This is a genomic window from Barnesiella sp. ET7 (genome assembly GCF_024733785.1).
Taxonomy (GTDB): Bacteria; Bacteroidota; Bacteroidia; order Bacteroidales; family Barnesiellaceae; genus Barnesiella; species Barnesiella merdigallinarum.
The window spans coordinates 115,344-173,014 of record NZ_JANRHM010000001.1; the positions used below are offsets into that span (position 1 = coordinate 115,344).

The following is a 57,671-nucleotide window of genomic DNA, read 5'->3' on the forward strand; positions in this document are numbered from 1 at the left end:
GAGGTCCGAGAACATCACGATACAGTAGTCGGCACACTCGTCGGCATCGGCGTTGCCCAGGGGCGACATGCGGTTGGCAAAGTCCATCAGCGACTCCATGCCCTTGACACCGCTGCCGGCCGTCGTCATCGTAGGCGACTGCGAAATGGTGTTGATGCGCACATGCTTCTCCCGACCGTAGATGTAGCCGAAGCTGCGGGCTATCGATTCCAGCAGCGCCTTGGCATCGGCCATGTCGTTATAGCCGAAAAGCGTACGTTGGGCTGCCACATACGACAGAGCCAAAATCGAGCCGTACTCGTTGATGGCATCCATCTTCTTGGCCACCTGTATCATCTTGTGAAACGAGACGGCCGAAATATCCAGCGTCTTCGACAACATGTCGTAGTCCAGATCGTCGTAAGGACGTTTCTTTCTCACGTTAGGCGACATGCCTATCGAGTGCAATACAAAATCGATTTTACCTCCCAGCACCTCCATCGAGCGGGCGAAGACCTTCTCCAGATCCTCTACGTTGGTGGCATCGGCCGGAATAATTTCGGCGTTCAGTTTTTCCCCCAAAGCGGTTATCTCGCCCATGCGCACAGCCATGGGTGTGTTCGAGAGCGTAATCACAGCCCCCTCCTCTACCGCTTTCTCGGCGACTTTCCACGCAATAGACATCTCGTTCAATGCGCCGAAGATTACGCCTCTTTTTCCTTTCAATAAATTATAACTCATATATTTTTCGTTTAGGCACAATCCTGCACAGTTTGCACGAATGTGTGCCGTTTTGCGGCTGCAAAGATAAGACTCTTTTTGCAAACGCAAAACAAAACCACTCAATTTTGTTAAGCCCAGATAGCAATTCGGCCAGGCAATGCCGTCAATTTCCCATCGGCAAAGGGTTGCGACTTTCATATTGCCCTACCCCACAGCTCTTAAAAAAATACATTTTTTTTCTAAACCACTTTTCAAACAAAAAAACCAACCGTATCAGAAATTTATGCTTATATTTGTGTCGTGAAATCAACCAAATAATAACTTTTATATACACACAACCATGAGTAAACCATATGTTGTAGGTATCGATATAGGCGGTACCAATACAGTATTCGGGATTGTCGATGCCCGCGGCTCTATCTTGGCCACCGGGTCTATCAAAACTCAGAAATATACCGAGATTAACGACTATGTAAATGCTTTGTACGAAGAGTTGTCGCGCCTTTTGGCTCAAGAAAACGTAACCGACCAGATTGCCGGTATCGGTATAGGAGCCCCCAACGGCAACTACTTCACCGGGAATATCGAGTTTGCACCCAACCTGCCCTGGAAAGGTGTAATTCCTCTGGCTCAAATGATGCGCGAGCGATTCAATATCCCCGTAACCATTACCAACGACGCTAATGCCGCCGCTATCGGCGAGATGACCTACGGCGCTGCCCGCGGTGTGAAAGACTTCATCATGATTACCCTCGGAACCGGCGTAGGTAGCGGCATCGTTATCAACGGTCAGATGGTATACGGCCACGACGGATTTGCCGGAGAGCTGGGCCACGTAATCGTACGTCGTGGCAACGGCCGTCTCTGCGGTTGCGGTCGCACCGGCTGTCTCGAGGCTTACGCTTCGGCTACGGGTGTAGCCCGCACGGCTCGCGAATTCCTCGAAATCCGCAACGACGAGTCGTCGCTGAGACAACTGCCCATCCAGGACATCACCTCGAAAGATGTTTACGACGCTGCCGTATCGGGCGACAAACTCTCGCAAGAGATTTTCGAGTACACGGGTAAGATTCTGGGCGAGGCTTTTGCCGATTTCGTAGCCTTCTCGAGTCCCCGTATGATTGTGCTCTTCGGTGGTCTGGCCAAATCGGGCGAACTCATCATGCGTCCTATCCGCGAAGCCATGGAGCGCAACTTGCTTCCCATCTACAAAGGCAAAGTCAAAATCGTTCTTTCCGAACTGAAAGAGAGCGATGCTGCCGTATTGGGTGCCAGCGCACTGGGCTGGGAAGCCAACTAAGAAAACACCTACTGAACCGATAAAGAAACGGGGAGATGCCGACAACGACATCTCCCCGTTTCTCTTTTTATACCGTCAAGGGCTTATGCCCCTTGTTGTTTCTGCAAAGCCTCGTGCATGGCAGCGGCAGCCCTGCGGCCATCGCCCATGGCCAGAATCACGGTAGCCCCGCCCCGCACAATATCGCCTCCGGCATATATATCGGGAATCGACGATTGCAACGTGTCGGCATTGACCACTATCGTACCCTTGGGCGTCACCTCGAGGCCATCGATAGCATTGGGCACCAACGGGTTGGGCGATACACCTACACTTACAATCACCTCGTCGACATCGATCGTCTCGATAGCACCGGGAACAGGTACCGGCGAACGGCGCCCCGACGCATCGGGTTCGCCCAGCTCCATCTTCTGGAGCTTCATCTGGCGCACGCGTCCCCGCTCGTCGCCTATATACTCGATGGGGTTGTGCAGCGTGAGGAACTCTACCCCCTCCTGCTTGGCATGGTGCACCTCTTCCTGACGGGCCGGCATCTCGGCTTCGGAGCGGCGATAGACAATCATCGCCCGGTCGGCACCCAGGCGGCGGGCCGTACGCACCGAGTCCATGGCCGTGTTGCCACCGCCTATCACAGCTACCCGATGCCCCTTGTATACCGGCGTATCGCTCTCGGGGTTGGCAGCATCCATCAGATTCACCCGCGTGAGGTATTCGTTGCTCGACATCACCCCGTTGAGATTCTCGCCGGGGATATTCATGAACCGGGGCAGTCCGGCACCACTGGCCACCAGGATGCCCTTGAATCCCATCTCGTGCAGGTCGTCATACGAGAGGGTTTTGCCCACGATGCAGTCGGTCACAAACTCCACGCCCATGCGACGCAGACTATCGATCTCGACATCGACGATGCGGTTGGGCAACCGAAACTCGGGGATACCGTATTTCAACACCCCGCCAATCTCGTGCAACGCCTCGAATACTGTCACCCGATAGCCCCGCTTGGCCATATCGCCGGCAAACGACAACCCGCAGGGACCCGAACCTACCACGGCAATCTTGATGCCGTTGTCGGGCTCCATCTCGGGCAGAGCCACCTCGCCCGAGGCCTGCTCATAATCGGCCGCAAAGCGCTCCAGATAACCGATGGCTATCGGCTCCTTCTTCAACTTCTGCAGATAGAAGCACTTCGATTCGCACTGACGCTCCTGAGGGCACACACGGCCGCACACGGCCGGCAGGGCACTCGTCTCTTTCAGCGTGCGGGCCGCCGACAGAAAGTCGCCCCGCTCTATATTCTTAATAAACTTCGGTATATTGATACCCACCGGGCACCCCGTCATGCAGAGGGGCTCCACACAGTCGAGACAACGGGTAGCCTCCAGCACGGCCTGTTCGGGCGTGAGGCCCCGATTCACCTCTTCGCGGTTGGTTACACGGTAGGCCGGGTCGAGCTCGGTCATTTTCACCCGCGGAATATCGGTACGCTCCTTGGCTTTCTTGCTTTTGCGGAGGTTCTCCCTCCACTGTTCGGCACGTTGTGCCGCTAACTCTTCTTTATTCATACGCTTAACATCCCTCCTCTCTTTTATTCCACATCTTTATACGACGACAACCGCATGAGCAGCTCGTCGAAATTGACCTGATGGGCATCGAACTCCGGCCCGTCGATGCAGACGAAACGGGTCTTTCCCCCCACCGTGATACGGCAGGCACCGCACATGCCGGTACCGTCGACCATGATGGTATTGAGCGAGGCCACCGTAGGAATATTGTATTTCTGGGTAAGCAACGAGACAAACTTCATCATCACGGCCGGCCCGATGGTCACACACAGGTCCACCTTCTCGCGCTTGATTACCTCCTCGACACCCTGGGTCACCAGACCCTTCTGACCATACGAACCATCATCGGTCATGATAATCACCTCGTCGGAGTATTTGCGCATCTGCTCCTCGAGAATAATCAGCTCTTTGGTACGGGCAGCCAGCACGGTAATCACCCGGTTGCCGGCTGCCTTCATGGCCTCGACGATAGGCAACAGCGGGGCACAGCCCACACCGCCGCCGCAGCACACCACGGTGCCGAAACGCTCGATATGCGTCGCCTTGCCCAACGGGCCTACCACATCGGTAATATAGTCGCCGGGATTGAGGGCACACAGCTTGGCCGACGACTTACCCACAGCTTGTACCACCAACGTGATGGTGCCGGCCTCGACATCGGCCGAGGCAATGGTGAGCGGAATGCGTTCGCCCTTCTCGCCTACCCGCACAATCACAAAGTGACCGGCCTTGCGGGCCCGGGCAATGAGGGGAGCCTCTACCACCAGTTTTACCACTTTTTCCGAAAAGTGTTCTTTCGCTACAATCTTATTCATGATATATCCTTGTAATCTCTTTCCTAAAGAATCCTACCTCAAAGTTGCTAATTTTTTGGCAAAACTGCTGTATCCCGAGCCAAAATTATTCTCCATTTTCAGATAAAACAACACAACCCGCACTCGCATAACAAACGAAGGGAGGGCTACCTTACGGCAGCTCTCCCTTCAATAGGTTTTATAAGCAATCGATTATTCGCCCACTTTGTAAGCCGTGATTTCACGAACACCGGGCAGACCGTAGTTGGCTTTCTTCAAACCTTGAACATAGATAGTCATACCGATACGATCGGGGTTTCCTTCCAGTTTAGCCTCGTTTCTCAAAGCCTTGGCAGCATCGGTATCGTTCAGTTTTACCAAGATACATTTCGTACCGTCGGTTTCGGCAGCATCGTCGGCAATAAATACCTGGCTGTAACCCGTGAAGGCAGCAGCACCGGCCCATTCGATGTCACCGGCAGCCTGAGCCTCGGCAAACGATTCGTAGAAAGTCTTCGAGGGGCTGTTCTTGATGCAACCTACAATGTGGCCTTTCACGGCAAAAGTCGAGTTGTCGGCCTGAGTGAGAGCCTCAGCTACACTGATGGCTTTCGACCAGTCTACATCGGGAGTAGGCTCGGGCTCTTCGCCACCACCTTCACCCATAAAGTGCTCAACCTGAGCGCGACCGAAGGCGAAGTCGTCGATGCAGTAAGTCGTCGAATTGCTGTTACCGCCTTGTGCTACATAACGGAAACCGATGTAAACGAGGTCACCTTTGCCTTCGAGGCTGATATCACCCGAAGCCACCCAGCCTTTGAAGTTACCGCCGGGGTTGGTCGAAGTAGCCAAAGTTACATTCAGTTTCTCTTTGCTCGAAGCGGTCGATTTGGGCTCGTTCAGTACATATACCTCGAGCGACGAAGTGCTTTGCCAGTAAGCGCCCTCGCTATAGAACGAGAATACTTTGTTGGCAGCATCTTTCACATTCAAGGCAGGCGAGATCATCCACAACTCGTAGGTCTTGCCGGCATTCTTGTCGCTTTTGTCGTGAGCCGTAGCCTGGATGTATTTCTCGGTTACACCTGCCGTGCTGTTATTAAAGGTCTTGCTTTGCCAGGTACGGTCGTCGTCAACCGGCGAAACAATCTCGTGCGTCCAACCCGGGCAGAGCTCGTTGATGGGAGTATAGTCTGCCTCGATGTTGTTGAACTGATAGATGGTATCGGTAATTACGACAGAGGGAGTCGTAGTAGGTCCACCACCATTACCGCCTCCACCCAAGCCGGGGAGTACATCGTCATCGCTGTTCGAACAAGCGGAAAATCCGGCAACCGTCATAGCTGCCATAAAAATCCATGCAAATTTTCTCATTTTTTTCATATTTAAATTATTTGAGGTTATTGTATCATAGTATCATATTGATTATTCGGGAAATTCAAAGCCCTCGAGGTCGGCAAAGGGGTTGTCGAGCGAGCGGATGGTCAACTGCCACGAACCGGCATAGGCTGCATTGTCTTGGAACCAACCTACGATGGCCGTGATGTCGCCGCGGTTATCCGAACCGAATACCGGGAGACGACGGTCGGCAAAGCGGGCATACTCGCTGGTCGAGATGCTTACGCTCGTGGTGTTGCCGCTATCGTCGGCAATCTCGCGCGAGCGGGGGAAACCGATGTTGTACTTCTTGCTGCTGTCGTAGGTAGCCGGTGCAAAGGTGGGGTTCTGACCATATTTGGCCAAAGCCGTCGTCACACCCTGTCCGTCGGTGGGGAAAGGATATACCACGTCGTTCAGTTTCTTGCCGTCCGAATCGTAGCCGGTAAAGTAGGCATTCTTGATTTTTACAATCTTGAAGTAGCCATACTTATCCAGTTCGGTAATCTGTTTCAGGGTCATCTCCTCGATTACGATTTTCGAGGGGTCGGGGTTGCCGATTTTCTGGATATGTTTCATAGCCAGCGTGTAGGGAATACGACCCGGCTCTTCGCGTATCTTGTTGTCGTTGCGGTATCCGCGCACACCCAGTTGGGGAGCACCGGCATAGCGGCCCAATACCAGGCCGTTGCAGCGGATGGCTACCACCTGACCGATGGGGAGCATACCCGACAGGCTGCCGGCATCGACCGACACCTTCAGACAGGTGTGGTCGTCCTCGAGGCTCTGAATCACAAAGTATTTATACACGTTGCCGGCACGGTCGTCGGTGATGATGCGGCCGCGCACCACGATGTCGTTGGGCGAATCGATCGTGTCGATTGTAAACAGCCCCTCTTTCGTATCGAAGTTCTCGATAAGGTCTTTGATGGTCACCGTCTGAGCCCAAGCCTCGGCGCTGCCCTCGGGCACGGTGGCAATCTCCTCGGGTATGGCATCGAACTCTTTTTCACACGCCGTAAACATCGTCAGGGCGAGCAGTACGGCTCCGATATATTTCAGTTGTTTCATATCTATATCTCTTGTATGGGTTGATTAAAATTTGAAACCTACGTTGAGGAACATGTTGAAGCCCCAGGCGTAATAGTATTTGTTGGGGAACTTGTCGACCGACTGAATATCCTTGGTCACGCTCTTGTTGTCGCGGCTTACACGGCCCTGTTGATAACCGCCGGTTATCATGCCGGTGTTGTTGAGGATATTGTTCAGGCTCAAGTTGATGTTGAGCTGTTGCTTGCGGTTGTTCAGGTAGATGAGTTTACCGATCGAGGCATCGAGCATGAACCCGCCTTTGAGTTTCTCTTGCGAACCGATCATCTCTTTCTGGTTGTAGAGCTTCACGATGTCCGAACCGTCGCCACCCGATACGTTTTGCAGCAGCACCGGTTTGCCCGTGTTCTGGTCGAATCCCCATACCATCGAAGTCTGTCCGTTCTTGTCGATACCGATGATGCGGTAACCGTTGTAATATTGCTCCAGACCTACCTCGTTGGGGTATTTGCCGCCATACATGTTCATGTGGGTGAAACGCGAGGGCGAGAAGTCGAGGTAGTTGTTGTCGAAGTACGAGAGAGTCACATCGGCAAACCACATCTTGGGGTGGAAGTAGTCGATGGTGATGCTGGCGGCCAGTTGCGGACCGTTGCTCACATGCAGACCCTCGGTGTATACCCGCTCGGTGTAGTCGGTCGAGGGAGCACGGCCGTCGACAATCACGGGCAACTGCTCGGTGAAGAGGTTCATGCCGTTCTCGGCGCTCATCGTACCCCAGCAGTTGTTGGTGTATTTGTAGCTGGCATAGGTACCGGCAGCCGACACGGTGAAGCTGTTGTTGAGTTTCACGCTCACACCGGCCTCGACACCCATGTGACGTTTGTTCACGCCCGAGAGGGTGTGGTTCACATAGGTACGGAACTCGTCGTGGTAGTAACCCGAGCTCTCCACTCCATCGCGGAACTCGGTGAAGAATGCCGTTACACGACCTTTTACCACCGACGTATTCAGTTGATAGGTGAGGTCGCCCGAGAATACCTTCTCCGACTTCAGACCCCGTATCTGCGTATCCTTCACACGGGGAGCCACATAGGCATAGCCGGCCAGCGGGGCACGCGACTCGGCCAGAGCGTTGAACGACAAGCGGTTGTGACCGTCGATCTTATACACGATACCGGCCTTGATACTGGGATCTACAAAATAGAGCTGTTTGCCGAAACCTTTCGACTGGGCACCGATAACCTCGGCACGACCGTTACGCATCAAACCTTCGCGTTGGAACGAGGTGTAGGACAACCGTGCGGCATAGTAGATGTCGAAGAGCGGTAACTTCCAGTCGTTCTGGGCAAATACCGAAGCCTTGATGACGTGCATGTTGTAGTTGTAACCGAATACGTCGCCCTTGCGCACAGCCTTGTTGGGGTTGTCCACATCGTTTTGTATGATGGTGAGGTTGTCGGTAAAGTCGCGCTCGGCAAACTGGTCGATGTCTATCCACTGGTTACCGCCCAGCAGGTCGTCGATGGTCTTGTAGTGCATGCCCTTGGCATACTTGGCCTCAACGCCGGCAGTAAGTTTCAGCTTGCTGTTCAGCTGGTTGGTATAGAGGAAATTCAAGGGAATCTCCATCAAGTCGTTGTGACGACGTTCCAAAATGTACTTGGCGCTACCGTTGGGGTTCACCACGTTGTTGGTGTAGTTGGCGCTGTACATGGCATCCCAGTTGATTTGCGTAATGTCGGGATCACCGGCACGCCACAGGTCGGCCAGTTGGTTGGCCAGGTCTTTGTTTACCTCGCCATAGTAGGCGTTATATACATCGTCGGGACCGTTTACACCCAACTGATAGTATTGCCAGCTGGGCAGGTTGCGGTAGTAGTCGGGACGGGGGTCGGGCGCATTGTAGAACGAAATGGCCGAGTTGCTGTACATACTGTAGTGGAAACCCAAGCCGGCAGCCAGGTTGCTGCGGTCGTCGATTTTCCAATCCCAGTTGAAGATAGCGGTGGGGTCGTAGCTGTGTACGATACGCGAGTTGCGTTTCTCGCCGTTCTGATAGCCCCAGTAGGGGTTGTAATAGATACCGCGGTAGTCATAGACCTCTTGCGATACGGCAGCCGATTGAGCCCGTTTGGTAGGAGCACCGAAGGTTGTAAAGGCAAACCGATGATTGTCGAGCACCTTTTCGGCAGCAAGGAAGTAACCGAACGAGTTGTAGAACGTACCCTCGGTGCGACCCTCGTCGGCCCAGCGGTAAACGACCGACCCGGTGAAGGCCCAGCCGTTATCCATGATACCGGTCGAGTGGATGGCCTGTCCGCGCAGTTTGTAAGCACGGTTGGTATAGGCGGCGTTCACGTTGGTACCGGCGGCATAGCTGGTGGCGCGGGTGTTGATGTTGGTCGTTCCACCCAGCGAACCGAAGGCATAGCCCGGCATCTCGAGACCGTTCACAGCATCCTTGTTACGCATGGCGTTGTTCAAGCCACCCAGACTCGAGTAGTTGAAACGACCACGCTCCAGGTCGTTGAAATTAACCCCGTTGATATAGGTCGACGACTCCCGTTGCTCGTAACCGCGCACATTGAAGCGCATGGGGCTGTAGGAGTAGCTGGCAGCCTGCAGATAGACATCGTCGGCTGCACCCGACAGATACGAAGCCGATTGGGAAGCAGCGCTGCCCTCTTCGTCGAACATCGACTCGTCGAGTTCAAAGATATTATCCTCGAGGGCCTGTTGGTTGAGCGACTCGTCGGCACGCTTTTCGTCGAGCGTCATGTTCAGGGTATTGTCTCCCTGCTCCACTACATAATCGACCGAATGAACCTTGTAGTCCGCAGCTGTAAAGACAACCGAAACGGCTCCTTCACGCACTCGCTTCAACTCATATTTACCATCCAGATCTGTAATTGCCGACGATTTCCGTATCGTCACTTTCACATTCGCAATAGGTTTGTTTGTTTCATAGTCAACGACAACGCCTCTCACCGTCGCGGCCTGCACCAGGGCAGGTACCAGAAGAAGCAATGCCATCAATAACCATTGTTTACGATTCATTACATCAAAAGGTTTAATTATATATTGTGTTATCTGTATTTCCACACTTCAGTCATCGCCCCGTCCCCGCTGAAAAAATGAGGAGGAAAGGAATTTGCAAATTAAAAGATTATTTTTCATTATACAAACATCTACGAAAGGAATATTTCATTACAATCGTGTTAAATTGTAATCCCTTAGCCCCCTCGTTTTGTGTACAAATGGAAAGTTCGAAGGCCAAATCGATTAAATTTCAAACCCTTAATCTATCACTCTGCCAGGAACCTGCAACTCTATGCACAAAACGGAATCTTATGCATTCTCTTCGGCTCACAGTTTGTTACGTTTCGCCCCGGCACCTTTAGTGGGCCTATAACAATTTATATTTCAAATATTTAAAAATCACGCACAACAGATTTCCGCCTCCCGGTATCCTGGTTTCTTCTCATTTGTAGCAGAGATTTATCCCCAAAAATTTCGCATATTTCCCAAATTGAACTATCTTGCAGCCCATTTAATCCAAAATTGAAAATTTCAAAAACAAAAAAATTTCACACACGCTATGAAAAAAATAGGACTGTTGCTACTTGCCGTATTGTTATTGGGCTCGACTGTTTCACAAGCTCAAACGCCAAAGAAACACTTTGCCATATACGCCGTAGCCTTCTACAACCTCGAAAACCTGTTCGACACCATCAACGACCCCGCCACAAACGACGAGGAGTTTACCCCTTCGGGCTCTTACCGCTGGGGCGGATTGAAATACCGCAACAAACTGAACAACCTCGCTTTTGCCATCAGCAACTTTGCCACCGACAACACCAGCCCCTTCAAGCTGAAAAACGGCCCGGCCGTAATCGGTGTTTCCGAAGTGGAGAATCAACAGGTGCTCGAAGACCTCATCCACACCGGCAAGCTGGCTCAACGCAACTATGGTATCGTGCACTACGATTCGCCCGATGCCCGGGGTATCGACGTGGGCCTCATCTACGACAAAGACCAGTTTACGGTCGAGTCGAGCAGCAGTGCCCGACTCCACTCCCAAGAGTTCCCCAACCTCCTCACCCGCGACCAACTGGTGGTATCGGGCCGCTTGGCCGGTGAGCGCGTGCACTTCATCGTAAACCACTGGCCCTCTCGCCTGGGCGGTGAAAAACAGTCGAGCCCCAAACGCGAGGCCGCTGCCGCTCTCACCAAACATCTGGCCGACTCGCTGCTGGCTGCCGACCCCGATTCGAAGGTCATCATCATGGGCGACCTCAACGACGACCCCACCAACAACAGCTGCAAGGTGGTACTGGGCGCCAAGAAGAAACAACAGGAGGTGAAACCCGGCGGATTCTTCAACACCATGTGGGAGATGTACGACCGCGGTATCGGCACACTGGCCTACAACGGTGCCTGGAACCTCTTCGACCAGATTATCATCTCGTCCAATCTGGTAGGGAAAGACCGCTCGACCCTGAAGTATATCCGCTCCGAGGTCTTCAACCGCGACTTCCTCAAACAGAAAGAGGGCAAATACAAAGGGTATCCTCTGCGCACCCACGCCGCCGGTGCCTACCTGAACGGTTACAGCGACCACTTCCCCACCCTCATCTACCTGGCCAAAGAGGTAGAATAATTTCTCCCGACTCTCCTATATAATATATAGTATGTAGTATGAATACACGAAGAGCCGCAGCGTCGCTGCGGCTCTTCGTGCTTTTACCGTCATACCGGGTCTGCTGTCACAACGCCACGCGACGAGCTACCCGTCGGTCGTGCGACGAAAGAGCCACGATATAGATGCCCGATGGATAGTCGCTCACCGGTATCGACACCTGCGTCTCGCCCGAGAGATAGTCGCACCAGAGCACACGTCCCGAAAGGTCGAGCAACTCGACCACCTCGAACTCACCCTCGGCACAGGTAATCTCGAGCCGGTCGCCCTGGCGGGCCATGCGCCAACTATCGTTATCGATTTCGTCCACTCCGCTGTAACAGGGGTCGTTGGCAGCATCGGCCGTGGCATACTCTACCGTACCGTCGGGAGCCTGGGCATAGACCAGCCGGTCGTGCGTGTCGAAACCACTCGTTTCGCCCGAGCAACCCGGTCGCAACCAGTCGCCCTCTTCCACACCCAGCCCCTCGATCCACAGCACCGAGCCATCGGCCCAAAAGCGTTGCCGCAAGGTATTGCCCACCTCGATGGTATCAATCCGGCTGATGGTAGAGTTTACCTGAGTTTGGGTCATCCAGTCGAAGTGAGCCACCGCCTCGCCCACCTTGACCCCGAAGTCGTAAATCAGAAACTCGTGGCTATACAGATTCTCGACCGGCATCAGCTCCTGGTTAAAAGTGATGTAAACCTTCTTGTCGGCCTCGCGCACAAAGGCCAGGTTCTCGTCGGCCGTAGGTTCACAGCCCTGGAAGGTATAAAACCGCTTGTACGACTCGCCGTTCACCACGGTGTCGCCCTGAATGAGATTGCGGTAATAGCTCTTGCCAAAGAGTTCTTGAGAATAGCCCCACTCGGCACCGTCGCGTACCAGGGGCACATAGGCATACTCGGCCGACTGCGCCAGCCCCATCGAGCCCCACACGAGGGCCCACCACATGATTTTTCGCATAACTACACTATATTTTAGATTGGGTCTAATGTACCGTTGGGGTAAATTTACACCATATTCACAAGAATACCTACCCCATGCCCCCTTTTTATCAATCTGGCTTTAAACTCTTTTCAAACAAAAACATTGCGTTTATCGCCGGTTTGGCATTACTTTGCAAAAATTTCCCAAAAGAGGTATTGTCCATGTCACCCAAAGCAAAGACTTATATGCTGCCCACGGCCATGATTGCCGGGAGTGTAGCCGGCTATCTGTTCCCCCGGGCCATTGCCTACTGGGCCACCCTGCTGGCACCCTGCCTCATCTTTGCCATGCTGCTGGTCACCTATTGCAAAATCTCCATCAAAGAGCTGAGCATCAAACCCCTGCACTGGGGGCTACTCTCCATACAGATTATCGGCGGGCTTATAGTCTTCGGAGCTCTCTACTTCTGGGACCCCATCATTGCCGAAGGTACCTTCATCTGCCTCTTCTGCCCTACGGCGACGGCGGCCCCCGTCATCACCGGCATGCTGGGCGGCAGCGTATCCACGCTGGTCTCCTACAGTCTGGTCAGCAACCTGGCCGTGGCATTGCTCTCGCCTCTCATCTTTGCCTTCATGGGTGTACATGCCGACATCTCGTTTGTCGACTCCTTCCTCATCATCTGCAGCAAGGTACTGCCGCTGCTCATCTTGCCTCTGGTCATCGCCCTCGTACTGCAACGATTCTTCCCCCGCATACACAACGAGTTGAAGAACCGGCAGGCCCTCTCGTTCTACATGTGGGCCGTATCGCTTTTCCTCGTAGTGGGCAAAGCGGTCACCTTTATCATCGAACAAGGTTGGGAATCGGTACCTTTCGAAATTGCCATCGCGCTGCTTTCGCTCGTGGCCTGTGTAGGGCAGTTCTATCTGGGTCGTAAAATCGGCGGGAAATATGGCGACAAAATATCGGGAGCCCAGGGTCTGGGTCAGAAGAATACGGTGCTGGCCATCTGGATGGCTCTGACTTACCTCTCGCCCATCACCTCGATAGGTCCAGCCTCGTACATCATCTGGCAAAACAGCATCAACAGCTACCAGCTCTACCTGAAAGAGAAACGCGCAGCGGCCCACCGATAACCGTCACTCCCGGTTACCACCCCGCCACGATTCCAATCGAATCACAAATGATTATTATCCCCCTCAAACAGGGGGTGGTCGCAAGCCACCGCTAATCGGCCGACTCGTCGTCGCCGGTCGTGGCCGGCAGGTTCTTCTTGGCCTTCACGCCCATGCCCTTGAGTTTCTCCACACGGCCTATCAGGTTGCCCGTACCGTTCTTCAACTTCTTCATCGCCTCGCCATAGGTGGTGTTGGCCGTTCCCAACGCCTTGCCAATCTTCTCCATGTCGTCGATGAAGCCCACAAACTTGTCGTACAGTTTGCCCGCCTCCTCGGCTATATCGATGGCGTGACGCGTCTGCTTGTCGCGCTGCCACAAGTCGGCCACCAGCTTCAAAGCCGCAATCAGGTTGGTCGGGCTCAACAGCAATACCCGCCGGTCATAGGCATACTGCCACAACGAATGGTCGGCCTGCATGGCAGCCAGGTAGGCTGCCTCGTTGGGCACGAACATCATCACATGATCGCCCTTGCCCACGTAGTCCTGATAACTCTTGTTCGACAGTTCGTCGATATGTTTCTTGACCGAAGCCAGATGCTGCTTCAGCGCGGCGGCAGCCTCTTCGGGCGTCTCGGCATTCACATAATTGACATAGGCCGTGAGCGACACCTTCGAGTCGATGACCATCTGGCGGTTGTCGCCGCCGGGGTAACGGATAATTACGTCGGGACGCATCTTGCGGCCCTCGGCACTCTGTATCGTGTGACCCTCGTCGTCGCGCAACGTCTCCTGAATGAAATACTCGCGGTCCTTCTCCAACCCCGACTTTTCGAGAATACTCTCCAATATCATCTCGCCCCAGTCGCCCTGAATCTTCGAGTCGCCCCGCAACGCCTGGGTCAGTTGCTTGGCCTCTACACCTATGGTCTCGCTACGCTGCACCAGCTCCTTGATCTGCTCCTTCAGAGAAAACCGCTCGCGAGCCTCGCTGCTGTAGGTCTCCTCGACCGTCTTCTTGAAACCCTCGAGCCGCTCCTTCAGCGGGTTGAGCACCTCGGCCAACCGCTCCCGGTTCAACTCCGAGAAGCTCTTCGATTTCTCTTGCAGAATCTCGTTGGCCAGCACCTTGAACTCGTTGTTCATCTCCTGGCGCACCCGCTGCACCTCCTGCTTCTGCACCTCCATATTCTCGACGAGCACCTGGTTGCGTGCCTGCAAGTCGCCCTTCTCGCGATTCAGTTGCTCCCGCTCCCGACTGGCCACGTCGAGCTGTGCCTGCAACTCGGCCAACCGAGCCGTGCAACTGTTCACCTGCGCCTCGAGCACACCGTTGCGCACCCTCAACTCCTCCGCTTCGCGGGCTCTCTCACTCAAAGTCTCCTGCCAACCCTTGCGTCGCGAGTTGTACAGAAACCAAAACACCACGGCAGCTACAACCAGCGTCGCCAATATACCAATCAATACAGCCATCATCGTTATATCCAATAATTATTATCTATCAATTATTCTCAATCTATCCGCAGCACCTCGAAAAACCGCCGGGCAATCTGCTCAAAGCCCCTGTCACCGGGGTGAGAAGCCACACCCTCATCGGTAGTAATCGTTTCGTATCCCTGCCAGGTCAGGGTCTTTGCTTCGACATTATCGCTATATCCCGTCACCTGCACGGTTGCCTGGTACGCTCGCCCGCCAATCGTGAAATCGATTTGCAAACGATTGTCCGGCAGCACGGCATAACGGGTATATTTCAAAGTCTGAGACGTCGGCTCCGTACGGGTCACGACAGTCCCTATCGAGCTGCTGTTGGCAGCAGAGCGAATATCGTTTATCGTAATAAGCGCCACATCGTGAGGCCGACAGGCATCCTTTATCGCCGTCGTAACCTGATTCGAAGCGTACCAGCCATACATCCACACGATACGGGCCCGAGGTGCTCCGCTTCTTATGGTCCTGACAAGCGCTCTGGCCCCTTGCACAAAAGCAGCTCGCTTGCTCTGTGTGTTTACATTCTCGCCAATCTGCACGACCACCAGATCCAAATCGTCGCTCAACCGGGGCTGCAACATGTTTTCCAACCAGGCCCTCTGCTGCTTCTCATTCTCGCAAGCCTCGAACCCCGTCCCCGACAACCGTATGTCGGTATACGCCGGATTCTTTTCCAGAAACCGCTTCTGCAGGATAGCGTGATAATCGCAATCCTCACAAGTCGCATTCATGCCAAAAGTACCATTACCCAACAGCAAAGAATTCCCGATAAACAGAGCCTTATCGGGAACTTCCAACTTACCTGTCGCCTTCTCTTCCCAAACGGTATCGCACGACATCGTTATAAAGAGTAAAAGAGTAAGACATAAACAACGCAAGAGACGGTTCATGGGACTACACGATACAACGATACACAATTATTTGACAAAGATATTAAATGACACGAACAGAGACAAACGAAAAAAATCATTCCCCCGCAAATATTCTCGCACTTCTCCCCCACAAACCGACAATAAATTTCTCCATTCTCACTTTTATAATTACATTTGTAACCATAACCGACAAAAATTCCAGCGTATGAAATTAGGAGATGTATGGTTCTCGGCCCTTACCGAAGCCGAAAACAACGACCACATGATTATCGTTTCGGGCCGTACCGAAATCGAGCCGTTCATTCAATCGGGCAAGTTCAAGGAGCGGGTCGAAATCACCTGGAAATACGAGCCCGACAGCAAAGGCATGCCCACCGAAAAGACCAGCGAACTCATGGAGGAGGCACAAACCGCTCTGAAACGGGCCATGGAGAAGGACAAACTGGCTATCTTCACCGGCATCTATACGGGCGACGGCGAGCGTACCTGGGTGTTCTACACCCGCAACATCCCCGCTTTCGGCCGCACCCTCAACGAAGCTCTCGCCCCCTTCGAGACCCTGCCTATCACCATCTATACCGAGAAAGATCCCGAGTGGAACGAATACCGCGAGATGTGTGAGTTGAAGGGACAGGACGACGACTGCGAAATCGACGAATACGACGACAGCCCCGAGGAGTAACCACCTCCAGCCCCGGCTGCCTCATCCCGGATAAGACAAAAGGGAGAACTCGACACCATCGTGCGGGCTCTCCCTTTTTGTTTATCGGTTTACGACTCTTGTACAGATTTTACTCTTCCTCGTCGTCCTCTTCCTTCATGTTGTGGAATACGTTCTGCACATCCTCATCCTCTTCGAAACGCTCGATAAGCTTCTCGATCGAGGCTCGTTGTTCGGGAGTCACCTCCTTCACGTCGTTGGGAATACGCTCAAATTCGGCGCTGATAATCTCATAGCCGGCCTCCTCGAGGTGGTGCTGGATGTTGTTGTTCTCCGAGAACTCGCCGTAGAGTACGATTTCCTCGTCGTCGGCCTCCAGCTCGTCTACGCCGTAGTCGATCATTTCGAGTTCGAGGTCTTCGAGCGACACACCCTCTTTGGGTTTGATGTGGAACACACACTTGTGGTCAAAGAGGAACGAAAGGCTACCCGTCGTGCCCAGCGAACCGCCGGCCTTGTTGAAGTAGCTGCGCACGTTGGCTACGGTACGGGTGGTGTTGTCGGTAGCGGTTTCTACAACGATGGCGATACCGAAAGGCCCGTATCCTTCGTAAACGACCTCTTTATAATCACCGGCATCTTTCGACGATGCTTTCTTGATAGCCCGTTCTACATTCTCTTTGGGCATGTTGGCGGCTTTGGCATTCTGCATCAGCACGCGCAGACGGGGGTTGGCATCGGGATCGGGACCGCCGGCTTTTACGGCAATAGAGATTTCCTTACCAATCTTCGTGAACGTACGGGCCATGTTGCCCCAACGCTTCAATTTTCTGGCTTTACGATATTCAAAAGCTCTTCCCATAGGATAATTTTATCTTTTACTTTTATTTTTTATTAGTATTGAATCATCTCAACTGTGCCTCCAACTTCTGTTGCAGATTGGAGACTATCTTGTGCATGATAGCGTCAATCTGCTTGTCGTTGAGGGTCTTGTTCTCGTCTTGCAACATGAAGGTAACGGCATACGACTTCTTGCCCTCGGGCAGATTCTTACCCTCGTACACGTCGAAGAGGTAAACCTCCTTGAGCAGTTTGCGTTCGCTCTCGCGAGCCACCTTCTCGATGTCGGCAAAGGCCACCGAGTTGTCTACCAGCAGAGCCAGGTCGCGCTTCACGGCCTGGAACTTGGGCAGGTCGCTGAAGAGTACGGCGTGTTTGGCGGCCATCTTCATCAGGGCATCCCAGTTCAGTTCGGCAAAGGCCACATCGGCATCGATGTCGAACCGCTTCAGTATCTTGTGCGATACGAGACCCATCTTGCCGAGCAGTTTGCCGCCGCGGTTGCTGTAGGTGAGGGCTGCCGAGTGGACCTCGTCGCTCGTCTGCACGGCCACGATGTCGCCGGCAATGCCCAAGCGGGCAAAGATATTCTCGACGTAAGCCTTCATCTCATACACGGTCGACTTCTCATCGGGGTGAGCCCAACTGCCTTCCACCCGGTTTCCAGTGAGCCACAAGGCAAAATGTTTCTCCTCGCTGTAACCCGAGAGAATCTTCTCGCCGTTGTGTGCCTCGGGGTTGAAGTAGTAGCAGTTGCCGTTCTCGTAGAACCGCAGATTGGCCCGACGACGGTTGATGTTGTGCGAAATGCTCTCCAAGCCGCCGAACAGCAGGGTTTGACGCATCACGTTCAGGTCGTTGCTCAGCGGGTTGAGCAGCGTCACGCAGTGAGCACGGGGCCAGCATTGCAGGTCGTCGTAGTAGGCACCACAGGTGAGCGAGTTGTTCATAATCTCGTTGAACCCGCAGCCGGTCAACTGCTCCGAAACCAGATTCAGCAACTGGTGGGCCTCATCGACCGGAGTCTTGTAGGAGAGGCTCGAGTGTACGCGGTCCGAAATCTCCACCTGGTTGTATCCGTAGATACGCAGCAGGTCTTCGATTACGTCGACATCGCGCTGTACATCCACCCGATAGGTGGGCACCCGCAGGGAGAGCTCGCGCTCATTCTCGCTCACAATCTCGATTTCGAGGCTGTGCAGGATGCTCTTCACCGTTTCGGCAGGGATGTGCTTGCCGATAAGGGTATCTATCTTTTCATAAGTCAATGTCACGGGGAAAGGCGCTACGGGCGACGGATAGATGTCGACGATGTCGCCGCAGATTTCGCCACCAGCCAACTCTTTCACCAGCATGGCAGCCCGTTTGAGGGCATAAAGGGTATCGTTGGGATCGACGCCCCGCTCGAAGCGGAACGACGAATCGGTATTCAGTCCTTGACGACGGGCCGTCTTGCGCACCCACGTGGGGTTGAAGCAGGCCGATTCGAGGAATACATCGGTCGTCTCGTCGGTCACGCCCGACTTCAAACCACCGAATACGCCGGCAATACACATAGGCTCCTCGGTGTTGCATATCATCAGGTCACGGTCTGTCAACGTGCGTTCCACCTCATCGAGCGTAACGAACTTGTCGCCCTCCTTGGCCGGTTTCACAATCACCTTGCCGCCGGCGATGCGGTTCAGGTCGAAGCAGTGGAGCGGTTGCCCCGTGCCGTGCAGCAGGTAGTTGGTAATATCGACCACGTTGTTGATGGGTCGCAACCCGATAGCCGACAGACGTTGCTTCAACCAGTCGGGGCTCTCCGCCACCTTCACGTTGCGCACCGTCACGCCGCTGTATCGGATACAGGCCTCGTGATTCTCCACCTCGACAGCGATGCCGCCATCCTTGCGATCGATGGCAAAGCCCTCTACCGACGGACGATGCAGGCCGCCATCGTGTCCGTGCTGGGTCAGATAGGCTGCCAAGTCACGAGCCACGCCGTAGTGCGATGCAGCATCGATGCGGTTGGGGGTAATGTCGACTTCGAGAATGTAGTCGCTCTTGATATTGTAATACTCTTTGGCGGGCGTACCGGGTTTCACCGGCTCGGGCAGCACGATGATGCCATCGTGCGAAGTGCCGATACCGATTTCGTCTTCGGCACAAATCATGCCGAACGACTCCACGCCGCGGATTTTCGATTTCTTGATGGTAAAGCTCTCGTCGCCGCTATACAACACGGTGCCCAGCGTGGCCACTACCACATATTGCCCGGCAGCGACATTGGCGGCGCCGCACACGATTTGAGCCGGCTCGGCTTCGCCCAGGTCGACGGTCGTAATATGCAGGTGGTCCGAATTGGGGTGATCTACACAGGTGAGCACTTTGCCGATAACCAGGCCGTTGAGGCCTCCTTTTATCGTCTGTACCTCCTCGATGCCGCCGGTTTCGAGGCCGATGGAGGTAAGAGCAGCCGAAAGTTCCTCGGGAGTGAGGTCGAAGTTTACATAATCTTTCAGCCAGTTATACGAAATATTCATAATGAACCAATTTTATCTTCTATCCTATCGCATTCCGAAAGAGCTCTTTGAGCGGGCTCCCCGAAAAATTTTGCCAAAGTTAATAAGAAACTGTTTAAAAGCCAACCGCTCTACCGATTTTTCAACCCGCGCCGACACTATTTCTTTTCGGCATCCGGCGCACCCGAGCCTGCCGTAATCGAGAGGAAACGGGGCGGTATGGGAGTCTCGAAATTCATCTCCTTGCGGGTAACCGGGTGGGCAAAGCGCAACTTGTAGGCATGCAGAGCCACCCGACCCAACGGGCTGCCGTGAGCGCCATACTTGCGGTCGCCGGCAATGCTGTGACCCAGGTCGTGCATGTGCACACGTATCTGATTCTTGCGTCCGGTAGCCAAGTTGAGCTCTACCAGCGAGAAATGCTTGTTGCTGCTCAACACCTTGTAGCGGGTAATGGCCAACTGCCCCTCCTCGGGATTGTCGGTCGAGTAGACCTGATAGGCCGAATTCTCGGCCAGATACGACCGCACCATCCCCTCGGGCTGTTCCATCTGACCCTCGACCACAGCCACATACTTGCGCTCGAGCACCATGTTGTGCCAGTTGTGCTGCATCTGCTCCTGTATGCCTTTGCTCTTGGCAAACATCATCAGCCCCGAGGTGTCGCGGTCGAGCCGATGTACGATGAAGAGTCTGTTCTCGGGGTTCTGCGACTTCACATAGTCGCTCAAGATGCTGTATGCCGTGCCGGTCTTGATGCGCTCGGTCGACATCGACAGCAAGCCGTAGCCCTTGTCGATGACCAGGATATACTCATCTTCATAGACCAGCCGCAGGCGGTTGTGCTTGAACACGCTAAACCCGGCCTTGAAGTTGATTTTCAACTCGTCGCCGGCATGCAGTAGCGTGTCGAACTGGGTCACCGGCATATCGTTCACCGCTACCTGGCGATGGACCAGATACGACTTGACCGTAGTGCGGCTCTTGTCGCCGAAGAGCGTATACAGGTAGTTGAGCAACGTGTCGTCGTGCTCGACGGTGTAGTGCTTGACATCCTTGTCGGAAAACCGACGGACTGGCCGTTTGTGAGAAGGTTGGCGCATACGTTTTCTATTTTTGCAATTTTGTCGTGCAAAGATAGTGCAAAGCCACCGCAAAGACAAACATAACCCGCTCTTTTATACGCAAACGGCCGGTCCGCACCGGCCGACCCGTCTGCTCTGCACGGCAAGACTAACCGTCGATCATACCCAGCTTGCTGGCTATCCCCACGGCAATCGACCACACGATAAATGCAATGAATCCCACCACCAGCGCCGACAGGAAACCGTCGCTTATCCATGCCGAGATGAATGTCACGACCACTCCCAGAAGCCCCCCGAACATGATGATATACCCCATGGCCCGCCAGACGAAGACAATAGCTGCCAGAATGAAGGCAACGACCGACCAGAGGAAACTGAATACCCGGCGCACCCCGTCGCCCACCCGCTCCCAGAAGGTGCGTTGGGGACGGTGTATGTAATCGGGGCGGCCTTGCGAAATGATTTCGCCGGTCGACATGTCTACCCGGGTGCCGTTGCGCAGGGTTATGATGCGATGCTTGCCCATGGATTCCTATTGTCTGCACTCCATACACTCAGCATCCTTTTTCAACTTCACGCCATACCAGCGCAGGATGGTGAGGTGACGCTTGGGGTTGTTGTTGAACGGGGCCCAGTTGGCAAACTGGTAGTCGCGCCGGTTGGCCCAGATGTAGTAGTCGTAGGTGAGCTCCTCGAGCAGCGACGAGATGCCGCACTCGATACCCCTCGACAGTTCGTTGAGGGCCAGCTTCACCATCATGTTGTTGATGGGAGCGATGTCGGTCGACAGCCCCACCTGCACCATGGCATTGGCATCTTCGTCGGACACGTAGGCCGGGATGATGCCCAGCTCGCGGGCCCGGCGCACATCGGTAATCTCGTCGTTCTGGTGATAGATGGGATTTCCCGTGAGGCAGGCGTAACAGGGTCCGCCCGGCCGCACCCGCAGAATATCGCCCCCTTCGGCCCGGGTAACGGCCCGGCCGAACAGCCCCACCTTGCCCAGCTTCACCAGCCGGGCGTTGATGTTGTAGCGGCTGGCATACTCGTCGGTAGCCACGATGGTGAGGTCGCTCTCGGCAATACACCGCTCGAGCTCGTCGAGGTGCCGGTTGATGTCGATGGCCAGGGTCTCGACCTGCGCATAGGGGTTCTTCAGCAGGATGGCATCTTTCACGGCGTTGACCTTGAGACGCCCCAACTCGTTCACGCCGCAAATGTGGCGCGAAATGTTGTGCAGTTCTATGCGGTCGAAGTCGATGAGGATGAAATGCCCCACCCCGGCCTTGGCCAGCTCGACGGCAATAGGAGCACCACCGCTCCCGAGCCCCACAATCAGCACCTTCTTCTCCTCCAGAGCCCCCACCTCGAGCAACCCTTTGCTGCGGGTATAGAGCTCGCTGCGGCGGGGCACATACTTCACGGCAGCCTCGACCTGTTGCTCGCCATCGACGATAAAGGCACGCGACTTCACCCGGTTGTCGGCCTCGACCCGGATGCACACAATCACCACCGGCACCCGCCGGGCTTCGGCCGGCAAATCGCGATAGACGGCAGCCGCCTCGTCGTCGGCCCGCTCATACCCCGCCTGGTCTACCACTCTGAAGAGGCAGGGCATCGAGTAACCCGTAGGGGCCACCTGCGGGTACTTGAGGTAGACGTGGTACACCTGCTCGCCCTTCCACTCGAAGGCAGCCCCGAAACACTGCGCCTGCCCGCTGTTCCAGAACTCCTGCAGATGATTCTGATAGAGATAAACAATCGGTTCCATACCCGGTCAGTTGGCATAGTAGGGTTTCGTGCCGATGGTCGTGCCCACCTTCTCCTTTCCGCTGCGTTCGGCCTCGGCCGGAGTCATCGCCTCCAGTTCGCCGTCGTCGCCGATTACCAGTTCCACTTCGCGGCGTCCGCTGTTGGTCTGCGCCAGAGCTTCGCCCAAATCTACACAATCGTCGGTTTTCTTTTTGTCAAACAGTCCCATAATTACTCTTTTTTATCGGTTTTACAATTCATTTTCAACAGGTTCAATAGGCCGCCCCCTTCAGAAATTCGTCGAGGGTACGCCCCGTTTTCAGGTGGCACTCGTACATCTCGAGCCAGATGCGCACCTTGATGATAATCTGGTAGAGGGTGATGCGGTTGGGGGCCCAGTCGGCATGGCCGTAGTGACATACCCGCACACAACCATTCTCGCCGGCCAGCGTGTGCATGCTGTGGCTGGGCGAGAGCATACTGCCGCCCGAGCGGGTCAGCAGGGGTTTAGGACTGGTGATGAACACTTTCGGGATATTGTACGGGTAGTTGTCCGAGAGGTCGATCTTCACCACGTAACACCGCAGGGAGTTAGTCTGGATGGCTACCGCCAGATAGGGATGCGATGTATTCATATCCATAAACCGGTATTGTTTGGGTTTGATGGTCGAGTTTTGCAACACGCCCAACTCGATTTGGTACCTTTCGTTTGTCATATCGATAAATCTTTTAAACGGTTAATCACTGACGGGGCTATCCCATCGGACAGCGGACTCCAGAGAAGGGCCCCGGGCCGCCCCAAAGCTCCCAGATTCCACGACGAAGTCTCCCCCGCCTGATAGCGCACCACGTAGGGAGCTCTTACCGGGAAATCCGGACCGAATACCAGCCGCCACGAGGCCCGGCCGGGCACTTCGAATCGCACCTCGATGGTCTCGTCGTCGACCTTCAGCAGTTTCGCATCGGCATAGCGCCCCTGTATGTAAGCCACAATCTGCTTCAGTTGCAGGCGGTTCGCCCGGTCGTTCAGCCAAAAGCCGCGCTCGAAAGTCACCTGCCCCGCGGCAGGAGCCTGCTGCGCGCCCCGGGCATTCATCTCGCCATATACGGCTACGGAGGTAAACGGGAAAATCAGACTGTCGCCGTGGGCTGCATCGTAACGGGCCCGTACCGGCCCCTCGCCCGGCACAACCAGCCACGGGCGCTGCTCCATCGTCACCCGATGGTGCAGATTCACAAACGAGAAAGCGTTGGCCGAGGCCCTCTGCCGCACACATACCCCGATGGCCAGCACGCAACGCGACAGACCGTCGGCATACATACCCTCGTGTATCGACTGCACGTCGCCTCCGCTCGGATGCGAAAGACCCAGCCCGTGATGCGAATGCCACACCCCGATGTGCGACAACCGATGCTCCCGCGACAGCAGGTCGACATGGCGTTGCAGATAATCGGCATCCTGGACGAAACTGGTAAACCGGCGCACCGATTTCGGCCCCGGCCCCAGCACATACACCACCACGGCATCGCCCTCGGCAGTCCAGTAGCCGAACAGGTTACCCCCTGTCTCCATCTGTGGCGAGTCGAGGATAACCCGCATCATGAAATCCAACTCTTCCCGGGAAATATAGATGTCCCCATAACCCCCTTTATCTGTCTCCATACGGCTGGTGTTTTTCGCTTTGTACAACAAGAGATTCTCTCTTATGCAATATAAATAAAAAATATCGACATTTACAAACTTATCGCCCGGAAAATACGTTTCGCGAATTAAAATCACCCATACAACTACTCCTGTAAATTATTCTCTTCAATTCCCGAAGAAGCAAAAAACAGTCATTATCTTGGTCTTTCCACAAATAACTATTACCTTTGCCCGCTGCATCTAAATCGAGTAAAAAAATGAAAATGAAAATACACCGAGAAGGTAAAAACATATTACTCTTACTGTTTGTAGTCCTGCTTATTTTGAACATACCTATCTACATGTGGGTAAAAATCGCCTGGATAGCGATTTTTGTGCATGTAGTCTCGATTGTGTTTTTCCTGCTGGTTGTCAACTTCTTCCGCTCTCCGAAGCGTCGGTTCAAAGGTGACCGTAAAAATGTAGTGGTGGCTCCGGCCGACGGTGTGGTAGTCGTACTCGAAGAGGTGCTCGAAGATGAGTATTTCCACGACAAACGCATGCAGGTATCCATCTTCATGAATATACTCAATGTGCACGCCAACTGGTTCCCCGTAGCCGGCGAAGTGCTCCACGTGAGTCATCAACAGGGCCGGTTCATGGCGGCCTATCTGCCCAAATCAAGCACCGAGAACGAACGCTCGACCATCGTCATCAAGGCCGAAAACGGACAAGAGGTGCTGGTTCGCCAGATTGCCGGAGCCGTAGCTCGCCGCATCGTCACTTATGCCGAGGTGGGCGACTCGTGCCAGATAGACGAGCACATGGGCTTCATCAAGTTCGGCTCGCGTGTCGACCTCTACCTGCCGCTCGACAGCGACATCAAGGTGAAACTGAACGACAAGACTACAGGCGATTTAACCGAAATAGCCCGCCTAAAATAAGCAATCATGAACGCAATTGTCAAAAATATACCCAACTCCATCACCTGCCTGAATCTGCTCTCGGGATGCTTCGCCTGCATTTTTGCATTTCAGGGCCAATACGATTGGGTTGCCTTGTGCATAGGGTTGTCGGCCCTCTTCGATTTTCTCGACGGCATGGCCGCCCGGTTGCTGCACGCCTACTCTCCGTTGGGTAAAGAGCTCGATTCGCTGGCCGACCTCATCAGTTTCGGGCTGGCTCCAGGTCTGATGGTGATGCACTTGATGGCCTACAACAGCACATTCCACGGCATGGCCGAATACCAGTCGTGGTGGGCATTGAGCGCGCTGCTCATCCCGGTATTTTCGGCACTGCGGTTGGCCAAGTTCAACATCGATACCCGCCAGACTACCTCGTTCATCGGGCTGCCCGTACCGGCCAACGCCCTCTTCTGGATAGGTGTCTGCCAGGCCGTGCTGCGCATGGAGAGCCCCGTATGCGGCTACGCCATCGTGGCGCTGGTCATCATCTTCTCGCTGTTGCTGGTATCGGAGATTCCCATGTTCTCGCTCAAGTTCAAAAACCTGAAGTGGAAAGAGAACTACCTGCGCTACCTCATCATCGCCGTTGCGGCAATCTGTCTCATTTCCTTGGGTTTGGCCGGTCTTGCCGCCACCATAGGCTTGTATATCGTCTTGTCGCTGTTGACAGCCCGCAAGCGATAAAAACAAAAACGGAACGATTTTTGTTCCTACTGGGATATAAACCTAATATGTATCGATTATGCACTTGGCATTTTTGCTTCTGATTATACTCTTTATTATCTTCTTTGTGCCCCTCTTGGCTCTCATCCAACTGGTCGTACGCTTTATATCCCGCATATTCTTCGGGAGAAAAGAGGGGGCTGGCAATACCTTCGGCCGGCAGGAACAGAGCAGCCGCTCACAGGGCGAACGCTCCACGACCTGGTATACCAGTACCAAGAAAGGGAAAAAGAAGATTGACAGTTCGGAGGGCGAGTATATCGACTTCGAAGATATAAAGGAATAAAAAAAAGAAGAGAGACCCGTCGCGCGGCCTCTCGTCAAGAGGTCTGCAGCCAGTCTCTCCCCTGTCTCGTGGCGGCTTGTAGCAGCCGCGCTATTTCACCGACAGAATCTCTTCAACGATAAAGTTGCTGTATCCCCTCCAGGGCAATGCTCCCAGATACTCGTTGTATTTCAGTTCGACATGACGTCCGCTCATGCGCATGAGCGAATCTGCCAAATTGGCATCATCGACCGAAAAGACAAACTGGTTGGACTGCAGCGACCCTTGCCCTGCCGTGCGGAATCCCTCCATGATGAGAGTCCCCTCGTAGGTCTTGAACACATAGCCCTTCTTCACTACATAGTTGAGAGTACCCGCCTTCACACCCGAGCCGAATACAAAATAGTAACGCACATACACAAAGGCGCCCAGGGCCACTACCAACACCACTCCCGCAATCCACAGGAAGCGGCGGAACGACCGGCGCAGGGCTTCGCCCCGGCTGCGGCCTGTTTGAGTCTCGTTTATTTCACCGTTCATTTCATTCTGTTTTTCGCAATCTCTCCCCACAGGCTATCTCGGTAGGTTCCACGCCTCGCCCCGTTTGCCCCGGGCCCCGATTGCACTTGACACCAAAGAATATATTTCAAAACAAAAAAGCGGTCGATGCGAGCAACCGCATCGACTGCTTTTAGCATTTATTATCGTTTCACTCCTTCACCGGGATATTCTCCAAGGCAGCCACCAACAGCTTCCAGAAGGTCTCGACCGTAGAGATTTCTACCTTCTCGTTGGGCGAATGCGGGTGCTTGATGGTGGGGCCGAACGAAATCATGTCGAGGCCCGGATAGTTGGCACCGATAATACCGCACTCGAGACCGGCGTGCATCATCTTCACTTGAGCCTCACGCCCGGTTACCTGCGGGTAGAGCCGTTTCATCAGGTTCAGAATCTGCGATTTGAAGTTGGGTTCCCAACCGGGATAGGCACCATCGAAATCGACCCGGGCACCAGCCAGCGAGAAGGTGCTCTCCAACTCCGAAGCCAAAGCCCGTTTCATGCTCTCGCTCGAGCTGCGCACGAGAATCTTCACCTCGATATACCCTTCGGAGGTACGCACAATCGAGAGGTTCGACGAGGTCTCCACCACGTCGGGGGCATCGGGTATCATGCGATACACACCGTTGTGGCAGGCCACGATGGCGTTGATGAGGTCGTCCTGTATCTCCTCGGGCAGGAGCGAATGCGGCAGTTCGGTCTGCTCGGCCGTAAAGTAGAGGTTCTCTTCGATGAAGCCATACTCCCGCTTGAGCGTAGCGGCAAAGTCATTCACGGCATCCATGAAATCCTCCTTGTCCTCGGCCAGAATCGTCACCACGGCCTCGGCTTCGCGCGGGATGGCATTGCGCAGCGTACCGCCGCTGTAACTAGCCAGGCGGGCCTCATACTCCGACACCGCCTCTTTCAGGAAGCGGAACATCTCCTTGTTGGCATTCATGCGGCCCAGGTGAATATCCACACCCGAGTGGCCGCCGTGCAGTCCGCCCAGAGTCAGCTTCACGGCTATCTCGTTGGGAGCCGGCGTATAGGGTTCCTCCTTGTAGCGGAACTCGATATTCACATCCACACCGCCGGCACAGCTCATGTAGAGCTCGCCATCCTGCTCCGAGTCGGTATTCAGCAAAATTTCGCCATGCAGCTCGCCCGGTTCCAGCCCGATAGCGCCATACATGCCGGTCTCCTCGTCGTAGGTAAAGAGCGCTTCGAGGGGGCCATGCTTGAGATCTTTCGACTCGAGAATAGCCAGAATCGACGAGATGCCGATACCGTTGTCGGCGCCCAGCGTCGTCTCGGTAGCCGTCACCCAGTCGCCGTCGACACGGGGGAGAATAGGATCGGTCTCGAAGTTGTGCTTCACCGACTTGTTGGCCTGAGGCACCATATCCATGTGACCTTGCAGAATGACCGGCTTGCGGTTCTCCATGCCGGGCGTAGCCGGCTTGCGAATGATGACATTTCCAGCCTTGTCGTGAATCGTCTCCAAACCCAGCGAACGACCTACACCCATGATATACTCGGTAATCTTGTCGAGGTGTCCCGACGGACGGGGAATCTGACAAATCGCCTGAAAATGTTTCCACACAGCCTGCGGCTGAAGAGATGTGATTTTGCTGTCCATAGTTATAATTTTATAGATCCGTAAATTGTCAAAGGCGATCCGACTCGGGAATCTCCGTCACAATATCGTCCACAACCCGTTCGCCCTTGGGTTTCTTCTTATCGCATGCCATCGAAATGAAGGCATATATTCCTATCAGCACAACCAGCACCATTTGCGACCCGTGTGCCACAAAGGCAAAGGCGCCGGCCTCGTTGCCCGTGATACCGTAGTACGACAGACCCGCGATAACCGCCAGGTGCCACGGTCCTATACCCCCCTGCACGGGAAGTCCCATGCCCAGACTGCCCAACACATAGAGCAGCAACACCGCAGCCACCGTCAGATGCGACGTGCTGGGGAAGGCAAATATGCACAAATATAACTGCATAAAATAGCAGAACCAAATAAAGAGGGTATAGAATATGAATTGAAATTTACCGTGCATGGTCACAATCGAAGCAAAACCGGCCCACACGTTGGCCATCAGCCCCTTGATGCGCTGCACCAGCCGGCTCTGGCTGTTGGTGCGGAAAAACCAGATCACCACCCCGATGCAGACGGCAATACCCACATAGAGCCACACCGATGTGAGCACGCTTGTCACCCCCGCCTCGATCGAAGGGTTCTCGTCGAGAAACCGGATAAACGGCTTCATCTGCATGAAAAAGACCAGCAGCGTGAGCAACGCCACCATCACCGTATCGGAGAGGCGGTCCGACACCATCGACCCCAGCACCTTGCTGAACGACGCCTTCTCGCGCTGGGCCACATAGCCGCAGCGCCACACCTCGCCCAGGCGGGGGAAGAGCAGGTTCATGGCATACATGCCGAAGATGGCATTGATGAGGACACGCATCGACGGCTCTATATGCAGCGCGCGCAGCTGCAAACGCCAGCGCAAGGCCCGGGCTATATGACTGAAAACGGCCACCCCCATCGAGAGGACAACCCAAGTATAGTTTACATCGGTTTTAAGAATCTGGAGTATGGTCTCTACATCGAGTTGCTGGTAGACATACCAGAACAACCATACGCCGCAGAGCAGAGGAAGCAGATATTTTACAATATCGCGGATTATCCTTTTCAATTTTCCCGTTTTAAAAATTTGTTATACCTTTGTATGCTGCAAAGATAAAGGTTTATCTCCAACTTTGTAGCGAACGGAGGCCTGAAAAATCTCCGCTGTAAATATTTTATTGACTCACAACTGAAACCGGAACCTTCATGAGCTACATGGTCAAACCCAAGAAATCGCTGGGACAGCATTTTCTCACCGACTTGAGCATAGCCGAGGCGATTGCCGACACCCTGGCCAGCTACAAAGGCATGCCCGTGCTCGAGGTGGGGCCCGGCATGGGAGTCCTCACCCGGTTTCTGCTGGATAAAGGCCACGACCTCACGGTGGTCGAGCTCGACCCCGAGTCGGTCGAATACCTGCAGGAGCACTTTCCCGAGCTGCGCGACCGTATTGTCGCCAAAGACTTTCTCAAGCTCGACCTGGCCCAACTCTACGAAGGCCCCTTCTGCGTCATCGGCAACTATCCCTACAACATCTCGAGCCAGATATTTTTCAAGATTCTCGACTATAAAGACCGCATACCCTGTTGCAGCGGCATGATTCAGAAAGAGGTGGCCGAACGCATGGCCGCCCCTCCCGGCAGCAAGACCTACGGGATACTGAGCGTGTTGCTGCAGGCCTGGTACGATATAGAATATCTCTTCACCGTTCCCGAGCACGTGTTCAATCCCCCGCCCAAAGTCAAGTCGGCGGTCATCAGGATGACCCGCAACCAGGTCGAGCAACTGGGGTGTAACGAACGGCTCTTCAAACAGATTGTCAAGACCGCCTTCAACCAACGGCGAAAGACCATGCGCAACTCACTGAGAAGCCTGGTCGGGAAAGAGTGCGAAGTCCTGTCCGACCCCATCTTCGACGAACGCCCCGAGCGGCTGTCGGTCGAGCGGTTCATCGCCCTCACCAACCTGTTAGAGAGTTATATCATCCCATAAACAACCTGCCGGAATACCGTCGGCCTTCCACCCTGTTCCGGATTCAAACCCAAGGAGGCTGAGACATGGAAAAGTTTACGCCCGAATATATACAGAACGTCCAGCAAATCATCAAGAACGACGAGAAAGACAAGGCTCGCGAACTGCTCAAGGAGCTGCACCCCGCCGACATCGCCGAGTTGTACCAGCAGCTCAACCTCGACGAGGCCGAGTACATATACATGCTGCTCGACGGCGAAAAGGCGGCCGACGTACTGCTCGAACTCGACGAGGACGACCGCAAGAAGATGCTCAAGCAACTGCCCAGTGAGGTGATTGCCAAGCAGTTCATCGACTACATGGACTCCGACGACGCCGTAGACCTCATCCGCGAGATGGACGAGGATGCCCAGGAAGAGATTCTCTCGCACATCGATGACGTGGAGCAGGCCGGCGACATCGTAGACCTGTTGAAGTACGACGAGGATACCGCCGGCGGTCTCATGGGTACCGAGATGGTGGTCGTGAACGAAAACTGGAGCATGCCCGAGTGCGTGAAACAGATGCGCATCCAGGCCGAGGAGCTGGGCGAACTCTACTACGTCTACGTGGTCGACGACGACGACCGGCTCAAAGGCGTCTTTCCCCTCAAGAAGATGATTACCAACCCGTCGGCCTCCAAGATCAAGCACGTCATGCGCAAAGACCCCGTATCGGTCAAGACCGACACCCCCATCGAAGAGGTGGCCGTCACCTTCGAAAAGTACGACCTGGTGGCCGTTCCCGTAATCGACAGCATCGGGCGGCTGGTGGGGCAGATTACCGTCGACGACGTGATGGACGAGGTGCGCGAACAGTCGGAGCGTGAATACCAGTTGGCATCGGGTCTTTCGCAAGACGTCGAGTCGAACGATACCGTCTTCACCCAGACGGCGGCCCGCCTGCCGTGGCTGCTCATCGGCATGTTCGGCGGTCTGGCCAACTCGGTGATTCTGGGCAACTTCGAGGCCAACATCGCCCGCAATCCAGCCACCGCCCTCTTCATCCCCCTCATCGGTGGTACGGGCGGAAACGTGGGCATCCAGTCATCGGCCATCGTCGTGCAGGGCCTGGCCAACGGCAAGCTCGACATGAAGACAGCCGGCAAACAACTGTTCAAGGAGCTGGGCGTAGCCCTCATCAACGCCTGCATGATTTCGCTGCTGGTTTTCGTCTACAACTGGTTTTTCCTCGACAACATGGCCACCACCGTATCGGTGTCGCTCTCGCTATTTGCCGTCGTGATATTCGCCTCGATATTCGGTACTCTCGTGCCCCTCACCCTCGAGCGGTTCAAGATAGACCCGGCCATTGCCACAGGCCCCTTTATCACCATTACCAACGACATCATAGGCATGCTCATCTACATGAGCATAAGCTATATGCTCTCGACCTAAAAGGGACTGAGACGAAAAATTTTGCATACTTTTGTGTATTTCAATCGTTATTATATATATTTTTGTCCACGCGATTGAGACCAAGATTTAACCGACATAAACTCAAAAATGAAAAGAAGCATATTAGATATCTCCGATTTACAGGAAATCGTCCCCCAGTTGAACAACGAGAGAGGGGGCAAAATACTCCAACGATTAGCCAAAATCTGTAAACTCGACGATATCAATGCCCTCTACGGACGCCACTGCGATTTGAGAGGAGCCGATTTTGTCAACGCCATCATCGACGATTTGGACATCACCTGCAAGGTCGACAACGAAGAGGTGCTCGACCACCTGCCCGAAGGCTCGTTCGTCACCATATCGAACCACCCGTTCGGTGCTCTCGACGGAGTCATCATCATCAAACTGATTGCGGCTCGCCGCCCCGACTATAAGGTGATGGTCAATTGGATACTCAACTACATCAAGGCCATGTCCGACAACTTCATTGCCGTAGACCCCTACTCCAACCCCGAGCGACGTTACGTCTCGCTCAACGGCATACGCGAAGCTCTCTTGCAAGCCAAAAACGGCCATCCTCTCGGATTCTTCCCCGCCGGTGCCGTGTCGCGCCTCAAGTGGAGCCTCAAGATTGAAGACCGGGAGTGGCAACCCAACATCATACGCCTCATCCAGCAAATCAAAAAACCGGTGATTCCCGTCTTTTTTCACGGACACAACTCCCTGTTCTACAACCTGCTGGGATTGATAAGCTGGCAATTGAGAGCCTTGCGGCTACCGGCCGAGGTATTCAAGAAGGAACACCAGACCATACACATCTCTATCGGCAACATCATTCAGCCCGAGACCTTGGCCCAATACCGTACCACCGAAGAGCTGGGAGCATTCCTGCGGCACGAGACCGACAAGCTGAGAAAACTGAAAAGCCAGCGCTAAAACACACCACCTACACCCGTTTTTTCGGTATCGATGGGAAAACAGGATGCGGTTCGGGATAAAAAATATCTGAAAACAAACTGCGATATTTTATTCTCCGCTCTCCTTTTTACTATCTTTTCAGAAGATAGGATGCGGTTCGGGATAAAAAATATCTGAAAACAAGTTTCGATATTTTATTCTCCGCTCTCCTTTCACTATCTTTGTAGGGGATAGCAGGCAACGAGACGCCAACCCACTCCGTGAAACAGGAGCGGGAGAACGTGTCGTCTCCGCGCTATCTCGACCCTAAAAGATTCAGCAGTTATGATTCCCGCAGACGTACAGCAAACCAAACAGCGGTTCGGTATCATCGGTAATGCCCCCGGTCTGATACGGGCCATCACCCGGGCGCTGCAAATTGCACCCATCGACCTGGCCGTGCTCATCACCGGCGAGAGCGGTGCCGGCAAAGAGTTCTTCCCGCAGATAATCCATGCCAACAGTTCCCGCAAACACGGCAAATACATAGCCGTCAACTGCGGTGCCATACCCGAAGGTACCATCGACTCCGAGCTCTTCGGTCACGAAAAGGGAGCCTTCACCGGTGCCCTCTCGGCCCGCAAGGGATATTTCGAGGAGGCCGACGGCGGCACCATCTTCCTCGACGAGGTGGGCGAACTGCCCCTCACCACACAGGCCCGCCTGCTGCGTGTACTCGAGAGCGGCGAGTTTCTCAAGGTGGGTTCGTCGACCGTACTGAAGACCAACGTGCGCATCGTGGCTGCCACCAACCTCGACATGGTCAAGGCCGTATCCGAGGGGAAATTCCGCGAAGACCTCTACTACCGGCTCAGCACCATACACATCGAGATTCCCCCCTTGCGCGAACGGGCCGACGACATCCTGCTGCTCTTCCGCAAATTCTCGACCGACTTCGCCGAGCGGTACCGCATGCCGGTCATCCAGCTCACCGACGACGCCCGCAACGTGCTGCTCAACTACCGCTGGCCGGGCAACGTGCGCCAGCTGAAGAACATCACCGAGCAGATCTCCATCTTCGAGACCAACCGCGAAGTCGACGGCGCCACCCTGCAGGGCTATCTGCCGCAATACAACATCGAGAAACTGCCCGCCCGCCAGACAGCCACTCCCGGCGAGCAAGACCACACCTTCTTCGAGAAGGAGCGCAAGATGCTCTACAAGACGCTGTTCGAGATGCAGAAGGAGCTGGCCGACCTGCACGCCAAGGTCGAAGAGCTCACCAAGGCCGCTCAGGGACAGGCGCACTTCACCCCCTCGCCCCAATCGGTGACCGTGGCCCGCTCCATGGCTCTCGCTCCCATTACCACGGCCGTACCGGTACACGTCCCGGCCTCCAAGGGCAAAACCATCGACGAGACCGAGGGCGAGGTTATCCCCAACGAAGCCGAGTATGTGGAGGAACAGCCCACCACCCTCGAGGATACCGAGCGCGAGACTATCCGCAAGGCGCTCATGCGCAACCACGGAAAACGGAAAAAGACGGCCGAGGAGCTGAAAATCTCGGAACGGACCCTCTACCGCAAAATCAAGGAATACAATCTGGAATAGTATATACATGCCTATGAAACGCTTCATCGCCATACTGCTCGTGGCCCTCACCTCTTGCAGCATCTCCTACAAGTTCAACGGGGCCTCGATCAACTACGACACCACCAAGACCATCTCGATTGCCAACTTCCCCATCAAGGCAGCGCTGGTCTATCCCCCTCTCGAGGAGCTCTTCACCAACTCGCTGAAGAACGCCTACACGCGCCAGACCCGGCTGCAGATTGTCAGCAGCGGCGGCGACCTGCAGCTCGAGGGCGAAATCACCAACTACGACCTCACCCCGCAGGCCGTAACCGAAAACGCCTACGCCTCGCAAACGCGGCTCACCATTGCCGTGCGGGTGCGCTTCACCAACACCAAAGATCCGCAATTCAACATCGACAACCAGACCTTCTCGGGGTACAAGGACTTCTCGAGTACCCAGATGCTGACCGATGTTCAGGACGAACTGATACAACAAATCACCGACGAACTGGTGGACCAGATTTTCAACGCCACCGTAGCCAACTGGTAATGCCATGATCACCCGCGAACAAATACGCAATCTGCTGAATGGCGTGTGCGACCAACCCATCGCCCGGGCCGACGCCGACCAAATGGCCGCCGACTACCCCTACTTTGCCATTCCACAACTGCTCTACCTCAAATACACGCCCGGCGCCATGCCCGACGAGCGACGCATACAACATGCTCTGCTTCACGCCAGCCCGGGCGAACACCTCGAGAGTGTGCTCGGCATCGAGGGTGAGTCGTTTGCCGACCTCTACTCCAAAGCCCCGCGCACCGACACCACCATGCAGGCCATCGACCTCTTCCTGGGTACCTACCAGAAAGGGGGTAAACTCCCTACCGAAGAGAGCCTCGACCGCCTCATCTCGGGCAACATCATCGCCCAGACCGACTACATGAGACTGTTGCAGCAAGACGACCCGCAACCCGCCGTACAATCGGCTCAACCGATACAACCCACCGTCGAGGTACCCAAGCCTTCCCCGGAGCACAAGAGCGAACCGGCTCCCGCCCCGGCGCCTGCCCGCAAGAGCCCGGCCGAACGCGAGAATACCCCGCAAACCGTCCCCTCTGAACCGGCTGCCGACGACACCTTCTTCACCGAAAGCCTGGCCAAAATCTACATCAAACAGCGGCGATATGAAAAAGCATTGCAAATAATTAAAAAATTAAGTTTGAAATATCCAGAAAAAAATATTTACTTTGCAGACCAAATAAGATTTTTGGAAAAATTGATTATTAACATAAAAACAGAATAACAGAAAATGTCAGTAGTATTAACCGTCTTTATCATCTTGGCATCGGTGCTGATGATAGGCATTGTATTGGTACAGAAATCAAAAGGAGGGGGTCTTGCCTCTAATTTCGCATCATCAAACCAGATTATGGGTGTTCGCAAAACAACCGACTTCGTAGAGAAAGCCACTTGGACTCTCGCCGTGGTAATCATGGTTTTAAGCATTGCCACTGTATTTGTTTCGCACAATAGCCAAACCACTTCCGGTTCGGAAATCAAAGACATCGTAAACACCGAAGCCCCTGCTGCTCTCCCCGGTTTCGAGACTCCGGCTGCCGGCGACAACACCGCTGCTCCCGCTCAACAGGCCCCGGCCGAACAAGCTCCGGCTCAGGAAACTCCGGCGAAATAATCCAGAGATTTATAACACACTTTCATATCGATGCCCGAATCTACTATGTGTAAGTTCGGGCATTTGTGTCTTATCGTATAACCCGTATCTTCACCATGGACGACACCAAAAACTTCTGGCAACGCCTCTTCAAGCGCAACCGCAACGACTCCCCTCAATCGGAAGCCGAAAAAGAACACTCCCTGAGGGAGCAACTCGAGTCTCTGGCCTGCAACGGCATCTTCTTCGATTTCGATAAAACAAGTCAGGTATCGCCCTGGCAATCCAAATTCGGAGGCCGTCCCGCCCTGCCGCCGAAATGGAAATGGCCTCACTACACCGATGAATACGGCAACGAGACAGCTTTGCCCTTCCTCCTGCAAATCAACTGCGAAGAGCTGGCTCCCTACGACACCGACAACCGGCTGCCGCACGAGGGCATGTTCTACCTCTTCTACGACCTCATCAACCAGCCGTGGCTCAACAGCAAAGGGGCCAAACTGCTCTACACCCCCACCCCGGCGGCCGAGCTCACCCCGACCGAATATCCCGACCAACTGGCCGAGGCTCAACGCCTCTACGAGATGGGGCTCCGGTTCGGCAATCAACCTTCGGCTCCCGGCTGGGACGACTATTACAGCCTCATGGGATACGACCAAAACACCTATGCCTACACCGATTGGGACCTCATCGAGAAGCGGCTTGAGAGCTGGGGTTACACCCACCCCGAATCGGCAGGCCAGATGCTGGGCTATGCCCAACTCATCCAGAACGGCATCGCCGAGGTGTGCGAGTCGAGAGCCCGGGGCGACAAGCCCGAGAGCTATACGACCGAGTCGGCTCGCGAATGGGTACTGCTGCTGCAACTCAACTGTATCGAAGAGCCCGAGGTCGACATCTCCTTCGGCGACTGCGGCAGCCTCTACTTCTACATCAGACGGCACGATCTGGAACGCGGCGACTTCGGCCAGATTCAGTTCGAGATGCAATGCTATTGACCATCCACCCCCTATACTAAACGAGGAGCGAGCCCGGGTGACATCCCCCCGACTCGCTCCTCGCTTCTATTCGTTCCAATTCGTCCCTGCCTACTTGGCCGGCTTCAATGCCTCCATGATGGCGGCTTCGAGCTCGTCGGCCAGTTCGGGATTGTCTTCTACACACTTCTTGGCGGCATCGCGGCCCTGACCCAGTTTGGTATCTCCGTAGCTGAACCACGAACCGCTCTTCTTGATGATACCCTTGTCGACACCCAGGTCGATAATTTCGCCCGAGCGCGAGATACCCTCGCCAAACATGATGTCGAACTCGGCTTTGCGGAAGGGAGGTGCCACCTTGTTCTTCACCACCTTCACACGAGTCTGGTTACCGATTACCTCGTCGCCATCCTTCAGCTGGCTGATGCGGCGAATATCGAGGCGCACCGAGGCGTAGAACTTCAGGGCGTTACCACCCGTCGTCGTCTCGGGGTTGCCAAACATCACCCCGATCTTGTCGCGCAACTGGTTGATGAAGATACAGGTCGTGTTGGTTTTGCTGATGGTGGCCGTGAGCTTACGCAGGGCCTGCGACATCAGGCGGGCCTGCAGACCCATCTTCGAGTCGCCCATATCGCCCTCGAGTTCGGCCTTCGGTGTCAGAGCCGCTACCGAGTCGATGACCACAATATCGACCGCCGACGAACGTATCAGCTGGTCGGCAATCTCGAGAGCCTGCTCACCGCTATCGGGCTGCGAAATCCACAGGTTCTCCACATCCACACCCAGCTTCTCGGCATAGAAGCGGTCGAAAGCGTGCTCGGCATCGATAATGGCGGCGATACCACCCGCCTTCTGGGCCTCGGCAATGGCGTGGATGGCCAGCGTGGTTTTACCCGACGACTCGGGACCGTAAATCTCGATGACACGTCCGCGCGGATAACCGCCCACACCCAGCGCCGCATTCAGCGCAATAGAGCCGGTGGGAATCACGGCCACCTCTTCGACCGAGTCGTCGCCCAGTTTCATGATGGCGCCGCGACCGTAACTCTTCTCGATTTTATCCATGGCCGCTTGCAGAGCCTTCAGTTTCTCCGAAGGCACCGGCACCCGCTTCTTGGCACCGGCAGCAGCTTGAGCTTGTTGTTGTTCTTCCATAATCTTCCTATTTTTTATTTACTTTTTCAAAATCTGGGCGGCGTGATTCTTCGTGTCTACCTTCTCGATAACATCGGCTATCACGCCATTCTCGTCGATGATAAAGGTGGTGCGCACGGTACCCATGTAGGAACGGCCGGCCATCTTCTTCTCGCGCCACACCCCGAAGGCCTCGTTCAGCTTCAACTCCGTGTCGGCAATCAGCGGGAAGGGCAACGACTGTTTCTCGATAAACTTCACATGCGAAGCCTCGCTGTCCTTGCTCACGCCCACCACGGCATAACCGGCCGACTGAAGGTCGGCATAGTTGTCGCGCAGGTTGCACGCCTCGGCCGTACAGCCGGGGGTGTTGTCCTTGGGATAAAAATACAGTACCACTTTGCGACCGGCGAAGTCGCTCAAACGTATCTCTTTGCCCGATTGGTCCACGCCCAATACTTCGGGGGCTTTATCTCCTGGTTTCAGTGCCATAATCTTTTCTATTTAATTCGTCACACAAAGATAACTATTTTTCCCCTCCGTCAAAAACCGATACCGAAATATCCGTTCCCGCTTTGGATATGACAAAGATAGCAACGCACTTGCGCATAAGAGATGCACAGGTGCGTTAATATACGTTTATTATCTAAGAAAAGAGATACCGCTGGAACAACCGGTCTCCCCACCTCCCCTCACGACTGCTTCTTGTAGGTGAGGGCCGCCACGGCGTTGAAGAGCCCGGCATAGCCCACCAGGGCGAGGTACTGCGGCCACAGCTCCACAATCGAAGCCCCCTTGAGATAGACGGCCCGCATCACCTCCACAAAGTAGCGGGGCGGCAACAGGTAGGTGATGGCCCGCGCCCAGGCGGGCATCGACTCGATGGGGGTGAGCAGTCCGCTCATCAGCACAAAAATCATGATGAAGAAAAACATCACAAACATGGTCTGCTGCATGGTCGACGAGCGGTTGGCGATGATGATGCCCAACCCCGACATGGTGAGGATGAAAAAGAAGGCGGCCAGATAGACCGAACCGACAGAACCGGCCGGAACGAGACCATAGACCCACCAGGCCAGCAGCATGGCGAGGGTGAGCACCACGAAACCGATTATCCAGTAGGGGATGAGTTTGGCCAGCGTAAAGAGGAAGCGGCTCACCGGGGTGACATTTATCTGCTCGATGGTGCCGAACTCCTTTTCGCTCACCAGATTGATGCCGGGCAGGAAGCCGCAGATAAGCACCAGCAGGATAATCATCAGCGCCGGCACCATGAAGTGCTGATAGTCGAGTGTGGGGTTGTAGCGATTCTGCACGACAAAGAGGTCGGTCGCCACCACGGGCATCTGCTCCTGCTGCAACTCGGCCAGGGCCTGCCGCACAATCTGCACCATGTATTGCGAGCCCAGAGCCCCCTTCAGCGCATTGGTACCGTTCACATCGATGCCGATGCGCCGGGGCGAACTCCCGGCCAGAGAGCTCTCGAAGTGCTCGGGAATGGAGAGTATCACATCGGCATCGCCCTCCTCGAGCGAAGCATAGGCCGCCTCGTAGCTCTCGGTCACACTTTTGAGGCTGAAGTAGTCCGACGACCGTATCTTCTCGACAATCCGGCGGGAGGCCTCGGAGTGGTCGTTATCGACAATCGACACCCCCACATGGCGCACATCCATCGTCGCCACCCACGGGATGACCAGCATCACCAGCAGGGGGAACACAATCACCATCTTGGGCATGAAGGCATTCCGCATGAACTGGCGGAACTCCTTTTCCAGCAAAACGAGCAAGGTCCTTCTCATCACGATTCGAGTTTATCGTTAAACTTCTTCAAGGCCACAACCACCAGCACCACCGTCATGGCCAGCAGGATGGCACTCTCCTGCCACACGGCCACAAACGGCTGCCCGCCGATCATCAGCTTGCGCACCGCCTCGATGTACCACCGGGCCGGAATTACACACGAGAGTGCCCGCAGGATACCGGGCATATTCTCGACCGGGAAGAGCATACCCGAGAGCATGATGACCGGCAGCATGAGCAGCATGCCCGAGACGAGTATCGCCACCACCTGCGTGTGCGAGACGGTCGAGATAAAGAGTCCCAACGCCAGCGAGAGCACCAGATAGAGCAGCGAAAGCCCCACCAGCCCCACCATCGAGCCCGACATGGGTACCCCCAGCACGTAGTGTGCCAGCAGCAGAATGGTCGCCAGCGCCAGACACGACAGCAAAAAGTAGGGAATCATCTTGGCCGAGATAATCCAGATAGGCCGCACCGGCGACACCAGGAGCACCTCCATCGTGCCGCTCTCCTTCTCGCGCACAATCGAGACCGAAGTCATCATGGCACAAATGAGGATAAAGATAAGCCCCATGATACCGGGCACGAAATTGTACGAGCTCTTCATCTGCGGGTTGTAGAGGATACGCACCGCCGGGGCCGAACCGGCCGCCACCGAACCGTCGCCCAGGAAAGCCTGTTGCAGGTAAATGAGGTCGGTACCGGCATTGTTGGGATTCGAGGCATCGACGACAAACTGCACCGCCGCCTCGTCGATGGCTCCGACGGCAGCCCCTTCGACCAGACGGTCATAGTCATCGGCAAAGACCACCACGGCAGCCGCCTGCCCGCTGCGCAACACCCGGTCGATGCGCTTCTGGTCGATATACCCCTTGAACGAAAAGTAGGGGTTGGCATTCATGCGCTCGATCTGCTGCCGCACCGCCTCGGTACGGTGGGGTGCCACGGCAAAGAAGGGGATGTTGTTCACCTCGGTCGAGATGGCAAACCCGAAGAGAAGCACCTGCACCACCGGCATGAGCAGCACGATGAGCATCGTGCGCCGGTCGCGCAGAATATGCAGGGTCTCTTTCTTGACAAAATGTAAAAATCCGCTCATACTACTCACTCCGTTTTGCTCCTCGGGCCAGAATCCTGAACACTTCGTCCATCGACTCGGCCCCAAACTCTCTCTTCAACTCGGCCGGTGCACCCAGGGCTTCTATCTTGCCGTCGACCATAATCGACACCCGCGAGCAATACTCGGCCTCATCCATATAGTGCGTGGTGACAAATACCGTCGTACCGCCTGCCGCCGCCTCGTAAATCATCTCCCAGAACTGACGCCGGGTCACCGGGTCGACCCCACCCGTGGGCTCGTCGAGAAAAACCACCTCGGGCCGGTGCAGCGTAGCCACCGAGAAGGCCAGCTTCTGCTTCCACCCCAGCGGCAGCGAACCCACCAGCGTATCGGCCTCGCTCCTGAAGTGCAGCCGGTTGAGCACCGATACCGTGCGGCGCAACGTCTCGTAACGTCCCAAGCCGTAGATGCCGGCATAGAGGCGTATGTTCTCGCGCACCGTGAGGTCGTCGTAGAGCGAAAAACGCTGGCTCATATAGCCGATGTGCCGCTTGATCTGCTCGCCCTGCGTCATCACGTCGAAGCCCGCCACCCGGCCGCTGCCCGAGGTAGGGTAACTCAACCCGCACAACATGCGCATGGCGGTCGTCTTGCCGGCGCCATTGGCTCCCAGGAAACCGAAAATCTCGCCCCTCCGCACCTCGAAGGTGATGTGGTCGACGGCCGTAAAGTCGCCGAAGCACTTGCACAAATCCTGTACCGATATGATTACGTCGTTCATCGTTGCATCAGTTTCATAAATACATCTTCAATCCCGGCCTGCACCGGCTCTACCGTCACCGCCTTGAACCCTCGCTGCCGCAACTGCCGCTCGAAGGCCTCGGCATCGAACCCCTCGGCCACCACCAGATGATGGCTCGCCCCGAAGGGATAGCACTCCTTCACCCCGTCGGCCCGGCGCGCCTCGAGCAGCAGCCCGTACATGTCGCTGCCCGAGAGGGCATAGAGCGGCTCGTCAAACTGTGCCACGATACCGGCCGGGGTGTCGATACCCAACAGATGCCCGTTGTCACACAGGGCAATGCGGTCGCAACGGCACGCCTCGTCCATGTAGGGGGTAGAGACCAGTATCGAGATACCCTGCCGCTTCAGGTCGAAAAGCATGTCCCAGAACTCCCCGCGCGACACGGCGTCGACCCCCGTGGTAGGCTCGTCGAGAAAGAGTACCGAGGGGCGGTGTATGAGGGCACAGCAGAGGGCCAGCTTCTGTTTCATACCTCCCGACAGCTTCCCGGCCCGTCGTTTGCGGAAGGGCTCGATTTGCCGGTAGATGGGGGCTATCAGGTCGTAATTCGCTTCCACTTTCACGCCGAACAGGGCGGCGAAAAACTCGAGATTCTCGGCCACCGACAGGTCGGGATAGAGCGAAAAGCGCCCCGGCATATACCCCACCCGCTTGCGTATCTCGCGATATTGGGTCACGATGTCGAGCCCGTCGACCGTCGCACGGCCCTCGTCGGGGTCGAGCAGCGTGGTGAGCAGGCGGAAGAGCGTAGTCTTGCCGGCACCGTCGGGCCCGATGAGACCGAACAGCTCGCCCCGCCACACCTCGAAGGTGATGTGGTCGACGGCCGTCAGGGTACCATACCGCTTGGTGAGCCCCGCTATCTCTATGGCATTGGGTGTAGTCATCGCTGTGAGATTAAGGATATGAGATTAAGATAATGGATTATTCGGGGAGACGCACCTCGCCATAAAGCCCGATTTTCAACCAGCCGTCGTTCTCGACCGCAATCTTCACGGCATAGACCAGATTGGCCCGGGTGTCGCGCGTCTGAATGGTCTTGGGGGTAAACTCGCTCTCCGAGGCTATCCAGGTGATGCGCCCGGGATATTCGCGCTGCTGGTCGTCGCCGAAGTCGGCCACCACCGTCACCTCCTGCCCCACCTTCAGACGGGCCAGTTGGTCCGAAGTGAAGTAGGCCCGCAGATAGAGGTGGCTCATGTCGGCCACCTTCATGAGCGGACGCCCGGCGGCGGCCAGTTCGCCCGCCTCGCCATACTTCACCAGCACCGACCCGTCGATGGGCGAAGCGATGCGGCACTTGGCCAGACGGTCCTCGACCTGAGCTATCTGCAGATCGATGGCCGAGGCATTGGCATCGAGCGACGAGGTATTGTTCCTGAGACTGGAGAGCAGAGCCTCCAGCTGTCCGTTCAACACCCGTATCGAAGCGGTGATGTCGTCGAGCTGCTTCGTCGTAGCCGCCCCGTCTTTCAACAGGTTTTCGACCCGGCTGCGCTCCCGCTCCTGCTGGGCTATCTGGCTGCGCAGGGCCGCAGCCTGCTTGGCGATGTCGGGCCGGTTGCTGTGAATCGAGGCCCGCTGCTGCTCGAGTTGCAGCTTCTGCAAATACAACTGCACGGTATCTATCGCCCCCACCTGACGACCGGCCGTGAGGGTGTCGCCCTCCTCGACGTCGAAATAGAGAATACGACCCGTCGCTTCGGCCGAGACCACCACCTCGGTAGCCTCGAAAGTTCCCGTCGCATCGAAATCGTTGCGGTTGCCACACGAGACAAGGAGCAGCGCCAACGCGCTGTAAACTGCAATCTGTTTCATCTTGTTCAGGATTTATCGGTTTATCGTATGTTTCAGTTCATAAAGCGTCTTCAGCAGTTCGATTTCGCGCATGCTGCGGGCCATCGAGGCGTTGGCCTCGTCGGTAATCTTCAGCAGCAGGTCGTGGGTATCGATTACCCCGTTGCGCAGTTTCGACTCGGCCGCCTCGCGCACCGACCGCCGCAGGGCCACGATGCGGTCGTCGTCGGCCAGAGCCCGGCGCAGGCGGGCCACGTTGCCATTCTCCTGCGTACTCTGCAACTGGGTATTAAAGAGGAATATGTCGCGTTGCACCTCGACCTGCAGACGTGAGTTGCGCAACTTGTCGAGGTTGTTCTTCTGGGTATAGTAGGCCCCGAAGTTCCACGAGAGCTTCACCCCCAGCAGGGCGTTCCAGCTCCAATTGTCGTTCATCATGCCCTGCATGAAGTCGAGCCCGGGGTAGCCGTAATAGCCTTGGGCAAAGAGTCCCAATCGGGGCATCGAAGCCGACTTCACCAGCCGCTCCTGAGCCGCAAGCCGGTCTATCCGGGCGGCAAACAGCGAGAGTTCGGGCCGCTCGTTACCCCCCATCGGCGGCTCCACGACGGCAGGCCGCAACAACGTGCGGTCGCCCAATGCCTCGCCGATAAAGAGCCCCAGCATGTTGCGGTAGCTCTCGCGCGACGCCTCGAACTGCCCCAACTGCTGCCCCACCGTGAGCAGCTCGGCCTCGAGCACATCGGCATCGCTCTGCATGGCCACGCCGTTGCGCTGCAACGCCTCGACCTTGGCCAGGTTGCTGCGCAGCAAATCCTGCGTGAGGCGGGTCTGGGCAATACGCTCGTCGAGCAGCAGGATACCGAAATAGAGTTCGTCGATACGACCCTCGAGCGTATACATCTCGACATCGGCCGTCGAGCGCTGTTCGGCCGCTTCGGCCCGCGCCATGCCCCGGTCGGCGGCCGACTTGCCGCCGTCCCAGATAGTCTGGTTCAGCTCCAGCCCCACCTTGTACTGGTCTTTCTGCAAACCGGGCATCTCCAGCCCCTGCCGGGCCAGCATGCCGGTGAGCACCTCGGGGAAGGTGGGCACATCGGTCTGCCAGGTAGCCTGGGCCGAGAGAGCCACCTGCGGAATCCAGGCCCGGGCGGCATTGGAGAGGTTGTACGACTCGGTCTGGCGTATCAAATCGTATTGCCGTATCTCGGGATAGTGCTCCCGCGCCATCTGCCGGCAATCGTCGAGCGTAAGTTGGGCCTGGGCCCCCACGAGGCCGCACCACAGCCCCAGGCATAAAACAACGACACGTTTCTTCATGGCTCTATTTTTTTATTCGACGCATAATTACTTCTATATTCTCGGCCTTGCGCATCTCGAAAAACTGGTTTCGGTCGGCGGCGACAGGGCCGAATACGGGTTCGATCAAGGGATAGGCGATAAAGGGGAAGACGTTGAGACAAACAATGTCGAGCAACAGATGGCGCACATCGATGGCCACGACCTCGCCCCGCCCGACCAGCACGTCCATCTCCCGCTGCAGTTGCTGCATGAGCCCGTCGGCTATGCGCGAGATATTCTCGCGTATCACTTCATACCGCTCGGGGCGCGAGAAGACCTCGTTCACGATGAACCGGGGCAAATCGGGATTCTCCATGAGAAAATCGAAATGACTGCCTATCCCCCTCTTCAACCGCTCTAGCACCGGGAGGTCGGGCGTGCCAAAAGAGGCAAGTACCGACCGCCCCATCAGGCTCAGCTTGTCGGTGAGAATGCGGTCGAAAAGCTGCTCCTTGGTCCTGAAATAGTAGTGGAGCATGGCATGCGTCACCCCGGCCGCCCGGGCTATCGACGCAGTCTTGGCTCCGTCGAATCCCTTGAGCATGAACTCCTGCTCCGCGGCCCGCAGTATCTCACCCTCAGTATCTTTTGTTTTCATTCCCATACAAACAAAACGGTTTAACAAAATCGTCTAACAAAATTGTTAGTTCAAATATACACATATTCCCATATAAATATCCTACGACCTCTTTCTTTTTTATTTTTTTAAGAATATTTACTGAACACCCCTGAACCGGATAGAAATGAAAAATAACCGAACGTATAGTTTTGAATCATTAAAACACAATTCTTTATCAACAAAAGAATAACAGGCGGCAAAGCGCCCAATAGCCTACACGCCCCAATAGTCCAAACGGAACATTCCGAGCAAATAGGACAAAACCAACCGGATATATTCGGCAAATATCCCTGGTTGACAACCGCACAAAAGCAGTCGAGACCGCCCCGGATACCGGAGCGGCCTCGATACTGAATATCAATCAACTATACGGTTTACAATTCGATGTCGCCGTTGAACACCTCGTGCCAGGGCAATCCCTGCTTGTTGAGCTGCTCCATGAAGGGATCGGGGTCGAACTCCTCGACGTTGTGAACGCCCGGCATGTTCCACTTGCCGGTGAGGAACATCATGGCACCGATCATGGCCGGCACACCCGTGGTGTAGCTTACGCCCTGGGCACCGGTCTCGAGATAGGCGGCGTGGTGGCTGCAGTTGTTGTAGACGTAGTAGGTCAACTCCTTGCCCTCCTTGTCGATACCGCGGATGCGGCAACCGATCGAGGTCTCGCCCGTGTAGTTCTTGCCCAGGTCGCCCGGGTTGGGCAACACGGCCTTGAGGAACTGGATGGGCACAATCTCCATACCGTTGTACATGATGGGCTCGATGCTGGCCATGCCGATGTCCTGGATTACCCGCAGGTGCGTGAGGTACTCCTGCCCGAAGGTCATCCAGAAGCGGGCCCGCTTGAGGGTGGGATAGTTTTTCACCAGCGACTCCAGCTCTTCGTGATAGATGAGGTACGACTCCTTGGGACCGATGTTGGGATAGGTGAGCGGACGGTGAATTTCGTGCGGCTCGGTCTCAATCCACTGGCCGTTCTCGTAATACTTACCCTTTTGAGTCACCTCGCGGATGTTGATTTCGGGGTTGAAGTTGGTGGCGAAAGCCTTGCCGTGGTTACCGGCGTTGCAGTCGACGATGTCGAGATAGTGCATCTCCTTGAAGTAGTGCTTGGCGGCATAAGCCGTATAGACGCCGCTCACACCCGGGTCGAAACCGCAACCCAGGATGGCAGTGAGGCCGGCCTGCTCGAAACGCTCGCGGTAGGCCCATTGCCACTTGTATTCATACTTGGCTTCGTCGAGCGGCTCGTAGTTGGCCGTGTCGAGGTAGTTGACCCCACAGTGCAGACAGGCATCCATGATGGTGAGGTCCTGATAAGGCAGAGCCACGTTGATGACAATATCGGGCTTGTGCTTCTTGAACAGAGCCACCAGCTCGTCTACCTTGTCGGCATCTACCCGGTCGGTCACAATGCGTTTGTCGCCTATGGCCTGGGCAATCGCATCGCATTTAGACTGCGTGCGGCTGGCCAACACAATCTCGGTAAATACATCGGGGTTCTGCGCCACCTTGTGCGCTACCACCGTTCCAACGCCACCGGCGCCGATAATAAGAACTTTTCCCATTATATCTGTTGTTTTTCTTTTTGAATTATTCATCCTTGTCGGTGTCGGCCGTCAGGTCGAGCACCTCTTTGTCGCCGCTCTTGTCGAAGTATTGCTTGCGCAGCGGAGCGGCCGAAATCTCCTTGTGGAACTGGCGGTTGTGATAGACATCGAGTGCCAGATAGAGGGCATGGCGGAACGACTGCTCGTCGGCCTTGTTCTGTCCGGCAATATCGTAGGCCGTGCCGTGGTCGGGCGAAGTGCGCACGACGGGCAGCCCGGCCGTAAAGTTCACACCGTCCTCCATGGCCAACGCCTTGAAGGGGGCCAGACCCTGGTCGTGGTACATGGCCAGCACACCATCGAACTGCTTGAAGTGGCCCGTCCCGAAGAATCCATCGACCGGATAGGGACCGAAGCAGAGCATGCCCTTGCCGATAGCCTCCTGAATGGCCGGCTTGATGATGTCGTTCTCCTCGCTGCCCAGCAGACCGTCGTCGCCGGCGTGGGGGTTGAGCGAAAGCACGGCAATACGGGGCTTCACCACGCAGAAATCCTGCTTGAGCGACTGTTCGAATATGCGCAGTTTCTCGAGGATGGCCTCTTTGGTAATGGCCCCGGGCACCTGCGAAATAGGCAGATGCGTAGTGACCAGAGCCACCCGCATCACCTCGTTGAGCAGAATCATGAGCGACTTTCTGCCACGCCCCAGCCGCTTCTCCAGGTACTCGGTGTGACCGGGGAAGTCGAACTTGTCGGAGTGGATGGCGTGCTTGTTGATAGGTGCCGTCACCAGCACATCTATCGTGCCGGCCTCTACATCGGCGGCAGCCCGTTCGAGGGCAGCATAGGCAGCCTCGCCGCCTACGGCCGTAGCCTTGCCTATCTCTACCTTCACCTCGTCGTCGACGCAGGTAATGAGGTTTATCTTGTTGTCATCGGCCATCGAGGCATCGGCCACGATGTTGAAGTTGACGGCCGGTATGTCGAGGGCCTTGCGGTGATAGGCGGCCACCTTGGCCGAACCGTAAACCACCGGTGTACATATCTCGAGGATGTGCGGGTCGGAGAGGGTCTTGAGAATCACCTCATACCCTACCCCGTTAATATCTCCCTGGGTAATACCCACTTTTATCTTATGTTCCATATATGCTTTTTTTTGACTTTCTTACTGGACCGCAGAAAAAAATTTCGGCCCACTAAGATAAGAAAAATCCCCGATATACATCGCTGCCGGGGACTACTTTTACACCTCGGCCCCTATTTGCGCTCTTTCTCGGCTGTCGAGAGCATGCCGCAGGCGGCAAATATGTCCTCTCCGCGCGAAGCCCGTATGGTGGCTGTCACGCCGTGCTGGTTGAGGCGGTCGCGGAAGGCCTCCATCGACCGGGCATCGGAGCTCTTGAGGTTCACCCCCGGGATGGCGTGGAAGCGGATGAGGTTCACCCGGCAGTCGAGCCCCTTGAGCAGACGGGCCAGCGCATCGGCATGCACCAGGTCGTCGTTGAATCCGTTGAAGAGGATATACTCGAACGAGAGACGCCGCTGGTGCGAGAAATCGTACCGACGCAGCAGGGCCAGAATGTCGTTCATGTGGAAGGCCTTCTCTACGGGCATAATCTGCAGACGCTCATCGGGATAAGGCGAGTGCAGACTCACGGCCAGGTGGCAGTGGCTCTCGTCGAGGAAACGACGTATGCCGGTCAGGTGACCGATGGTCGAGACGGTGATGCGCTTGGGACTCCAGGCAAAACCCCACTCGGAGGTAAGAATCGTGAGGGCCTTCATCACCTCGTCGAGGTTGTCGAAGGGTTCGCCCATGCCCATAAACACCAGATTGGTGAGCTTGTCGCTATGCTCGACCGAGAGTATCTGGTTGATAATCTCGGTGGCCGTAAGGCTGCGCTTGAACCCCTGCTTGCCGGTCATGCAAAAGCTGCAGTTCATCTTGCACCCAACTTGCGACGACACGCACAGGGTGGCCCGGTCGCGGTCGGGTATGTAGACGGTCTCGACAAAGTCGTTGTCGCCCACACGGAACAGGTATTTGACCGTGCCGTCGACCGACCGTTGCGACTGCATGGGCTCGGAGCGCCCCACGTCGTAGCGCTGCGACAGCTGCTCGCGGTGGCGCAGCGAGAGGTTTGTCATCTCCGACAGGTCGCACACCCGCTTTTCGTAGAGCCACGAGGCCATCTGCCTGGCGGCAAAACGGGGCATCCCCGCCTCGGCCACCACGGCCTGCAACTCCTCCCAGGTTTTTCCCAACAAATGTTCTTTTTCCATAAACCTCGATTGGTTGTGTGATACAAATACAGAGTGCGTGTATCGAGCCCTTTGCTACGATATACGCACTCTGTGTGTGGTCTTATATCGAACGATTCGTCTCGATTAGAAGAAACGGATCATCGTGTTTTCGATGTCGGCTTTATCGCGGAGCACCTCCATCAACCGGCTGTTGATCAGGTAGGTGTAGTTCTGCTGCAACTTGCGGGCCTCGTTCTGTGCATCGAAGGGTTGTTCCGAAACCGTCTTGTCGGTAACGGTGAATACATACACGCCTCTTACACCTTTCACGGGACCTACGAGCTTACCGTTCTCGGCCGTGGGAGCCAGAGCGCTCAATACCGGTTCGTAACCTACACCGGCAATCGAGGGCGACGAGAACGACACGAACTTGGCGCTGTCGACCTGGGATTTCATAGCCTCGGCATAACCGGCCAGCGTGGTGATGTTCTTGGCCTTGAGGTCGGCAATCATCTTCTCGGCCTTCTTGTCGTTGCGAATCTGGATGGAAAGCATGTCTTTCACCTGATCGAGCGGAGCATAACCCTCTTTGGTTACGTGGTCGAGAGCGGCTACGACAAACGCATTGTCGAGCGTAAAGATTTCGGACACGGCACCTTTGTCGGCATTGAAGGCCCAGCGGATAGCCTGACGGGCATCGTTGAGACCGGGCAGCGAGTAATCCTCGGCACTGCACTCATAGCTGTTGACCGTGTAGCCGGCCTCTTTGGCAGCGGCGTCGAACTTCTCGGCCGTATTGTTGGTAGCGCTGTACGACGACAGTTGGTTGTAGAGAGCCGTGTGCGTCTCGGTGCTGGGGTTCACGGCCAGTACGTAAGCGGCCACTTTGGCTTTCTTCACGGGAGCGGTGCGCGACAAGATTTGTACGATGTGCTCGCCACCCAGGCTTTCGGCCTTGAAATAGCCGTTACCGGCCTCGCCGAATACTTTGTTGATGAAGGGACGACCTACGCTGACAGCCATCTCCTCGGTCAGCCAGATTTCGTCGTTGCCGTTGAACTTGGGCGAAAGCTCGGCAAAGCTGCCACCGTTGTTCAGTACGTTGAGCACGCTATCGATTTGGGTCGAACGGGGTTGGAACGAAAGCAGACGCACCTTGATCGAGTCGGGGGCTACCTTGGTATCCATGAGACGATACATCGTATAAGTGTCGTTCTCAAACTCGAGCGGCGACGATTCGCCTACGGCAGCCGTCTGGGCAAACTGTTTCATCTTCTCGGGCATGGACGAAACGGCTACGAAACAATCATCGTAAGCCTCGTCGGAGTTATTGGCCACGAAAGCAGCCACGTCGTTGGTCGTGGCGAATACGTTCTTGTTCATCTCTACCTTCTCCTTAGCCTTGGCATAGTCGTCCTGGCTGGGCACGATATTTACCGTGATGTATTTGATACCACGGCGCTCGGGCATCTTGTAGAGCTCTTTCACCTTGTTGTACTCGGCCTTGAGTTCGCTGTCGCTGATGGCGATGGTCGAGTCGGCAATTGCGGTATAGGGTTCCAGCGCATAGGCGATGTTGGCCGAAGTCTTGCCCTCGGCATACGAGTTCTCGAGATCGAGCTTGTTGGGCATGATGGCGCGGTTCAGCAGGTTGGCAAACTTCTGGATGGCGCGATCCTCTTTCACCTGTTTCTCAAGACGGAGCCACATTTGACGCTGGGGCTCGATTTGGGCCAGTTGCTCGGGCGTGGTGTAGCCGTGAGCCTCGGGGTCGAGAATCACCTGCATGAAGTTGAGCAGACCTTGACGGTCGAACACTCCGGTTTGGGGATTGGTGAAATACTGACGTACCATCGGCGAGATGTTGTCGCCGGTCAGCAGGTCGGCCAACTCCTCTTTGCTCACTACGATACCCAGTTCGTCGAGCTCTTCGTTGAGCAATATTTCGTTTACCATTTGGTCATAAACCTCCTGGTTGATACGCGATACATATCCTTCGGGCAAAGACATTCCGCGTTGAGCATACATCTGTTGCAGCTCGTCGGTACGAACCTTTACGCGCTCCTGAAATTCTTCGACTCCGATATTGGTCCCGTTCACGACGGCGACTTTGCTTTGATTCATGGCGTAGAAGGTATGCCCCGAATTGAGGAAGTCCCCTACGATAAAAGCGAGCAAGGCGACTCCGATGATTACCACGAGCAAACCTGCTTTACTTCTGATTTTGTTTAACGTAGCCATTTGTTACTTTGTATGAATTTTAGTTTTATATTTTATTATTTTTTTATCCTCTTTTACTAAGGGCACGAAGATACAAAAATTTGAATTTATCTCGGCACAGAATAACTAAAAAAAATATCTTATTTCTCTATTTTCATGCGCACAAGCTCTATTTTCGTAGCCTTGCGACGTAAAATCGTAAACCGATAGTTCTTAATCTCTACCGTCTCGCCCAGGCGGGGCAGGGTCTGGTAGTGGTACAGAATGTAACCGGCCACGGTCTGGTAGTCGTCCGACTCGGGGATGTCGAGCCCGAACTCTTCGTTGATGCGCCCGATCTCCATGCGGCCCGAGAACTCATACTCGTCCTCGCCCACCCGACGGGCCACGAGGTTCTGCGTGTCGTGCTCGTCCTCGATGTCGCCGAAAATCTCCTCTACCAGGTCTTCGAGAGTCACCAGTCCGGCCGTACCGCCAAACTCGTCGACCACGATGGCCAGGCTCTTCTTCTGCTGCATGAGGTTGCGCATCAGCTTGTTGGCCAGCATGCTCTCGGGGGCAAAGACCGCCGGGCGAATGCTCTTGCGCCAATCGTCGTGCTGGCGGAACATCTCCGACGAGTGTATGTAACCCAGTATGTTGTCGATATTCTCGCGATAGACCACCACCTTCGAGATACCCGTGCTCACAAAGGTGTGGAGCAGCTCCTCGTCGGTCACCTCGTCGATGTCGACCGCCACGAGCTCGGTGCGGGGTATCATGCAGTCGCGCAGGTGCACGTTCGAGAAGTCGAGGGCATTCTGGAATATCTTCATCTCGGGCTCTACGGGAGCCTTCGAGTCGCTCTCGTCGATACTCTTCTGGATAAACGAATCGAGCTCGATCTTACTCATCAGCGTGTTGGTATGGTGGGCTATCCGCACCCCGGCCATACGCATCACCCCTTTCGAAACCATCGAGGTGAACCGGGAGATGGGATACAGAATCACATAGATGAGCCACACGAGCGGGGCAAAGAACCGCATCGTGGCATTGGGATCGATGCGGAAGATGGTCTTGGGCATGAACTCGCCCACAAACAGAATGAGCAGCGTGGAGATAAGGGTCTGCATGAGCACCACAAAAGCCTCCTGGTTCCACACCAGCGCGATGACCGGCTCGAGCAGGGCGGCCATGCCCATACCGTAGATGACCAGCGCGATGTTGTTGCCCACCAGCATGGTCGAGATAAACTGCTCTTCATTGCCATAGAAGAGGCTCAGTATCTTCGACAGCAGCCCCTTCTGTTTCATATCCAACTCGGCCCGTACCTTGTTCGACGACACGAAGGCAATCTCCATACCCGAGAAGAAGGCCGAGAAGAGCAACGCTATGATAATGATTACAACCCAATTCATGATTTCTTCATTTGTTTGGCACGCACGGCCGGTACAGGCTGCGGCTTCACACTATCGGTCCGTGCCGAGTCGGCAGCAACCGTGTCGCGCTTGATGGGGAAGATGCCGCTCGTGCGGCGTATGCGATAGCGGGTCATCTGCTCGTTCGAGTTGAATCCGTAGCCCTCGATTACCTCGTCGGGGGTCTCGATGTGGATAAACGAGTCGGAGTAGATTTCGCGCTTGCGCTGGTCCCAGAATATCTGCGAGGTGAGGAACACCTCCTGCTTGGTGTTTTCGATGCGTACGTTCTTGTCGAGACGCCACAACTGCTGATTCTTGAAATAGGTGGCCGTGTCGCCCTGGATGAGGGCCTCGGTGGCGAATACCGAGTCGAACTTCTCGACATACAACCCCTTCGGGAAAAACCAGTAGGGCTCCTTGGCATTCTCGTAGATAAGCCACTCGGGGGCCTTGATGCGGTAGCGGGTAATCCCCGAGTCGGAGATGAGCGTCTCTACGCCGAGCGTGCGCAACGTGGGCACCTCCGAGACGTCGTCAAAGCCCTCGACTACCTCGTTTTTCGAACCCGAGCAGGCACACCACAACAAGGGGAAAGCCACAAAGCACACGAGCCCCCAGCGCGAAACGCGCAGAAACCACCGGTCGCTGTTCTTGTTTGTTGTCATTCTACTGAAACTATGTCGCAAAATTATAAATAGTTGCAGGGCACTCCAAATATTCCCGCAAAAATTATGCCTCTCACCAGGGCTCCCGGGGCTACCCCACCTCGCCCCACCCTGCCGGGCCGAGACAAAAAGAAGGGTCGTACCCCGTGGGGCACGACCCTTCGCATCACTATGGTCAATGGTTTTTATTTCACGATGAAGGCTTTGTTCACCACACCTTGAGCCGTCGAGTATTGCAGCATGTAGCTACCACGCGAGAGGCCCGACACGTCGATGGTCGTGAGGGTATCGCTCACCTGACCGCGCAACAGTTGCGTGCCGGCTACGCTGTAAACCACATATCGGCCCTCGGCCTCGGGAGTCTCCAGGTTGAGCACATCGTCGGCAGGCACAGGATAGAGTTTCACACCCTCGGCCAATACCTCGTCGATACCCGAACCCGACGTGTAGAGTTGCAGGTCGAACTTCTTCTCATACGAGTTACCGCTCGAAGCATTGATAGCCTTGATATATACCGTTTTGTGGATAGCCTTGTCTTCAATCAGTTTCGTCGTGTAGAGCTTGCCGTCGCGCACTTCGTAGCTGGCCTCGGCATAACCGCCGCCAAACAGCTGCTGACCTTTCAACTCAAAAGTATACTGGGCATCTACCATATCACTGTATACCGTTACATCGGCTACCGGGGTACCGGCAGGGGTACCGATGGCTACACGGGTGGTGCTCAAGCGGATGTCATACGGAGTCTCCGACAAAGGAGCCACGCCTACTACGGCACGATGGTTGTCGGGATACGAACCTTGAATATCGTCGCCCAGGTTATTGAGGGTAAAATAGCCGTTGTTCTGGCCGCCCCAGCCCCAGTTGATGTGATACTGGTTGAAGCCGTCCCAACCGTCGAGGTTGAAGCAGTGCCCTACGTTGTTGCCTTGGTTACCGGCATAGATTACGCAGCGGCCACGTCTCAACTCGTTTCGCAGCAATTCATGCCAGGCGTCATCGCCACCCTGATAACGGTCACGGCTGTAACATACGCAGGTTTCGGGGAAACCATAATAGGTTTTGAAGTAACCCGGAATATTGTCGGTAATGGCACCCGACCCCTCGGCGCTATACTCCATGTCGATGAGTACACCGCAGTGGTAGAGCAGACGAGCCACCTCGTCGTAGTTGTTGGCACCCGAGAGAATGGCATCCCAATCGTAGTCGGGCTCGTTATCGAAGTTCACACTCAATACCGTACCGGCCTGATTCGAATAGTACGATTTCGTTCCCGTACCACGCAGGGGATAACGTATAACCGAGAGTGCCTGACCCATGGCCACAGCCACACAACCTACATAGGCACGGCCACCGGGACCACCCGTTGCAGCCGGGCAATAGGCGTTATAAGGTACACCCTGATTCCAGGTTACCTGCACCAACGGCTCGATGCGGTCTTCGGTAGCGCGAGTCACTACATCGCCTGCCCAGCGGAAATGACGTTGCAGAGCGGGCGACTTGCGCGCCAACTTAATCTGATCGGTATAATCTTTCAACCAGCTTTGTATCCAGGCAGGCTGACCGTCCGACACATACTCACTGTCAAACGAATAGCCCAGCAACGGGTCTACCGTATCTTCAGCCGAAATCAAAGCCCATCCCCCTTTTTCAAAACGTACGATGTAGTACATGGGAACACCCTCTTGCGAAACGGTTTCTACTGTGGCATTTCCGCCTTTGAACGACGAGCCGCCACGCACGGTTAACAACTTGGTTGCGGTATCTACCGCGGTCTTCTCAGACACTACTGCTGCAAAACTTCCTCCAGCAAACGAGAAGAGCAGCATTACGAAAGCTAATAATCTATATTTCATAATCGGTTTTTGGTTTCGTTTTACAGATACACCATTTTAATGACTGACAAAAATAGATAATTCGAATGTATTCTGCAACAATTTAACATTCTCTATGTTTTTAAACATACAAAATGATGTTTTCCCCTACTCTTTTCTATCAAAAAAGAGTCAAACGAGCAAAAAAATAGAGACCTGAGGTAAAAAAACAGGCCGATACCTCGCGGGTACCAGCCTGTTCCATATAAAGATATCAATATCAATCTAGCTGATTAGAAGCGTTTTGCCTTGATGCCCTTCACAGCTCTTTGAGCTTTGGCTTTCTCGCTGCCTGTCAATGGTCTGAAGAGCGACCAGTCAACCTGGCGAACACCCAGCTTCTTCACTACAGGAGCTGTCGCATTTATGCCGGCCGAAGGCGAAGCTTGAACCGAGCCCTTCATAAATACAGCCAAGTTCCAGACATCATACCAACCCAGATTGAAGCCTTCGGCATCCGGATTCTGGATAAGGTCGAAATTAAATAGATATAATCCGCACCAGCGATCGGCAACATATCCTGTAACACCCTGAGCGTCGGTAGCATTGAAGTTAACCCACTCAAATTGTTCACTCTCGCTCTCGGGTACACCGGCAAAACATACAAGACAATTGAAAGATGCGCCAGATTGATCTCTCATGGGAATCACACCCATAGGCAACATATCGGCAATCTTGAAGTTATTACCCTCTACGACAGCCTCCAACGAGTTTTCTCCAGCGGTAAATGCCGAAGCATCGAAATAGAAATTCTTGATGACTATCGTATCGGGATTATCCTCATGCTTCAATTCAAACTCGGTATCAAAGCCATAAGGATCAGTACCGGGCTGCTGAGTTTGGAAGTCATACTGATAGAACATAAAGCCAAAAGTCCCCGTAAACTCACTGTCGCCCGTGCTGCCACCCGGTACATACTCCCAGTAAGGAGCACCTACGAGTTGAGTCTCCTGGTCTACACCACCCTTCAGAGCAGCCGATTGGTTACCGGCACCATCGACAAATGCTCCGGCAGCGAAGTCGAGGAATACATACGATTTAGCCTCGTTTTCATCAAATGCAACCGATTCGGGCAACGTAATGGTAACCGACTCACCGTTGATAACCACCGTTTCGATGGTACCGTTGGCATACGAGGTAAGGTCGCCCTTCGTCACGTTGTAGGTGATGGCACCTTCGCCACGAGTTACCGTCTCGTTATACGTAAGCGTTACCGAACGGCCATTGTTCGTAGCCTTGTAGAGGTTACCATCGGGTACACTTACCAGATAGGGAGCCTCGGTATCGGGCAGGTCGACCGTTGCCGATGCCACAGCACCGCAAAGGCCATTGGCATCGGAAGCTACGGCATATACATAATAGGTAGTACCTATCGTTTGATTGTTGTAGGCTTTGGAAAGCGAGGGAGTCTCGGCAGCTTTCAACAGTTCAGCACCTTCATAACCAGCCTCTAGCAGCGTTTCGGCATCAATAGTCTGGGCCTGGTTGGTTACGATGTAAGCATAGTAAACCGTACCCTCGGCCGGAGTCACCGTCAAGTTGAAGGCATCGACATTGGTCTTTTCGACCGAGAGCGTTACAGCCGGGCCCTCTCCCATATTGACCGGAGCATAATCCTCAAACTCGGTGCAACCTGCCCCCATGAGGCAGATTGCTGAGAATAATCCTATAATATATTTTTTCATTGTTCTATGGTTTTATTGGTTATTCAACTTTGGTCATTGTACAAGTCCGTACACCGGTCACATAGCCTGCCTGAGTTCCATCCTGGTATGCAACAGCCAAGACAGGCGAAGAGATCGAAATCGTACCGTTCGATACCTGTGCGGCAGCAGCTCCAGCACCGTTAAAGTCAATCTGCAAAGTATAGGTCGAACCATATGTACCCATATCCTGCGAACCGTTGATGGTGATTGTTCTGAAGTCGGAATCTACAGTACCCATTACCGATTTGTAAGTAATGCCACTAACCGTCGGAACAAGTTGCGTGAACCATACACGGTCTACATAGTCGGGATCTTTCTGTACCTCGCAAGTCCAGGTATATACAACACCCTCTTCACCTTGGAAGGGCGACTCACCTCTTGCGGTGTACGTACCCAGAATACCGGCTTCAGCCAGCGGGTGGTCATTGTCGGCAATCGTTACCG

Annotated in this window: 53 protein-coding genes (2 of these 53 cut by a window edge); 15 read left to right on the forward strand and 38 right to left on the reverse strand. The window is 55.0% G+C overall.

Annotation, left to right across the window (positions count from 1 at the left end):
- Positions 1-720 carry the 5' portion of an enoyl-ACP reductase gene (locus NW211_RS00370; protein ID WP_258326478.1) on the reverse strand. It extends 138 nt beyond the left edge of the window, so only the first 720 of its 858 coding nucleotides appear in the window; it begins with the start codon at positions 718-720; its stop codon lies beyond the left edge, outside the window.
- Positions 721-1,042: 322 nt separating this feature from the next.
- Here NW211_RS00370 and NW211_RS00375 point away from each other — a divergent pair, with 322 nt between their 5' ends.
- Entirely contained in the window at positions 1,043-2,002 is a 960-nt protein-coding gene (locus NW211_RS00375) for an ROK family protein (RefSeq protein WP_375379559.1), read from the forward strand.
- An 83-nt stretch (positions 2,003-2,085) separates the two neighbouring features.
- On the opposite strand, the gene gltA is transcribed toward NW211_RS00375, so the two are convergent.
- The 5 genes from gltA to NW211_RS00400 form a co-directional block, all read right to left on the reverse strand.
- A complete protein-coding gene (gltA, locus tag NW211_RS00380; RefSeq protein ID WP_087408124.1) occupies positions 2,086-3,564 on the reverse strand; it encodes an NADPH-dependent glutamate synthase in 1,479 nt (492 codons plus the stop codon).
- Between the two features lie 23 nt (positions 3,565-3,587).
- A complete protein-coding gene (locus tag NW211_RS00385) occupies positions 3,588-4,379 on the reverse strand; it encodes a sulfide/dihydroorotate dehydrogenase-like FAD/NAD-binding protein (RefSeq protein WP_258326483.1) in 792 nt (263 codons plus the stop codon).
- 192 nt (positions 4,380-4,571) lie between these two features.
- A complete protein-coding gene (locus NW211_RS00390; protein ID WP_258326484.1) occupies positions 4,572-5,732 on the reverse strand; it encodes a DUF6359 domain-containing protein in 1,161 nt (386 codons plus the stop codon).
- Between the two features lie 51 nt (positions 5,733-5,783).
- Positions 5,784-6,806, reverse strand: a complete 1,023-nt coding sequence (locus tag NW211_RS00395) for a DUF5689 domain-containing protein (RefSeq protein WP_087408127.1) — start codon at positions 6,804-6,806, stop codon at positions 5,784-5,786.
- Between the two features lie 24 nt (positions 6,807-6,830).
- Entirely contained in the window at positions 6,831-9,821 is a 2,991-nt protein-coding gene (locus NW211_RS00400; protein ID WP_258326489.1) for a TonB-dependent receptor, read from the reverse strand.
- Between the two features lie 565 nt (positions 9,822-10,386).
- On the opposite strand from NW211_RS00400, the gene NW211_RS00405 reads away from it, so the two are divergent.
- Complete coding sequence (locus NW211_RS00405) at positions 10,387-11,448, forward strand: endonuclease (protein WP_087408129.1); 1,062 nt, start codon at positions 10,387-10,389, stop codon at positions 11,446-11,448.
- Between the two features lie 106 nt (positions 11,449-11,554).
- On the opposite strand, the gene NW211_RS00410 is transcribed toward NW211_RS00405, so the two are convergent.
- Entirely contained in the window at positions 11,555-12,436 is an 882-nt protein-coding gene (locus NW211_RS00410; protein ID WP_258326490.1) for a T9SS type A sorting domain-containing protein, read from the reverse strand.
- 185 nt (positions 12,437-12,621) lie between these two features.
- Between NW211_RS00410 and NW211_RS00415 the strand changes: the two genes are divergently transcribed.
- Positions 12,622-13,539 (forward strand): bile acid:sodium symporter family protein, encoded by a 918-nt coding sequence (locus NW211_RS00415; protein ID WP_087408131.1) that lies wholly within the window; start codon positions 12,622-12,624, stop codon positions 13,537-13,539.
- 91 nt (positions 13,540-13,630) lie between these two features.
- On the opposite strand, the gene rmuC is transcribed toward NW211_RS00415, so the two are convergent.
- Both rmuC and NW211_RS00425 read right to left on the reverse strand, forming a co-directional pair.
- Positions 13,631-14,995 (reverse strand): DNA recombination protein RmuC, encoded by a 1,365-nt coding sequence (gene rmuC, locus NW211_RS00420; RefSeq protein ID WP_258326492.1) that lies wholly within the window; start codon positions 14,993-14,995, stop codon positions 13,631-13,633.
- 35 nt (positions 14,996-15,030) lie between these two features.
- Positions 15,031-15,846 (reverse strand): SGNH/GDSL hydrolase family protein, encoded by an 816-nt coding sequence (locus NW211_RS00425; protein ID WP_258326493.1) that lies wholly within the window; start codon positions 15,844-15,846, stop codon positions 15,031-15,033.
- A 238-nt stretch (positions 15,847-16,084) separates the two neighbouring features.
- On the opposite strand from NW211_RS00425, the gene NW211_RS00430 reads away from it, so the two are divergent.
- On the forward strand, positions 16,085-16,561 hold the full coding sequence (locus tag NW211_RS00430; protein ID WP_087408134.1) for a DUF695 domain-containing protein: 477 nt from the start codon (positions 16,085-16,087) through the stop codon (positions 16,559-16,561).
- A 109-nt stretch (positions 16,562-16,670) separates the two neighbouring features.
- On the opposite strand, the gene NW211_RS00435 is transcribed toward NW211_RS00430, so the two are convergent.
- The 8 genes from NW211_RS00435 to NW211_RS00470 form a co-directional block, all read right to left on the reverse strand.
- Positions 16,671-17,402 (reverse strand): YebC/PmpR family DNA-binding transcriptional regulator, encoded by a 732-nt coding sequence (locus NW211_RS00435; protein ID WP_087408135.1) that lies wholly within the window; start codon positions 17,400-17,402, stop codon positions 16,671-16,673.
- 43 nt (positions 17,403-17,445) lie between these two features.
- Positions 17,446-19,905: a phenylalanine--tRNA ligase subunit beta gene (gene pheT, locus NW211_RS00440; protein WP_258326496.1), complete on the reverse strand. Its 2,460-nt coding sequence runs from the start codon at positions 19,903-19,905 to the stop codon at positions 17,446-17,448.
- 137 nt (positions 19,906-20,042) lie between these two features.
- Positions 20,043-20,987, reverse strand: coding sequence for an RluA family pseudouridine synthase (locus NW211_RS00445; protein ID WP_258326497.1), 945 nt, complete (start codon positions 20,985-20,987; stop codon positions 20,043-20,045).
- Positions 20,988-21,117: 130 nt separating this feature from the next.
- A complete protein-coding gene (locus NW211_RS00450; protein ID WP_087408138.1) occupies positions 21,118-21,495 on the reverse strand; it encodes a hypothetical protein in 378 nt (125 codons plus the stop codon).
- 6 nt (positions 21,496-21,501) lie between these two features.
- The gene (locus tag NW211_RS00455) at positions 21,502-22,740 is read right to left on the reverse strand and encodes a ThiF family adenylyltransferase (protein WP_258326504.1); all 1,239 of its coding nucleotides are present in this window, start codon (positions 22,738-22,740) and stop codon (positions 21,502-21,504) included.
- Between the two features lie 6 nt (positions 22,741-22,746).
- A complete protein-coding gene (locus NW211_RS00460) occupies positions 22,747-22,950 on the reverse strand; it encodes a hypothetical protein (protein ID WP_087408140.1) in 204 nt (67 codons plus the stop codon).
- 43 nt (positions 22,951-22,993) lie between these two features.
- On the reverse strand, positions 22,994-23,437 hold the full coding sequence (locus tag NW211_RS00465; protein WP_087408141.1) for a hypothetical protein: 444 nt from the start codon (positions 23,435-23,437) through the stop codon (positions 22,994-22,996).
- Positions 23,434-24,384: a Mov34/MPN/PAD-1 family protein gene (locus NW211_RS00470; protein ID WP_258326506.1), complete on the reverse strand. Its 951-nt coding sequence runs from the start codon at positions 24,382-24,384 to the stop codon at positions 23,434-23,436. The genes NW211_RS00465 and NW211_RS00470 overlap by 4 nt, the downstream gene beginning before the upstream one ends.
- 245 nt (positions 24,385-24,629) lie before the next feature.
- On the opposite strand from NW211_RS00470, the gene NW211_RS00475 reads away from it, so the two are divergent.
- Genes NW211_RS00475 through NW211_RS00485 form a run of 3 tightly spaced genes read left to right on the forward strand, consistent with a single transcriptional unit; the run spans position 24,630 to position 26,319 of the window.
- On the forward strand, positions 24,630-25,289 hold the full coding sequence (locus NW211_RS00475; protein WP_087408286.1) for a phosphatidylserine decarboxylase family protein: 660 nt from the start codon (positions 24,630-24,632) through the stop codon (positions 25,287-25,289).
- Between the two features lie 3 nt (positions 25,290-25,292).
- Positions 25,293-25,994: a CDP-diacylglycerol--serine O-phosphatidyltransferase gene (gene pssA, locus NW211_RS00480; RefSeq protein WP_258326672.1), complete on the forward strand. Its 702-nt coding sequence runs from the start codon at positions 25,293-25,295 to the stop codon at positions 25,992-25,994.
- A 58-nt stretch (positions 25,995-26,052) separates the two neighbouring features.
- Positions 26,053-26,319 carry a DUF4834 family protein gene (locus NW211_RS00485; protein WP_087408144.1) on the forward strand — a complete coding sequence of 89 codons (267 nt, stop codon included), beginning with the start codon at positions 26,053-26,055 and terminating at the stop codon, positions 26,317-26,319.
- Between the two features lie 90 nt (positions 26,320-26,409).
- On the opposite strand, the gene NW211_RS00490 is transcribed toward NW211_RS00485, so the two are convergent.
- The 3 genes from NW211_RS00490 to NW211_RS00500 all read right to left on the reverse strand — a co-directional run bounded on the left by NW211_RS00490 (position 26,410) and on the right by NW211_RS00500 (position 29,546).
- Positions 26,410-26,838 carry a hypothetical protein gene (locus NW211_RS00490; protein WP_087408145.1) on the reverse strand — a complete coding sequence of 143 codons (429 nt, stop codon included), beginning with the start codon at positions 26,836-26,838 and terminating at the stop codon, positions 26,410-26,412.
- Positions 26,839-27,007: 169 nt separating this feature from the next.
- Positions 27,008-28,477, reverse strand: coding sequence for an aminoacyl-histidine dipeptidase (locus tag NW211_RS00495; RefSeq protein WP_087408146.1), 1,470 nt, complete (start codon positions 28,475-28,477; stop codon positions 27,008-27,010).
- A 28-nt stretch (positions 28,478-28,505) separates the two neighbouring features.
- Positions 28,506-29,546: a lysylphosphatidylglycerol synthase transmembrane domain-containing protein gene (locus NW211_RS00500; RefSeq protein ID WP_087408147.1), complete on the reverse strand. Its 1,041-nt coding sequence runs from the start codon at positions 29,544-29,546 to the stop codon at positions 28,506-28,508.
- Positions 29,547-29,683: 137 nt separating this feature from the next.
- On the opposite strand from NW211_RS00500, the gene rsmA reads away from it, so the two are divergent.
- The 8 genes from rsmA to NW211_RS00540 all read left to right on the forward strand — a co-directional run bounded on the left by rsmA (position 29,684) and on the right by NW211_RS00540 (position 37,030).
- Positions 29,684-30,469 carry a 16S rRNA (adenine(1518)-N(6)/adenine(1519)-N(6))-dimethyltransferase RsmA gene (gene rsmA / locus NW211_RS00505; RefSeq protein WP_087408148.1) on the forward strand — a complete coding sequence of 262 codons (786 nt, stop codon included), beginning with the start codon at positions 29,684-29,686 and terminating at the stop codon, positions 30,467-30,469.
- A 65-nt stretch (positions 30,470-30,534) separates the two neighbouring features.
- Positions 30,535-31,884, forward strand: a complete 1,350-nt coding sequence (mgtE, locus tag NW211_RS00510; protein WP_087408149.1) for a magnesium transporter — start codon at positions 30,535-30,537, stop codon at positions 31,882-31,884.
- A 108-nt stretch (positions 31,885-31,992) separates the two neighbouring features.
- Complete coding sequence (locus NW211_RS00515) at positions 31,993-32,823, forward strand: lysophospholipid acyltransferase family protein (protein WP_143240907.1); 831 nt, start codon at positions 31,993-31,995, stop codon at positions 32,821-32,823.
- Positions 32,824-33,129: 306 nt separating this feature from the next.
- On the forward strand, positions 33,130-34,395 hold the full coding sequence (locus NW211_RS00520) for a sigma-54-dependent Fis family transcriptional regulator (RefSeq protein WP_087408151.1): 1,266 nt from the start codon (positions 33,130-33,132) through the stop codon (positions 34,393-34,395).
- Positions 34,396-34,408: 13 nt separating this feature from the next.
- A complete protein-coding gene (locus NW211_RS00525) occupies positions 34,409-34,909 on the forward strand; it encodes an LptE family protein (RefSeq protein ID WP_087408287.1) in 501 nt (166 codons plus the stop codon).
- A 4-nt stretch (positions 34,910-34,913) separates the two neighbouring features.
- A complete protein-coding gene (locus NW211_RS00530; protein WP_258326513.1) occupies positions 34,914-35,663 on the forward strand; it encodes a hypothetical protein in 750 nt (249 codons plus the stop codon).
- A 6-nt stretch (positions 35,664-35,669) separates the two neighbouring features.
- Positions 35,670-36,053, forward strand: coding sequence for a preprotein translocase subunit SecG (gene secG, locus NW211_RS00535; RefSeq protein WP_258326517.1), 384 nt, complete (start codon positions 35,670-35,672; stop codon positions 36,051-36,053).
- Positions 36,054-36,148: 95 nt separating this feature from the next.
- Positions 36,149-37,030, forward strand: a complete 882-nt coding sequence (locus NW211_RS00540; RefSeq protein ID WP_258326518.1) for a YwqG family protein — start codon at positions 36,149-36,151, stop codon at positions 37,028-37,030.
- A gap of 90 nt (positions 37,031-37,120) precedes the next feature.
- Here NW211_RS00540 and recA read toward each other — a convergent pair whose 3' ends face one another.
- The 18 genes from recA to NW211_RS00630 all read right to left on the reverse strand — a co-directional run.
- Positions 37,121-38,167, reverse strand: a complete 1,047-nt coding sequence (gene recA, locus NW211_RS00545; protein ID WP_087408155.1) for a recombinase RecA — start codon at positions 38,165-38,167, stop codon at positions 37,121-37,123.
- Positions 38,168-38,185: 18 nt separating this feature from the next.
- The gene (gene bcp / locus NW211_RS00550) at positions 38,186-38,638 is read right to left on the reverse strand and encodes a thioredoxin-dependent thiol peroxidase (protein ID WP_258326521.1); all 453 of its coding nucleotides are present in this window, start codon (positions 38,636-38,638) and stop codon (positions 38,186-38,188) included.
- 200 nt (positions 38,639-38,838) lie between these two features.
- A complete protein-coding gene (locus tag NW211_RS00555) occupies positions 38,839-39,945 on the reverse strand; it encodes an ABC transporter permease (protein WP_258326522.1) in 1,107 nt (368 codons plus the stop codon).
- A complete protein-coding gene (locus NW211_RS00560; RefSeq protein ID WP_258326523.1) occupies positions 39,945-41,045 on the reverse strand; it encodes an ABC transporter permease in 1,101 nt (366 codons plus the stop codon). Before NW211_RS00560 ends, NW211_RS00555 begins: the two co-directional genes overlap by 1 nt.
- Position 41,046: 1 nt before the next feature.
- Complete coding sequence (locus NW211_RS00565) at positions 41,047-41,787, reverse strand: ABC transporter ATP-binding protein (RefSeq protein ID WP_258326524.1); 741 nt, start codon at positions 41,785-41,787, stop codon at positions 41,047-41,049.
- Positions 41,784-42,698, reverse strand: coding sequence for an ABC transporter ATP-binding protein (locus NW211_RS00570; RefSeq protein WP_258326526.1), 915 nt, complete (start codon positions 42,696-42,698; stop codon positions 41,784-41,786). The genes NW211_RS00565 and NW211_RS00570 overlap by 4 nt, the downstream gene beginning before the upstream one ends.
- Before the next feature lie 37 nt (positions 42,699-42,735).
- On the reverse strand, positions 42,736-43,638 hold the full coding sequence (locus tag NW211_RS00575; protein WP_375379561.1) for an HlyD family secretion protein: 903 nt from the start codon (positions 43,636-43,638) through the stop codon (positions 42,736-42,738).
- 3 nt (positions 43,639-43,641) lie between these two features.
- Positions 43,642-44,928 (reverse strand): TolC family protein, encoded by a 1,287-nt coding sequence (locus NW211_RS00580; RefSeq protein WP_258326528.1) that lies wholly within the window; start codon positions 44,926-44,928, stop codon positions 43,642-43,644.
- 4 nt (positions 44,929-44,932) lie between these two features.
- Positions 44,933-45,553, reverse strand: a complete 621-nt coding sequence (locus tag NW211_RS00585; RefSeq protein ID WP_258326529.1) for a TetR/AcrR family transcriptional regulator — start codon at positions 45,551-45,553, stop codon at positions 44,933-44,935.
- A gap of 389 nt (positions 45,554-45,942) precedes the next feature.
- Complete coding sequence (locus tag NW211_RS00590) at positions 45,943-47,139, reverse strand: saccharopine dehydrogenase family protein (RefSeq protein WP_087408165.1); 1,197 nt, start codon at positions 47,137-47,139, stop codon at positions 45,943-45,945.
- 25 nt (positions 47,140-47,164) lie between these two features.
- Positions 47,165-48,265 carry a 4-hydroxythreonine-4-phosphate dehydrogenase PdxA gene (gene pdxA / locus NW211_RS00595; protein WP_258326531.1) on the reverse strand — a complete coding sequence of 367 codons (1,101 nt, stop codon included), beginning with the start codon at positions 48,263-48,265 and terminating at the stop codon, positions 47,165-47,167.
- Between the two features lie 113 nt (positions 48,266-48,378).
- Positions 48,379-49,404 (reverse strand): 23S rRNA (adenine(2503)-C(2))-methyltransferase RlmN, encoded by a 1,026-nt coding sequence (gene rlmN / locus NW211_RS00600; RefSeq protein ID WP_087408167.1) that lies wholly within the window; start codon positions 49,402-49,404, stop codon positions 48,379-48,381.
- Positions 49,405-49,509: 105 nt separating this feature from the next.
- Complete coding sequence (locus NW211_RS00605; protein ID WP_087408168.1) at positions 49,510-51,606, reverse strand: SurA N-terminal domain-containing protein; 2,097 nt, start codon at positions 51,604-51,606, stop codon at positions 49,510-49,512.
- 119 nt (positions 51,607-51,725) lie between these two features.
- Positions 51,726-52,982 (reverse strand): hemolysin family protein, encoded by a 1,257-nt coding sequence (locus NW211_RS00610; protein ID WP_258326536.1) that lies wholly within the window; start codon positions 52,980-52,982, stop codon positions 51,726-51,728.
- Positions 52,979-53,650 (reverse strand): LPS export ABC transporter periplasmic protein LptC, encoded by a 672-nt coding sequence (gene lptC / locus NW211_RS00615; RefSeq protein WP_258326538.1) that lies wholly within the window; start codon positions 53,648-53,650, stop codon positions 52,979-52,981. The genes NW211_RS00610 and lptC overlap by 4 nt, the downstream gene beginning before the upstream one ends.
- Before the next feature lie 185 nt (positions 53,651-53,835).
- Positions 53,836-55,503: a C10 family peptidase gene (locus NW211_RS00620; RefSeq protein WP_087408171.1), complete on the reverse strand. Its 1,668-nt coding sequence runs from the start codon at positions 55,501-55,503 to the stop codon at positions 53,836-53,838.
- Positions 55,504-55,754: 251 nt separating this feature from the next.
- Complete coding sequence (locus tag NW211_RS00625) at positions 55,755-57,206, reverse strand: hypothetical protein (protein ID WP_258326539.1); 1,452 nt, start codon at positions 57,204-57,206, stop codon at positions 55,755-55,757.
- Positions 57,207-57,225: 19 nt separating this feature from the next.
- Positions 57,226-57,671, reverse strand: the 3' portion of a protein-coding gene (locus tag NW211_RS00630) for a hypothetical protein (RefSeq protein WP_258326540.1). Its footprint extends 430 nt past the window's final position; the window shows 446 of its 876 coding nt (coding positions 431-876); its start codon lies beyond the right edge, outside the window; it ends in the stop codon at positions 57,226-57,228.

Coding starts and splice junctions, on each gene's coding strand:
- NW211_RS00375 (WP_375379559.1), top strand. CDS start 1,043: ATGAGTAAACCATATGTTGTAGGTATCGATATAGGCGGTACCAATACA.
- gltA (WP_087408124.1), bottom strand. CDS start 3,564: ATGAATAAAGAAGAGTTAGCGGCACAACGTGCCGAACAGTGGAGGGAG.
- NW211_RS00385 (WP_258326483.1), bottom strand. CDS start 4,379: ATGAATAAGATTGTAGCGAAAGAACACTTTTCGGAAAAAGTGGTAAAA.
- NW211_RS00390 (WP_258326484.1), bottom strand. CDS start 5,732: ATGAGAAAATTTGCATGGATTTTTATGGCAGCTATGACGGTTGCCGGA.
- NW211_RS00395 (WP_087408127.1), bottom strand. CDS start 6,806: ATGAAACAACTGAAATATATCGGAGCCGTACTGCTCGCCCTGACGATG.
- NW211_RS00400 (WP_258326489.1), bottom strand. CDS start 9,821: ATGGCATTGCTTCTTCTGGTACCTGCCCTGGTGCAGGCCGCGACGGTG.
- NW211_RS00405 (WP_087408129.1), top strand. CDS start 10,387: ATGAAAAAAATAGGACTGTTGCTACTTGCCGTATTGTTATTGGGCTCG.
- NW211_RS00410 (WP_258326490.1), bottom strand. CDS start 12,436: ATGCGAAAAATCATGTGGTGGGCCCTCGTGTGGGGCTCGATGGGGCTG.
- NW211_RS00415 (WP_087408131.1), top strand. CDS start 12,622: ATGTCACCCAAAGCAAAGACTTATATGCTGCCCACGGCCATGATTGCC.
- rmuC (WP_258326492.1), bottom strand. CDS start 14,995: ATGATGGCTGTATTGATTGGTATATTGGCGACGCTGGTTGTAGCTGCC.
- NW211_RS00425 (WP_258326493.1), bottom strand. CDS start 15,846: ATGTCGTGCGATACCGTTTGGGAAGAGAAGGCGACAGGTAAGTTGGAA.
- NW211_RS00430 (WP_087408134.1), top strand. CDS start 16,085: ATGAAATTAGGAGATGTATGGTTCTCGGCCCTTACCGAAGCCGAAAAC.
- NW211_RS00435 (WP_087408135.1), bottom strand. CDS start 17,402: ATGGGAAGAGCTTTTGAATATCGTAAAGCCAGAAAATTGAAGCGTTGG.
- pheT (WP_258326496.1), bottom strand. CDS start 19,905: ATGAATATTTCGTATAACTGGCTGAAAGATTATGTAAACTTCGACCTC.
- NW211_RS00445 (WP_258326497.1), bottom strand. CDS start 20,987: ATGCGCCAACCTTCTCACAAACGGCCAGTCCGTCGGTTTTCCGACAAG.
- NW211_RS00450 (WP_087408138.1), bottom strand. CDS start 21,495: ATGGGCAAGCATCGCATCATAACCCTGCGCAACGGCACCCGGGTAGAC.
- NW211_RS00455 (WP_258326504.1), bottom strand. CDS start 22,740: ATGGAACCGATTGTTTATCTCTATCAGAATCATCTGCAGGAGTTCTGG.
- NW211_RS00460 (WP_087408140.1), bottom strand. CDS start 22,950: ATGGGACTGTTTGACAAAAAGAAAACCGACGATTGTGTAGATTTGGGC.
- NW211_RS00465 (WP_087408141.1), bottom strand. CDS start 23,437: ATGACAAACGAAAGGTACCAAATCGAGTTGGGCGTGTTGCAAAACTCG.
- NW211_RS00470 (WP_258326506.1), bottom strand. CDS start 24,384: ATGGAGACAGATAAAGGGGGTTATGGGGACATCTATATTTCCCGGGAA.
- NW211_RS00475 (WP_087408286.1), top strand. CDS start 24,630: ATGAAAATACACCGAGAAGGTAAAAACATATTACTCTTACTGTTTGTA.
- NW211_RS00485 (WP_087408144.1), top strand. CDS start 26,053: ATGCACTTGGCATTTTTGCTTCTGATTATACTCTTTATTATCTTCTTT.
- NW211_RS00490 (WP_087408145.1), bottom strand. CDS start 26,838: ATGAACGGTGAAATAAACGAGACTCAAACAGGCCGCAGCCGGGGCGAA.
- NW211_RS00495 (WP_087408146.1), bottom strand. CDS start 28,477: ATGGACAGCAAAATCACATCTCTTCAGCCGCAGGCTGTGTGGAAACAT.
- rsmA (WP_087408148.1), top strand. CDS start 29,684: ATGAGCTACATGGTCAAACCCAAGAAATCGCTGGGACAGCATTTTCTC.
- mgtE (WP_087408149.1), top strand. CDS start 30,535: ATGGAAAAGTTTACGCCCGAATATATACAGAACGTCCAGCAAATCATC.
- NW211_RS00515 (WP_143240907.1), top strand. CDS start 31,993: ATGAAAAGAAGCATATTAGATATCTCCGATTTACAGGAAATCGTCCCC.
- NW211_RS00520 (WP_087408151.1), top strand. CDS start 33,130: ATGATTCCCGCAGACGTACAGCAAACCAAACAGCGGTTCGGTATCATC.
- NW211_RS00525 (WP_087408287.1), top strand. CDS start 34,409: ATGAAACGCTTCATCGCCATACTGCTCGTGGCCCTCACCTCTTGCAGC.
- NW211_RS00530 (WP_258326513.1), top strand. CDS start 34,914: ATGATCACCCGCGAACAAATACGCAATCTGCTGAATGGCGTGTGCGAC.
- secG (WP_258326517.1), top strand. CDS start 35,670: ATGTCAGTAGTATTAACCGTCTTTATCATCTTGGCATCGGTGCTGATG.
- NW211_RS00540 (WP_258326518.1), top strand. CDS start 36,149: ATGGACGACACCAAAAACTTCTGGCAACGCCTCTTCAAGCGCAACCGC.
- recA (WP_087408155.1), bottom strand. CDS start 38,167: ATGGAAGAACAACAACAAGCTCAAGCTGCTGCCGGTGCCAAGAAGCGG.
- bcp (WP_258326521.1), bottom strand. CDS start 38,638: ATGGCACTGAAACCAGGAGATAAAGCCCCCGAAGTATTGGGCGTGGAC.
- NW211_RS00555 (WP_258326522.1), bottom strand. CDS start 39,945: ATGAGAAGGACCTTGCTCGTTTTGCTGGAAAAGGAGTTCCGCCAGTTC.
- NW211_RS00560 (WP_258326523.1), bottom strand. CDS start 41,045: ATGAGCGGATTTTTACATTTTGTCAAGAAAGAGACCCTGCATATTCTG.
- NW211_RS00565 (WP_258326524.1), bottom strand. CDS start 41,787: ATGAACGACGTAATCATATCGGTACAGGATTTGTGCAAGTGCTTCGGC.
- NW211_RS00570 (WP_258326526.1), bottom strand. CDS start 42,698: ATGACTACACCCAATGCCATAGAGATAGCGGGGCTCACCAAGCGGTAT.
- NW211_RS00580 (WP_258326528.1), bottom strand. CDS start 44,928: ATGAAGAAACGTGTCGTTGTTTTATGCCTGGGGCTGTGGTGCGGCCTC.
- NW211_RS00585 (WP_258326529.1), bottom strand. CDS start 45,553: ATGGGAATGAAAACAAAAGATACTGAGGGTGAGATACTGCGGGCCGCG.
- NW211_RS00590 (WP_087408165.1), bottom strand. CDS start 47,139: ATGGGAAAAGTTCTTATTATCGGCGCCGGTGGCGTTGGAACGGTGGTA.
- pdxA (WP_258326531.1), bottom strand. CDS start 48,265: ATGGAACATAAGATAAAAGTGGGTATTACCCAGGGAGATATTAACGGG.
- rlmN (WP_087408167.1), bottom strand. CDS start 49,404: ATGGAAAAAGAACATTTGTTGGGAAAAACCTGGGAGGAGTTGCAGGCC.
- NW211_RS00605 (WP_087408168.1), bottom strand. CDS start 51,606: ATGGCTACGTTAAACAAAATCAGAAGTAAAGCAGGTTTGCTCGTGGTA.
- NW211_RS00610 (WP_258326536.1), bottom strand. CDS start 52,982: ATGAATTGGGTTGTAATCATTATCATAGCGTTGCTCTTCTCGGCCTTC.
- lptC (WP_258326538.1), bottom strand. CDS start 53,650: ATGACAACAAACAAGAACAGCGACCGGTGGTTTCTGCGCGTTTCGCGC.
- NW211_RS00620 (WP_087408171.1), bottom strand. CDS start 55,503: ATGAAATATAGATTATTAGCTTTCGTAATGCTGCTCTTCTCGTTTGCT.
- NW211_RS00625 (WP_258326539.1), bottom strand. CDS start 57,206: ATGAAAAAATATATTATAGGATTATTCTCAGCAATCTGCCTCATGGGG.